Source organism: Pseudonocardia sp. OZ21 (assembly GCF_059359135.1).
In genome coordinates this window covers 222,683-280,057 of sequence record NZ_JCADBN010000011.1, presented here as the reverse complement: position 1 = coordinate 280,057, position 57,375 = coordinate 222,683, and the positions used below count along the sequence as shown (strand labels likewise).

At 72.1% G+C, this 57,375-nt stretch carries 46 protein-coding genes (2 of these 46 only partly in view); 17 read left to right on the top strand and 29 right to left on the bottom strand.

All coding sequences use genetic code 11. From position 1 onward, the window contains the following. Window positions 1-1,674, top strand: partial view of a Pls/PosA family non-ribosomal peptide synthetase gene (locus AC5L35_RS25160; protein ID WP_495062151.1) — the 3' portion only. 1,350 nt of this gene lie to the left of the window's left edge; the window shows 1,674 of its 3,024 coding nt (coding positions 1,351-3,024); its start codon lies beyond the left edge, outside the window; the stop codon is at window positions 1,672-1,674. Window positions 1,675-2,002: 328 nt separating this feature from the next. Further along, the gene (locus AC5L35_RS25155; RefSeq protein WP_495062150.1) at window positions 2,003-3,205 is read left to right on the top strand and encodes a heparan-alpha-glucosaminide N-acetyltransferase domain-containing protein; all 1,203 of its coding nucleotides are present in this window, start codon (window positions 2,003-2,005) and stop codon (window positions 3,203-3,205) included. A gap of 104 nt (window positions 3,206-3,309) precedes the next feature. Here AC5L35_RS25155 and pepN read toward each other — a convergent pair whose 3' ends face one another. Next, window positions 3,310-5,916: an aminopeptidase N gene (pepN, locus tag AC5L35_RS25150; RefSeq protein WP_495062149.1), complete on the bottom strand. Its 2,607-nt coding sequence runs from the start codon at window positions 5,914-5,916 to the stop codon at window positions 3,310-3,312. Between the two features lie 169 nt (window positions 5,917-6,085). Here pepN and AC5L35_RS25145 point away from each other — a divergent pair, with 169 nt between their 5' ends. Then, entirely contained in the window at window positions 6,086-6,700 is a 615-nt protein-coding gene (locus tag AC5L35_RS25145; protein WP_495062148.1) for a mycothiol-dependent nitroreductase Rv2466c family protein, read from the top strand. Between the two features lie 77 nt (window positions 6,701-6,777). Here the strand turns inward: AC5L35_RS25145 and AC5L35_RS25140 are convergent, their stop codons facing one another. Next, the gene (locus tag AC5L35_RS25140; protein WP_495062147.1) at window positions 6,778-7,212 is read right to left on the bottom strand and encodes a CBS domain-containing protein; all 435 of its coding nucleotides are present in this window, start codon (window positions 7,210-7,212) and stop codon (window positions 6,778-6,780) included. Between the two features lie 346 nt (window positions 7,213-7,558). On the opposite strand from AC5L35_RS25140, the gene AC5L35_RS25135 reads away from it, so the two are divergent. Continuing rightward, entirely contained in the window at window positions 7,559-8,155 is a 597-nt protein-coding gene (locus AC5L35_RS25135) for a transglycosylase family protein (RefSeq protein WP_495062146.1), read from the top strand. A 75-nt stretch (window positions 8,156-8,230) separates the two neighbouring features. Continuing rightward, on the top strand, window positions 8,231-9,820 hold the full coding sequence (locus AC5L35_RS25130) for a serine/threonine-protein kinase (protein ID WP_495062145.1): 1,590 nt from the start codon (window positions 8,231-8,233) through the stop codon (window positions 9,818-9,820). Window positions 9,821-9,842: 22 nt separating this feature from the next. Here AC5L35_RS25130 and AC5L35_RS25125 read toward each other — a convergent pair whose 3' ends face one another. Together AC5L35_RS25125 and AC5L35_RS25120 are read right to left on the bottom strand one after the other, a co-directional pair. Then, window positions 9,843-11,717 carry a S9 family peptidase gene (locus AC5L35_RS25125; RefSeq protein ID WP_495062144.1) on the bottom strand — a complete coding sequence of 625 codons (1,875 nt, stop codon included), beginning with the start codon at window positions 11,715-11,717 and terminating at the stop codon, window positions 9,843-9,845. Window positions 11,718-11,736: 19 nt separating this feature from the next. After that, on the bottom strand, window positions 11,737-13,518 hold the full coding sequence (locus tag AC5L35_RS25120; protein WP_495062143.1) for an N-acetylglutaminylglutamine amidotransferase: 1,782 nt from the start codon (window positions 13,516-13,518) through the stop codon (window positions 11,737-11,739). Window positions 13,519-13,664: 146 nt separating this feature from the next. Here AC5L35_RS25120 and AC5L35_RS25115 point away from each other — a divergent pair, with 146 nt between their 5' ends. Beyond that, a complete protein-coding gene (locus AC5L35_RS25115; RefSeq protein ID WP_495062142.1) occupies window positions 13,665-14,456 on the top strand; it encodes an LLM class flavin-dependent oxidoreductase in 792 nt (263 codons plus the stop codon). Between the two features lie 16 nt (window positions 14,457-14,472). On the opposite strand, the gene AC5L35_RS25110 is transcribed toward AC5L35_RS25115, so the two are convergent. The 8 genes from AC5L35_RS25110 to AC5L35_RS25075 form a co-directional block, all read right to left on the bottom strand. After that, window positions 14,473-17,049: a glutamate--cysteine ligase gene (locus tag AC5L35_RS25110; protein ID WP_495062141.1), complete on the bottom strand. Its 2,577-nt coding sequence runs from the start codon at window positions 17,047-17,049 to the stop codon at window positions 14,473-14,475. 142 nt (window positions 17,050-17,191) lie between these two features. Then, complete coding sequence (locus AC5L35_RS25105; RefSeq protein ID WP_495062163.1) at window positions 17,192-17,833, bottom strand: TenA family protein; 642 nt, start codon at window positions 17,831-17,833, stop codon at window positions 17,192-17,194. Window positions 17,834-17,845: 12 nt separating this feature from the next. Further along, the gene (locus tag AC5L35_RS25100; RefSeq protein WP_495062140.1) at window positions 17,846-18,595 is read right to left on the bottom strand and encodes a 2-phosphosulfolactate phosphatase; all 750 of its coding nucleotides are present in this window, start codon (window positions 18,593-18,595) and stop codon (window positions 17,846-17,848) included. A gap of 78 nt (window positions 18,596-18,673) precedes the next feature. After that, on the bottom strand, window positions 18,674-19,888 hold the full coding sequence (locus AC5L35_RS25095) for a Cmx/CmrA family chloramphenicol efflux MFS transporter (protein WP_495062139.1): 1,215 nt from the start codon (window positions 19,886-19,888) through the stop codon (window positions 18,674-18,676). A 247-nt stretch (window positions 19,889-20,135) separates the two neighbouring features. Beyond that, window positions 20,136-21,995: a potassium transporter Kup gene (locus AC5L35_RS25090; protein ID WP_495062138.1), complete on the bottom strand. Its 1,860-nt coding sequence runs from the start codon at window positions 21,993-21,995 to the stop codon at window positions 20,136-20,138. Between the two features lie 171 nt (window positions 21,996-22,166). Further along, window positions 22,167-24,077, bottom strand: coding sequence for a molybdopterin biosynthesis protein (locus tag AC5L35_RS25085; protein ID WP_495062137.1), 1,911 nt, complete (start codon window positions 24,075-24,077; stop codon window positions 22,167-22,169). Between the two features lie 67 nt (window positions 24,078-24,144). Next, window positions 24,145-24,546 carry a DUF302 domain-containing protein gene (locus AC5L35_RS25080; protein ID WP_495062136.1) on the bottom strand — a complete coding sequence of 134 codons (402 nt, stop codon included), beginning with the start codon at window positions 24,544-24,546 and terminating at the stop codon, window positions 24,145-24,147. Between the two features lie 10 nt (window positions 24,547-24,556). Next, window positions 24,557-24,997, bottom strand: a complete 441-nt coding sequence (locus AC5L35_RS25075) for a DUF5709 domain-containing protein (RefSeq protein WP_495062135.1) — start codon at window positions 24,995-24,997, stop codon at window positions 24,557-24,559. A 190-nt stretch (window positions 24,998-25,187) separates the two neighbouring features. On the opposite strand from AC5L35_RS25075, the gene AC5L35_RS25070 reads away from it, so the two are divergent. From AC5L35_RS25070 to AC5L35_RS25060, 3 genes are read left to right on the top strand one after another with little or no spacing between them, the layout of a single operon-like run. Then, window positions 25,188-26,552 carry a cytochrome ubiquinol oxidase subunit I gene (locus tag AC5L35_RS25070; RefSeq protein ID WP_495062134.1) on the top strand — a complete coding sequence of 455 codons (1,365 nt, stop codon included), beginning with the start codon at window positions 25,188-25,190 and terminating at the stop codon, window positions 26,550-26,552. Beyond that, window positions 26,549-27,799, top strand: a complete 1,251-nt coding sequence (locus tag AC5L35_RS25065) for a cytochrome d ubiquinol oxidase subunit II (RefSeq protein ID WP_495062133.1) — start codon at window positions 26,549-26,551, stop codon at window positions 27,797-27,799. Before AC5L35_RS25070 ends, AC5L35_RS25065 begins: the two co-directional genes overlap by 4 nt. 56 nt (window positions 27,800-27,855) lie before the next feature. After that, window positions 27,856-28,509 carry a VC0807 family protein gene (locus tag AC5L35_RS25060; RefSeq protein ID WP_495062132.1) on the top strand — a complete coding sequence of 218 codons (654 nt, stop codon included), beginning with the start codon at window positions 27,856-27,858 and terminating at the stop codon, window positions 28,507-28,509. Window positions 28,510-28,530: 21 nt separating this feature from the next. On the opposite strand, the gene AC5L35_RS25055 is transcribed toward AC5L35_RS25060, so the two are convergent. The 6 genes from AC5L35_RS25055 to AC5L35_RS25030 all read right to left on the bottom strand — a co-directional run bounded on the left by AC5L35_RS25055 (window position 28,531) and on the right by AC5L35_RS25030 (window position 38,413). Then, complete coding sequence (locus AC5L35_RS25055; RefSeq protein WP_495062131.1) at window positions 28,531-29,619, bottom strand: AI-2E family transporter; 1,089 nt, start codon at window positions 29,617-29,619, stop codon at window positions 28,531-28,533. 85 nt (window positions 29,620-29,704) lie between these two features. After that, window positions 29,705-30,562, bottom strand: coding sequence for an acetoacetate decarboxylase family protein (locus AC5L35_RS25050; protein ID WP_495062130.1), 858 nt, complete (start codon window positions 30,560-30,562; stop codon window positions 29,705-29,707). 252 nt (window positions 30,563-30,814) lie between these two features. Then, complete coding sequence (locus AC5L35_RS25045; RefSeq protein ID WP_495062129.1) at window positions 30,815-32,047, bottom strand: molybdopterin-binding protein; 1,233 nt, start codon at window positions 32,045-32,047, stop codon at window positions 30,815-30,817. 73 nt (window positions 32,048-32,120) lie between these two features. After that, window positions 32,121-33,878, bottom strand: a complete 1,758-nt coding sequence (locus AC5L35_RS25040; protein ID WP_495062128.1) for an NAD(P)H-dependent oxidoreductase subunit E — start codon at window positions 33,876-33,878, stop codon at window positions 32,121-32,123. After that, complete coding sequence (fdhF, locus tag AC5L35_RS25035; RefSeq protein ID WP_495062127.1) at window positions 33,875-36,856, bottom strand: formate dehydrogenase subunit alpha; 2,982 nt, start codon at window positions 36,854-36,856, stop codon at window positions 33,875-33,877. The genes AC5L35_RS25040 and fdhF overlap by 4 nt, the downstream gene beginning before the upstream one ends. Window positions 36,857-36,997: 141 nt before the next feature. Further along, window positions 36,998-38,413 (bottom strand): alpha/beta hydrolase family protein, encoded by a 1,416-nt coding sequence (locus AC5L35_RS25030; RefSeq protein WP_495062126.1) that lies wholly within the window; start codon window positions 38,411-38,413, stop codon window positions 36,998-37,000. A 75-nt stretch (window positions 38,414-38,488) separates the two neighbouring features. On the opposite strand from AC5L35_RS25030, the gene AC5L35_RS25025 reads away from it, so the two are divergent. Continuing rightward, window positions 38,489-39,055, top strand: a complete 567-nt coding sequence (locus tag AC5L35_RS25025; protein WP_495062125.1) for a winged helix-turn-helix domain-containing protein — start codon at window positions 38,489-38,491, stop codon at window positions 39,053-39,055. Window positions 39,056-39,074: 19 nt separating this feature from the next. On the opposite strand, the gene AC5L35_RS25020 is transcribed toward AC5L35_RS25025, so the two are convergent. The 4 genes from AC5L35_RS25020 to AC5L35_RS25005 all read right to left on the bottom strand — a co-directional run bounded on the left by AC5L35_RS25020 (window position 39,075) and on the right by AC5L35_RS25005 (window position 45,911). Next, on the bottom strand, window positions 39,075-40,733 hold the full coding sequence (locus tag AC5L35_RS25020) for an ArnT family glycosyltransferase (protein WP_495062124.1): 1,659 nt from the start codon (window positions 40,731-40,733) through the stop codon (window positions 39,075-39,077). Between the two features lie 290 nt (window positions 40,734-41,023). Then, the gene (locus AC5L35_RS25015; RefSeq protein WP_495062162.1) at window positions 41,024-42,886 is read right to left on the bottom strand and encodes an ABC transporter ATP-binding protein; all 1,863 of its coding nucleotides are present in this window, start codon (window positions 42,884-42,886) and stop codon (window positions 41,024-41,026) included. A 257-nt stretch (window positions 42,887-43,143) separates the two neighbouring features. After that, window positions 43,144-44,946 (bottom strand): aldehyde ferredoxin oxidoreductase family protein, encoded by a 1,803-nt coding sequence (locus AC5L35_RS25010; RefSeq protein WP_495062123.1) that lies wholly within the window; start codon window positions 44,944-44,946, stop codon window positions 43,144-43,146. A gap of 92 nt (window positions 44,947-45,038) precedes the next feature. Beyond that, window positions 45,039-45,911 carry an NTP transferase domain-containing protein gene (locus tag AC5L35_RS25005; protein WP_495062122.1) on the bottom strand — a complete coding sequence of 291 codons (873 nt, stop codon included), beginning with the start codon at window positions 45,909-45,911 and terminating at the stop codon, window positions 45,039-45,041. Between the two features lie 129 nt (window positions 45,912-46,040). Between AC5L35_RS25005 and AC5L35_RS25000 the strand changes: the two genes are divergently transcribed. From AC5L35_RS25000 to AC5L35_RS24990, 3 genes are all read left to right on the top strand, one after another. After that, a complete protein-coding gene (locus tag AC5L35_RS25000) occupies window positions 46,041-47,351 on the top strand; it encodes an AI-2E family transporter (protein WP_495062121.1) in 1,311 nt (436 codons plus the stop codon). Window positions 47,352-47,477: 126 nt separating this feature from the next. Continuing rightward, window positions 47,478-47,969, top strand: coding sequence for a ribose-5-phosphate isomerase (locus AC5L35_RS24995; protein ID WP_495062120.1), 492 nt, complete (start codon window positions 47,478-47,480; stop codon window positions 47,967-47,969). 3 nt (window positions 47,970-47,972) lie between these two features. Next, window positions 47,973-48,791, top strand: coding sequence for an Fpg/Nei family DNA glycosylase (locus tag AC5L35_RS24990; protein WP_495062119.1), 819 nt, complete (start codon window positions 47,973-47,975; stop codon window positions 48,789-48,791). Window positions 48,792-48,797: 6 nt separating this feature from the next. Here the strand turns inward: AC5L35_RS24990 and AC5L35_RS24985 are convergent, their stop codons facing one another. Beyond that, the gene (locus tag AC5L35_RS24985; protein ID WP_495062118.1) at window positions 48,798-49,499 is read right to left on the bottom strand and encodes an alpha/beta hydrolase; all 702 of its coding nucleotides are present in this window, start codon (window positions 49,497-49,499) and stop codon (window positions 48,798-48,800) included. Window positions 49,500-49,567: 68 nt separating this feature from the next. On the opposite strand from AC5L35_RS24985, the gene AC5L35_RS24980 reads away from it, so the two are divergent. Further along, window positions 49,568-50,209, top strand: a complete 642-nt coding sequence (locus AC5L35_RS24980; protein ID WP_495062117.1) for a histidine phosphatase family protein — start codon at window positions 49,568-49,570, stop codon at window positions 50,207-50,209. Window positions 50,210-50,218: 9 nt separating this feature from the next. Here the strand turns inward: AC5L35_RS24980 and AC5L35_RS24975 are convergent, their stop codons facing one another. After that, entirely contained in the window at window positions 50,219-51,451 is a 1,233-nt protein-coding gene (locus tag AC5L35_RS24975) for a cytochrome P450 family protein (RefSeq protein ID WP_495062116.1), read from the bottom strand. A 51-nt stretch (window positions 51,452-51,502) separates the two neighbouring features. Then, complete coding sequence (locus AC5L35_RS24970; protein ID WP_495062115.1) at window positions 51,503-52,276, bottom strand: hypothetical protein; 774 nt, start codon at window positions 52,274-52,276, stop codon at window positions 51,503-51,505. A gap of 115 nt (window positions 52,277-52,391) precedes the next feature. Here AC5L35_RS24970 and AC5L35_RS24965 point away from each other — a divergent pair, with 115 nt between their 5' ends. Next, a complete protein-coding gene (locus AC5L35_RS24965; protein WP_495062161.1) occupies window positions 52,392-53,132 on the top strand; it encodes an HAD-IIA family hydrolase in 741 nt (246 codons plus the stop codon). A gap of 89 nt (window positions 53,133-53,221) precedes the next feature. Then, entirely contained in the window at window positions 53,222-53,374 is a 153-nt protein-coding gene (locus tag AC5L35_RS24960) for a hypothetical protein (protein ID WP_495062114.1), read from the top strand. A gap of 25 nt (window positions 53,375-53,399) precedes the next feature. Here the strand turns inward: AC5L35_RS24960 and AC5L35_RS24955 are convergent, their stop codons facing one another. Continuing rightward, window positions 53,400-53,897: a GNAT family N-acetyltransferase gene (locus tag AC5L35_RS24955; protein WP_495062113.1), complete on the bottom strand. Its 498-nt coding sequence runs from the start codon at window positions 53,895-53,897 to the stop codon at window positions 53,400-53,402. A gap of 46 nt (window positions 53,898-53,943) precedes the next feature. Between AC5L35_RS24955 and AC5L35_RS24950 the strand changes: the two genes are divergently transcribed. Next, on the top strand, window positions 53,944-54,492 hold the full coding sequence (locus tag AC5L35_RS24950) for a TetR/AcrR family transcriptional regulator (protein ID WP_495062112.1): 549 nt from the start codon (window positions 53,944-53,946) through the stop codon (window positions 54,490-54,492). Here AC5L35_RS24950 and AC5L35_RS24945 read toward each other — a convergent pair. From AC5L35_RS24945 to AC5L35_RS24935, 3 genes are all read right to left on the bottom strand, one after another. After that, the gene (locus tag AC5L35_RS24945) at window positions 54,482-56,017 is read right to left on the bottom strand and encodes a PH domain-containing protein (protein WP_495062111.1); all 1,536 of its coding nucleotides are present in this window, start codon (window positions 56,015-56,017) and stop codon (window positions 54,482-54,484) included. The two genes, AC5L35_RS24950 and AC5L35_RS24945, sit on opposite strands and share 11 nt — an antisense overlap. Beyond that, the gene (locus AC5L35_RS24940) at window positions 56,014-56,526 is read right to left on the bottom strand and encodes a PH domain-containing protein (RefSeq protein ID WP_495062110.1); all 513 of its coding nucleotides are present in this window, start codon (window positions 56,524-56,526) and stop codon (window positions 56,014-56,016) included. The genes AC5L35_RS24945 and AC5L35_RS24940 overlap by 4 nt, the downstream gene beginning before the upstream one ends. Window positions 56,527-56,592: 66 nt before the next feature. Beyond that, window positions 56,593-57,375, bottom strand: partial view of an acetamidase/formamidase family protein gene (locus tag AC5L35_RS24935; protein ID WP_495062109.1) — the 3' portion only. 585 nt of this gene lie beyond the right edge of the window; only the last 783 of its 1,368 coding nucleotides appear in the window; its start codon lies beyond the right edge, outside the window; its stop codon occupies window positions 56,593-56,595.

Genomic DNA, 57,375 nt, shown 5'->3' with positions numbered 1-57,375 from the left:
GGGCCGGTGACCCTGGGCAAGAACGTGTTCATCGGGGAGATGTCGCTGGTCGACATCGGTGTGTCGATGGGCGACGGGGCGCAGTTGGGCCATGCCTCCTCGCTGCACAGCGGGCAGGCCGTGCCGGCTGGCGAGAGCTGGGACGGGTCGCCCGCGGAGCCGAGCGGCGCCACCTACCGCGTGGTCGAGCGGGCGCCGGGCGGCAGGCTGCGGAGCGCCTGTTTCGGGTTCTTACAGGTTCTGTCGGTGCTGGTGGTGGCCATGCCGCTGCTGGTCAGTGCCCTCGTCCTGCTGCTGGGTGAGGTTCCGCAGCTCAACACAGTGCTGAACCCCGGACCGTTGGCGCTCGCGACGTGGACGTTCTACCGCGACATCCTGATCGCCTCGGCGGTGCTGTTCGGCGGCTTCGTGGTGGTCGGCCTGCTCGTCGTGGGCACCATTCCGCGCCTGCTCAACCTCGCGATGACGCCTGGCAAGGTCTATCCCCTGTACGGATTCCACTACGGGCTGCACAAGTCGATCGCGCGGATGACCAACGTCCGGTTCTTCACCTGGCTGTTCGGTGACAGCTCCTACATCGTGAACTACCTGCGCTGGATCGGCTACGACCTCGGCAAGGTCGTGCAGACGGGGTCGAACTTCGGCATGGAGGTGCGCCACGAGAACCCGTTCCTGTCCGCCGTGGGCAGCGGGACGATGGTCGCGGACGGCGTGTCCTTCATCAACGCGGACTTCTCCAGCACGTCCTTCCGGCTCTCGCGGGTAGCACTGGGAGCGAACAGCTTCCTCGGCAACAACATCGCATACTCCGCGCAGAGCGCGGTCGGCGACAACTGCCTGCTCGCCACGAAGGTGATGGTTCCGTCCGATGGCAAGGTCCGGGAAGGCGTGGGTCTGCTGGGTGCACCCAGCTTCCCGATCCCGCGATCGGTCGAGCGGGACGTGAAGGCGAGTCGCCTGAGCAGGGTGGAGCGGCGCCGCAGCCTGGCCACCAAGAACCGGCACAACATCGTCACCATGGCGCTCTACCTGATGGTCCGGTGGATGTTCCTGTTCGGGGTCCTGCTGCTCGACGCCGCCTCCGCGGAGCTCTACTTCGGGTGGGCGAGCCAACTGGCGCTGGCGCTGTCCAGTGTTGTCACCATCCTCTTCACCGTCTGCTACTGGGTGCTCGTCGAACGTCTCGTCATGCGTTTCCGCAGCTTGGAGCCGCGGATCTGCTCGATCTACGACAGCGCGTTCTGGCGGCACGAGCGGTACTGGAAGGTGCCGGCTCAGACCTACATCCAGCTCTTCAACGGCACTCCGTTCAAGGGCATGGTCTGGCGCATGCTGGGCGTGAAGGTCGGCCGCCGTCTCTTCGACGACGGGCTCACGATGACCGAGCGCACGCTCGTCACCATCGGCGACGACTGCACCCTCAACCTGTCCAGCAACGTCCAGTGCCACTCGCAGGAGGACGGCGCGTTCAAGTCCGACCGCTCCACCATCGGCAACGGCTGCACGCTCGGGGTCAACGCGTTCATCCACTACGGCACCACCGTGGGCGACGGCGCCGTGATCGAAGCGCACTCGTTCCTCATGAAGGGCGAGGAAGTGCCGCCCCGCGCACGGTGGAGTGGGAACCCCGCGTCGGAGGTTCGAGAGGGCCACCACGAACTGGGCGTCGCCTGACGCGGTGGTCCTCGCCACAGTGCCGAGCAGATCGCGCCCCGGCAACGTGTGGTGAGGAGGCGCGCAGCCGCGCCTTCGTTCGTTCTCCGTCGATCGACGACGCCGAGCGTTGCCCGAAGGATCGGCACCTCGGCGCATCCGGACCGCCCCGGCACCCGGGCGAACACTCCGCACTGTCAGAGGGGAAAACAGTTCTCGTGGTATTCGTTTCCTGGCTCCGTCGACATGCTTCACACCGGCTACTTCCCGCAATCCGCGCAACCGTCATTCCGGAAACGTGAACGCCCGAATCGGCCGGGACCGGATGAACCGTGGAAGTGGTGGGCAGATGACCGAGGGCACAACAGTGACAGAGGGCCGTGCGCCGGCGGGCAGGCCCCGTATCGAGGGTGTCGACCTGGCCAGGGGGTTGGCCCTGCTCGGAATGATCGCCACGCACGTGTTCGACGCCGTCGGCGACAACGGGGCGCCGACTGCGGCCACCATCGTGGCGGCGGGCCGCTCCGCCGCGTCGTTCGCGATGATCGCGGGGGTGAGCCTGGCGCTCATCTCCGGACGGCAGCAGCCGTTGGAGGGGCGAGACCTGACCGCCATACGCACGGGCATCGTGGTGCGCGCCGTCGTGATCGGGGTGATCGGTCTCGCGATCGGCTTCAGCGACGACGTCGACATCATCCTTCCCTACTACGCCGTGCTGTTCCTGCTCGCGATTCCGCTGCTCCGGTTGCGGCCACGGGTGCTGGTCCGCATCGCGATCGCGCTCGTGGTCATCGCGCCACTGCTGTACATGGCGATGATCTTCGCCGGCCTCCCCAGGCCCGACGACAACCCCACGTTCACCACCCTGTTCACGGACCCGGTCGGCCTGTTCCAGGTGCTGTTCCTGACCGGCTACTACCCGGTGCTGGCCTACCTCGCCTACCTCTGCGTGGGGCTCGCCATCGGGCGTTGTGACCTGTCGTCGCCGCTGGTGGCCCGCCGCCTGCTGGTGGGCGGGATCGCGCTCGTGGTCCTGGCGTGGGCCATCGCGTTGCCCCTGCTGTACGGGCTGGGCGGTATCCACACGCTGGCCGCGGCCGGGGACTTCGACGACGGCCCGGCGTCGTCCTTCCTCCTGTGGGACGGGGACGATCTCGACCCGATCAGCTCGTGGTGGTGGCTCGCACTGCCCGCGTCACACTCCACCAGCTGGATCGACATGATCGACACGGTCGGTTCCGCGATGGCGGTGATCGGAGGCTCACTGCTCCTGGTGCGCGTTCCGCTGGTCGCGCGTCTGCTGCGGCCGATCACGGTGGTGGGGACGATGGCTCTCACGATCTACACCGCGCACGTGCTGGTGCTCGCCACCGGCGTGCTGGACGACGAGCCCGGGCTGCTGTACCTCCTGCTGATCGTCGGCGCGGGCGTGTTCGCGCTGCTGTGGCGGCGGTTCGTGGGGCAGGGCCCACTGGAGAGGCTCGTGGCGGAACTCTCGGGCACGGCACGACGAGCCGTGCTCACCGCCCGCCCGGTCGAGCGGCGCGTGTAGCGCCGCAACCCGGCGACGTGGCAACCGGCGTGATCCGCGGGGGCGGACCTGCACCGGCTGCCACGTCGCCGTGACGTGTCGCCGTGACGTGTCGCGGCGGCGCCTCAGCTCCGGTCGAACTCCCGTGCACCCAGCGCCCGGACGATCCCGGCGCGGCCCTCGGACACGAGCCGCCGCAGTGCGGGCGGGTGTGACTCGTCGGCCAGCCAGGCGTCCGCGACCGCCACCGTGGACTGCTCGACGGCCCAGGACGGGAACAGTCCGAGTACCACCGACTGAGCCCGCTCGCTGGTGCGCCGTGACCACACCTCGGCCACGTCGTCGAAGTAGCGCTGGACGTAGGCGCCGAGCATGCCGCGCTGCGCAGGGTGACTGAAGCCGCTGATGATGGCTTCCTGCACGGCGTTGGGGATGTCGTCGTCGTGCACGGCACGGGCCCAGGCCCGTTCCTTCGCCTCGGCCGTTGGCACCAGCGCGCGGGCCCGCTCGGCCTGCCGCTGGCCGGTGGAGGTGGGGTCGCGCCGCAGCTCCTCGTCGATCTCGGCCTCGCCGGCGGCTCCGTGGGCGACCAGTGCGTGCAGCAGCCGCCAGCGCAGGTCGGTGTCCAGCGTGAGCCCGTCGGGAACGTCGGGGTTGTTCTCCGGTTGGCGCAGCCAGCCCGCCATCCGGTCGACCACGCTGCTCGGCAGCACGCTCGCGGCGAGCGCGTTGACCGTGGTGAGCTGGGCGTCGGAGCCCGCCGGGGCGGTGTCGAGCCGGAACCGCAGTGCGTCGACGAGCAGCGGCCAGCCGCGGTCGCCCGCCCACCGGGCCTCGGCGTAGGAGGCCAGTGCGGTCTGGGCCTGCAACAGCAACCGCTGCACGACCCCGATCTCGGACTCGGCCCCGAAGCCGCCCGCGACGAGCGCGACGAAGTCGCGTGCCTTGAGCTCGGCCTCCCTGGTCATCTCCCAGGCCGCCGACCAGCACAGGGTGCGTGGCAGCGGTTCGGCGATGTCGCCGATGCGATCGACGAGCGTGGCGAGCGAGTCGGGATCGAGGCGCAGCGCGCAGTAGGTGAGGTCGTCGTCGTTGACCAGCACGAGCTTGCCCCGCGGCACGCCGACCAGCTCCGGCACCTCGGTGCGCTCACCGGTGACGTCGACCTCCACCCGGTGGGTGCGGACGAGCTTGCTCCCGGCCTCCTCGTCGGTGTCGTCGTAGACGCCGACCGCGATCCGGTGGGTGCGCACCTCACCTGCTCCCGGCCGGGCACCGCCCTGCACCACCTCGAAGCGGGTGAACCGGCCCTCCGCGTCGACCTCGAACGACGGCCGCAGCAGGTTCAGCCCGGTGGTGCGCAGCCACTGGGCGCCCCAGCCGGAGAGGTCGCGGCCCGACGACTTCTCGAGCGCTCCCAGCAGGTCGTCGAACGTGGCGTTGCCCCAGGCGTGCGCCTCGAAGTAGCTGCGCAGCCCGGCGAGGAACGGTTCGAGCCCGACGTAGGCGACGAGCTGCTTGAGCACCGAGGCGCCCTTGGCGTAGGTGATCCCGTCGAAGTTCACCTCGACGGCCTGCAGGTCGGGGATGTCGGCCGCCACCGGGTGGGTGGAGGGCAGCTGGTCCTGCCGGTACGCCCACGACTTCTCGACGTTGGCGAACGTGGTCCAGGCCTCGGTGTACTCGGTGGCCTCCGCCTGGCAGAGCACGGACGCCCAGGTGGCGAACGACTCGTTCAGCCACAGGTCGTCCCACCAGCGCATGGTGACGAGGTCGCCGAACCACATGTGCGCCATCTCGTGGAGCACGGTCTCGGCGCGGCGCTCGTAGAGGAAGCGTGTGACGCGGGAGCGGAAGACGTAGTCCTCCAGGAACGTCACCGCGCCGGCGTTCTCCATGGCGCCGGCGTTGAACTCCGGCACGAACAGCTGGTCGTACTTGCCGAACGGGTACCGCACGCCGAAGTTGCGGTGGTAGAAGTCGAAGCCCTGCCTGGTCTCGGTGAACAACCGGTCGGCGTCCATGTGCGGGGCGAGCGAGGCGCGGCAGTAGATGCCGAGCGGGATCTCGCCGTGCGCGTCGGAGTAGGTGGCGTGCCAGTCGGCGTAGGGGCCGGCGATCAGGGCCACCAGGTAGGTGCTCATGATCTCGCTGGTGGCGAAGCGGTGCACCGCGGCACCGCCCTCTCCCTCGCCGGTGTCCTCGATGACGGCGTTGGAGATGACCTTCCAGTCCGCGGGCGCGGTGACCGTCAGCGTGTAGCGGGCCTTGAGGTCGGGCTGGTCGAAACAGGCGAAGAGCCGCTTGGCGTCGGCCGTCTCGAACTGCGAGTAGAGGTAGACCGCGCCGTCGACGGGGTCGACGAAGCGGTGCAGGCCCTCGCCCGTGTTCATGTACCGGCCCGTGGCCTCCACCCGCAGCTCGTTCTCGGCGGCGAGCGAGGGCAGGGCGATGCCGTCGTCCTCGCGGTAGCCGGAGACGTCGAGCGACTCGCCGTTCAGGGTGGCCGAGGCGACCTCGGCCCCCACGAAGTCGATCCAGCTGTCGGCACCGGGCTCGCTGGACCGGAAGCGGACGGTCGTGGTGGTGGTGAACGTCGCCTCGCCGGCCATCGCTTGTCGACCGGCGAGCCCGCCGCCGTCGGTCAGGTCGAGCTCGACCGTGTAGTCGGCGACCTCCAGCAGCGCGGCCCGCCGCTCGGCGTCGGCACGGGTCAGGTTGGGCGGGGGCATGCGGTCTCGGTACTCCTACCTCGGGTCGGCACAACACGGCACAGTGGCTGTCGATCCAACCACGACTCCGCGCCCGATGCGGCCGAGATCGGTGGAACGGGAATCCCGTCATGGATGCCCGGGTTGCTGTGGATGGCTAACCACTGCGCGTGTTCGATGGGAGAAATCCGTGACGAGCTCCGAGACTGCCCACGTCGACTTCTGGTTCGACCCGCTCTGCCCCTGGGCCTGGATCACGTCCCGCTGGATGCTGGAGGTTCGCGAGGTCCGCGACGTCCGGATCGACTGGCACGTGATGAGCCTGTCCGTGCTCAACGAGGGCCGCGATCTCCCGGAGAACTACCGCGAGACGATGGACCGCGCGTGGGCGCCGGTGCGCGTGGCGATCGCCGCGGCCCGTGACCACGGCCCGGAGATCCTCGAGCCGCTCTACACCGCACTCGGCACCCGCATCCACAACCAGGGCAACAAGGACTTCGAGGTCGTCATCAAGGAGGCGCTGGCCGAGCTGGAGCTGCCTGCGTCGCTGGCCGACGCGGCCACCAGCACCGAGTTCGACGAGGAGCTGCGCGCCAGCCACAACCGCGGCATGGAGCCGGTGGGCCTGGACGTGGGCACCCCGACGATCCACATCGACGGCGTGGCCTTCTTCGGTCCCGTGATCTCCAGGATCCCGCGCGGCGAGGAAGCAGGCCGCATCTTCGACGGTGCCCGGCTGCTGGCCAACTACCCGCACTTCTTCGAGCTCAAGCGGACCCGCACCGAGGGCCCCGAGTTCGACTGATGAGCACGTGACAGCGCTCCCGCACGCCGATCCGGTGGGCGGGAGCGCTGCCCGGGAGAAGCGTGAGCCCCGGTGGATCAGTAGCGGGCGATCACAGCGTCGCGCAGCACGCCCGTCTCCAGCTCCATCTCCCTGAGGCGGTTCTTCACGAGGTCACCGATGCTGACCATGCCGACCAGCTCGCCGTCGACCACGACGGGCAGGTGGCGGTAGCGGCCGGCGGTCATCCTGGCCATCGCCTTGGCCACCGTCTCGTCGGGGGCGCAGGTGCTGACATGGCGGGTCATGACCTCGCTGACCTGTTTGGTGAGCAGAGCGGCGCCGTCCCGGCCGAGCGCGCGGACGATGTCGCGCTCGGACACGATGCCGCGGATCGCGCGGTTCTCGTCGCACACGAGGACGGCTCCGACGCCGAGCCGTCCCAGTCGTTCGACGACCTCGCCCACCGTGAGCCACGGCAGCACGGAATGCACGGTCCGCCCCTTTGCGGTGAGAATGTCCGAGATCTTCATTTGCTCTCCGCCTTCTCAATCGTCGTCATAGCACTCCCAACAGATGATCCTCCGTCACCCCCTCTTACGGGTGGCTCGGTCGCCCTGGTCACCCTCACGGCGTACGACTGGTGAGGAATGCCGGAATCGGTGCGCCCAGCGGTCGTGGGCAGCCGGAGGAGTCCGTCCCGGGTGACCGGTAACGGACGTGAACTGTGCCGGGGACGAGTCCCGTGGCCGGTGAGCGCGTTCGGAGCGGCTTGACCTGCGCGGGCCCGGCACCGGCCGGCACGTGCCGGCGGGTACCCCGATCGCGGGCTGCGCCGTTCGGCCCCGGGCGGCTCACCCGTCTGCCTAGCGTCCGCCCGTGCCTCGCCCGCTCCCCTCCGGTGCCGTACTGCCGCCGGTGCTCGCCGCGCTCGCCGCGGCCGTCGTGCTGGGCGCCGTCTTCGGGGCCCGTGCTGTGGGGGAGGCCGCCGTGGAGGCAGGCGCCAGTGTGCCGGGATGCGACGGCTACGTCACCGGCGCGGCGGTGCGGGCGCGCAGCGGTACGAGCGCCGAGCCGGGCAGCGGGACGCTCGCCGAGGCGTTGCAGAGGTGCCGGGACCGCGCCATGCCGCCGACCGCACCGTCCCCGCCACCCCCCGCTCCTCCGCCCTCCGAGGCTCCCCGGCCCGCCCCTCCACCGCCCACGGCTGCCCCGGCGGCCGGCGACCCGGTGTGGGACCGGCTGGCCGACTGCGAGTCGTCCGGCAACTGGGCGATCGACACCGGCAACGGCTACTCCGGAGGGCTGCAGTTCGATGCCGCCACCTGGCGGGAGTACGGGGGCGGCGAGTTCGCCGTCGCGGCGCACCGGGCCACGCGGGAGCAGCAGATCACCGTCGCCGCCCGGGTGCGTGACGACCGGGGAGGGTACGGGTCGTGGCCTGCATGTGCGCGCAAGCTGGGCCTGCCGTCGTGACCGTGCCGTGGTCACGGAGCGCGACCGGGACCGCGTGCACAGCAGCAGTAGTGGTCATCGCTACCCTGACGGGCGATGAGCGAGCGCTCGCAGTCCGAAGAGACCCCCATCCGCGTCGGCAATAGGTATCGCCTGGACGAGCGGATCGGGGCTGGTGCCATGGGCGCTGTGTGGCGCGGCACCGACGAGCTGCTCAACCGCACGGTCGCCGTCAAGGAGCTGCTCGCCGCCGCGGTCGCCCCCGGGCCGGGAGGCGAGGACGCCCTGGAGGAGTCGCGCCAGCGGATCCTGCGGGAGGGCCGGATCGGCGCGCGGCTGCAGCACCCTCATGTCATCAGCATGTTCGACGTGGTGGTGCACGAGGACCGGCCGTGGCTGGTGATGGAGTACCTGCCATCGAAGTCGCTGGCCCAGGTGCTCGGCGAGAAGGGTGCGCTGGAGCCGCGGGAGGTCGCCGACGTGGGCCGCCAGGTCGCCGACGGGCTGGCCGCGGCCCATGTGGCGGGGGTGGTGCACCGCGACGTCAAGCCGGGCAACGTGCTCCTCGCCGAGGACGGGCGCGTCAAGCTCACCGACTTCGGCGTCTCCCGCGCCGTCGACGACGTGCAGCTCACCCGCACCGGCCTGATCGCGGGCACCCCGGCGTTCCTCTCGCCGGAGGTCGCGAGGGGCGGCGAGCCGACGGCGGCGTCCGACGTGTTCGCGCTCGGCGCCACGCTGTACGCGGCGGTGGAAGGCACCCCGCCGTTCGGTCTCGACGACAACGCGTATGCGCTCCTGCACAAGGTCGCGATGGGTGACGTGCGCACCCCGAAGCAGTCCGGCCCGCTCACCGGCGTGATCATGTGGCTGCTCAACACCGATCCCTCCGAGCGTCCCTCGGCCACGCAGGCCCGCGACGCGCTCGCCGCGGTCGCGGAGGGCCGTTCCGGCGGTCCGGCGATGCCTGCTGCGATGCCGGCGGCGCTCACGGCCACCAGGGTCGCCACCACCGCCGCGATGGAAGCCGTGCCGCCGGCGGCGGCGCCGCCACCGGGCCCACCGTCCACTCCGGTCGCGCCGATGCAGCACCCGGAGCCCGGTCCCCGCCGCAGGCCGCGCATGCCCGTGGTGCTCGCCATCCTGGCGGTGCTGCTGGTGGGCGGCGGCATCACCGCCGCCATCCTGGCGTCGCGCGGCGGCGGCGACGCGGCCACGCCCCCTGCCGTCCCGCCCGCCGCCAGCGCTACGGAGGCACCGCCGACCGCCAGCGCCGAACCGAGCGTGGAGCCCACGACTCCCCGCACGGAGCCGAGCCGCACGCCGAGCCGCACGCCGGAGCCCACCACCGGGTCGGAGCCACCGCCTGCCGACCAGGCGCCGCCCAGCGACCCGGTCGCGTTCGTCCAGAACTACTACTCCCTGCTCCCGGGCAACACCGACGCGGCGTGGGCACTGCTGAGCCCCACCGCGCAGCAGCAGTCCAACGGGCGGAGCGGCTTCGACGGCTTCTACGCGACGCTGCGGTCGGTGGGTGTGGAGAACGCCCGGCAGGTCGGCGACAGCACCGTGGAGGCCACGGTGGTGTTCACGGAGAAGAGCGGCACCACCACCCGCGAGGCCTACCGGTTCGTCATCGGAACCGACGACGACGGCCGGACGATCATGGAGTCGTTCAGCAAGTAGCCGGGAGAGGGGAGCGGACCGCTCAGGCGGTCTGCTCCCCCACCTCGTTCAGGTGCGCGGTGACCCACCGCACCACCTCACGGACGAACACCATCTTGTTCTCGGTGCCGCGTACCTCGTGGCCCTCGTCCGGGAACAGCAGGAAGCCAGGAGACGCCCCGCGCTCGCGCAGTGCGTCCACCACCTGCTGGGCCTCCACGAGCGGCACGTTCGTGTCGTGGGTGCCGTGCACCACCAGCAGCGGCGCGGTGATCCGGTCGACGCGGTGGATGGGGGAGAGCTCCCGCAGCAGCGCGGCGTCGGTGTGGGGGTGGCCGTACTTGGTGGTGGCCGCCTCGGCGATCCACGGCTCGGTGCAGGCGTAGAACGTGGCGAAGTCGGAGATGCCGCAGATGTCAACGCCCACGGCGAACAGTTCCGGGAACCAGGCCAGCGAGACGAGCGCGAGGTAGCCGCCGTAGGACCGGCCGGACACACCGACGCGGCCCGGGTCGGCGAGCCCGGCCGAGACGAGGAAGTCGACGGCGGCCCGCACGTCGGTGATGGCGACGAAGCGCCGGTCGTGGTCGTCGGCGGAGGCGAAGCTGCGTCCGTAGCCACCCGACCCGCGGACGTTCGGAGCGAAGACGGCGACGCCCTCGGCGAGCAGCGCCTGGAACAGGGGTTGGAAGGTGGGCCGCTCCTGGGCCTCAGGGCCCCCGTGCAGCCACAGCAGCGTGGGGAGCGGTCCGAGCACACCTGACGGCCGGAACAGCCACCCGGACAGCAGCAGCCCGTCCTCCGCCCGGAACTCGTGCAGCGTGGGCGGCACGAGCGCGTCGTCGGCGTTCGCCACCGCAGGCAGGAGCGGCGTGGCGTCGGCGTACGTGTCGAGCCCGATCCGGCTCAGGTGCGGCGGCACGGTGGAACCCTCGTCGGCGGCGAGCAGGGCTCGGCCGTCCCGGCTGAACGCCAGCCCGGTGACGACGTCGCCGGGCACGGGCACCACGGGCTCGAGCATCCCGGAGCGCAGGTCCAGCAGTTCGACCTCGCTGCGCCCGTCGACGTTCCAGACCAGCGCGGCGCGCACGCCACCGGGGTCGAGCGCCACGAGGTCGAGGTCGTCGTCGGGACGCTCGGCGATCGCGTAGACGGTGGACACGCCGCTGCTGCCCCGCAGGGTGACAGCGAGCAGTGCGGGCCGCTCACGGCCCGCGTCGCTGTGGACGTAGAGCTGACGGCCGGTGACGCCGAACCGCGCGTCCGCGACGGTGGCGCCGCCGGGTAGCAGCTCCGTGCGGCGACCGGACCGCAGGTCGACCAGTTCGAGACGGCGCTCGCCGCGGCGTCCGAGCCGGACCACCGCGCGCCTGCCGTCGCCGCTCACGGCGCAGACCTTGGCGGCCGGGCCGGCGGCGAGCACGGTGGAGGTGCCGTCGCGCAGGTCGATCAGGCAGGCCTGCCCGTCGCCCGCGCCTTCCGGGAAGACCGTGATGCCGAGCTGCCGGCCACCGTGCGACCACGCCCCGAGCGTGACGGCCGCCGCCCCGGGCGCGAGCTCACGCGTCTGCATGCCGTCGGGGGCGAGCAGCTGGACGCGCGTGCGCTCGCCGCCGTACAGGGCGGTCTGACACGCCAGCCAGGTGCCGTCTGGTGACCAGGTGAGGGCCTGCACGTCGCCGTCGGTGGGCAGCGGGGCGTCGGGTTCGACGATCGGGCCGCCGTCGGGGGGCAGCGGTGCCACCCAGGCGCGTGGCCTGCCGTCGCGGTCGGAGACCCAGGCGATCATCGCCCCGTCGGGCGAGGGCACCGGGTTGAGGTAGGCCGTGGGGAACAGATGGCCGTAGGAGGCGCCGGCGAGGTGCGCGTCGGCACCACCTGCCAACTGCGCGAGTCGCCGCTCGGTGAAGTCCGACACCCCTACATGGTCCATTTCCCTACAGCCCCCTCTCCTGAAGCCACATCTCGAGCAATGCCACCTGCCACAACGCATTCGATCCGAGGTTGGTTCGCGCGGTGTTCGGATCGGCGAGCATTGTGTCCAACCAGTCCCGGCGCACCAGACCGCGGGCCTTCGCCACGGGGTCGGTGACGGCGTCGCGTACCCGGTCGAGGAACGGTCCCTCGAGGTGTCGGATCGCCGGCACCGGAAAGTACCCCTTCGGCCGGTCGATGATCCCGTCGGGGACCACGCCACGCGCGGCTTCCTTCAGCACACCCTTCCCGCCGTGGGCGAGCTTGAGCTCCGGGGGACAGGCCGCGGCCAGCTCCACGAGCTCGTGGTCCAGGAAGGGGACGCGGGCCTCCAGGCCCCACGCCATCGTCATGTTGTCCACGCGCTTCACCGGGTCGTCGACCAGCATCACCGTGGAGTCCAGCCGGAGCGCGGCGTCGAGTGTCTCGTCGGCGCCCGGGGCGCCGAAGTGCTCGGCGATGAACGCGCGGCTCGGGTCGTGGTCGAGCAGCCACTCCGGTTCGAGGATCCCCGCGAGGTCGGAGTGGGGCCGGTCGGTGAACTGCTCGGCGTAGGCCGCGACACCGCGGTCGCGGGGCACCCCGGCCAGCGGCGGGTACCAGCTGTACCCGGCGAACACCTCGTCGGCGCCCTGCCCGGACTGCACGACCGTGACCGACTTCGACACCTCCTGCGACAGGAGGTAGAACGCGACGCAGTCGTGGCTGACCATCGGTTCGGCCATCGCCGTGATGGCCTCGTCGACGGCGGGCAGCATCCGCGCGGGGTCGACGAGGATCTGCTGGTGGTCGGTGCCGAAGTGCTCGGCGACGAGGTCGGAGTACTCGAACTCGTCGCCTGCCTCGCCCGCCGCCGCGTGGAACCCGACGCTGAACGTCTTGAGGCCGGTCTGGCCCTCGGCGGCGAGCAGCGCGACGACCAGCGAGGAGTCGAGCCCGCCCGAGAGCAGCACGCCGACGGGGACGTCGGCCACCATGCGCCTGCGCACCGCGACCCTGAGCGACTCCAGCACCGCGTCGCGCCAGTCGTGTGCGGTCATCCCGGAGTGCTCGGGACGGCGGGTGTGCTCAGGGCGCCAGTAGACGTGGTCGGTGCTCGTGCCGTCCGGCCTGATGGTCCGCACGGTGGCCGGGGGGAGCTTGCGTACCCCGCTCAGGATGGTGCGCGGGGCCGGCACCACCGAGTGGAAGCTCATGTAGTGGTGCAGGGCGACCGGGTCGATCGAGGTGTCGATGCCGCCGCCCTCGAGCAGCGCGGGGAGCGAGGACGCGAACCGCAGCCGTCCCGAGCCCTCGGTGAGGTAGAGCGGCTTGATGCCCAGCCGGTCGCGGCCCAGCGTCAGCACGCCGGTGTCGCGGTCGGCCACGGCGAAGGCGAACATGCCCAGGAAGCGTTCGACGCACGCCGGGCCCCAGTGCTTGAACGCCTTGAGCAGCACCTCGGTGTCGGACGTGGAGAAGAAGCGGTAGCCGGCGGCCTCCAGCTCCTTGCGCAGCTCCCGGTAGTTGTAGATGAGCCCGTTGAACACGGCGGCCAGCCCGAGCTCGGGGTCGACCATCGGCTGGGCCCCGCGCTCGGAGAGGTCGATGATCTTCAGCCGGCGGTGGCCGAGCGCGATCGCACCGGTCGAGTACACCCCTGACCCGTCGGGCCCACGGCGGTGCATCTCGGCGGTGATCCGGGCGACGGCCTCCACATCGGGATCACCGCCGTCGAACCGGATCTCACCGGCGATACCGCACATGCGCGCGTCCTCTCGCTCGTCGGCCGCCCGGCGCGTCCGGACGTCGAGGGTTGAGTGGACGATGCGGTGGCCCGCCTGCGCAACCCACGGTTTGTTTCCAGTGTGTGACCAGAATCTCTCTGGACTCAGCGTGATGGACTTGCGCCATGAACGAACCGACTCTCGGCGTCACGTTCCGTCCGCAGTCACCACCCGAACGTCTCCGTGAGGTGGCAATCGCCGCCGAGGCCAGCGGCGTGAGCGAGCTCTGGCTCTGGGAGGACTGCTTCCTGGAGGGCGGGCTCACCGCGGCCACCGCGGCGCTGGCCTGGACCGAGCGGCTGCACGTCGGCGTGGGCCTGCTGCCCGTCCCGCTGCGGAACCCCGCCGTGGCCGCGATGGAGATCGCCACGCTCGCCCGGCTGTTCCCCGGCCGGTTCCTGCCCGGGCTCGGGCACGGTGTCCTGGACTGGATGGGTCAGGTGGGGGCCAGGGCTGCGTCGCCGATGACCCTCCTGCGTGAGCACAGCAGCGCCGTCCGCCACCTGCTGCACGGCCGGACCGTCGACGTAGACGGCCGCTTCGTCCACCTGGAGCGGGTGGCGCTCGACTGGCCACCCCAGATCGTGCCGCCGCTGCTGATCGGAGGCAGGGGACCGAAGACCCTGCGGCTGGCCGGCGAGGTCGCCGACGGCGTCATCCTCGACTGCATCAGCTCGGCGAGCCAGGTCCGCGACGCTCGGGAGCACGTGGCGGAGGGCCGGGCAGCGGCCGGCCGGACCGGGGCGTTCCGCACCGTCGTGTACATCGAGCTGGACACCGCCTCCGCCGGGCTGCAGGGGCAGGTCGACGACTGGGCAGGCCAACTCGGAGCCGTGGGTGCCGACACCGTGGTGTTCCAGGGGACGGGCGAGAACCCCGACCCCCGACCGCTGCTGGAGGCCTGCGGCTCCCGGTAGCTCCGCCTGCCCGCCGTCAGCGCAGTACCCAGGTGTCCTTCGCCCCGCCGCCGCGTGAGGAGTTGACGATCATGCTGCCGGCCGGCGCGACCCGGCTGAGCGCCGCCGGAAGCACGTCCACCTGGGTGCGGTCGCCCAGCCGGGACTGCAGCACGAACGCCCGCAGGTCCACGGCGCGCGGCTCCAGCCTGCCGCCGGAGAACGTCGGGTGGGTGGACAGCCTCACCAGGTCCTGCGCCACCCATCCGGCGGGATCGGCGCGCACGGCGTCGGCCAGTGCCGCGAGCTCGGCACGGTCGGCGTGCGGCCCGATCACGATGCCCTGCCCGCCGTACCCGTCCACGGGCTTGAGCACGAGCTCGTCGAGCCGGTCGAGCACCTCGGCCCGGCTGTCCGCGTCGACGCACGGGTAGGTGGGGACGTTGTCGAGCAGGACGTCCTCGCCCAGGTAGTAGGAGATCATCTGCGGCACGTAGGCGTAGACGAGCTTGTCGTCGGCCACGCCGTTGCCCATCGCGTTGAGCAGGGCGACGTCGCCCCGGGCCACCGCGTTGCACAGCGCCCGTCCGATCGGGCGCATGTCGGCGCCCTTGGCGCCCAGCAACGCGCGCTCGTCGAGACGTCGGTAGAGAGCGGAGAGCCGCTGCCGTGCGCCGGAGCCCACGAGGTAGACGCCGTCCTCGGTGACCTGCAGGTCCCGGGGCGTCACCAGCGGGATGCCCATCCGCTCGGCGAGGAGCCGGTGCTCGAAGTAGGCCGAGTCCGCCTGCCCGGCCGAGAGCAGGGCGACCTCGCCGAGAGCGGGGTCGTCGGACTCGGTCGCCGAGAGCAGGGCCGAGTGCAGCTGACCCGGCACCGGCTCCAGCCCCACGACGCCAGCCGGTGGCTCCAGGTCGGGCATCACGCTGCGGACGAGGCGCCTGCTCGTGATCGAGTAGCCGATGCCGGAGGGCACCCGCAGGTTGTCCTCCAGCACGAGCCAGTGGTCGGCCCGGTCCCGGACGAGGTCGATGCCGGCCACCGCGATGCGCACGGCGTCGGCCGGGAAGAGCCTGCCGAGCCGGCTGCGGCCCGGTGCGTCGCGCACGACCTGGGCCGGGATCACCCCGTCGGTGACGATCTGCTGCTTGCCGTAGACGTCGCGAACGAACTCCTCCAGCGCCCGTACCCGCTGCGTGAGCCCGGCGGTGAGGCCTGCCCAGTCCTCGGCGGTGACGATGCGCGGGATGAGGTCCAGCGGGAAGAGCCGGTCCGGTTCCCCGTCGCCGACCCGGAACGTGACGCCCCGGGCGCGCTGCTCGGTGCGCAGCGCCGACTCGGCTGCCGTGAGGCCACGCGGCCCGAGCCGGTCCAACGCCCGGAACATCCAGCCGTAGTGGGGCAGCACCGTGCCACCCGCGCTGACGGCCTCGTCGAACGCGCGGGTGTCAGAGCCGTCGGCGTGGTAGCCGAGGAGCAGCTGAGGGGTGCTGGGGACGGTGGGCGCCGGCTCGTGAGCGGGCGCGCGGCCCTGCGTGTGGGCGAGCAGCGCGTCGACCACGTCGGTGAGCTCACCGCGGCGGCCGAACGCCCGGCGTTGCACGGCGGCGCCACTGCCGCGGGCCAGCGTGGCCTGCGACAGCTCCAGCACCTGCTCCCAGTCGCCGAGCTCCTCAAGCTGGGGCCGGAGCTGGTTGACGAGCTGGCCCACCAGCAGCGGCGGCGACACCAGCGCCGGCCCGACGAGGTCGACGAGGTCGCCCTCCAGGCCGGAGCGGGCCGCTCGCCAGGTGGCGGCCCTCAGCAGCTCGTGGCGGGACTCGGGCAGCGGCAGCCCGGCCGCGAAGTCCTCCCTGGCCTTGCCGACCAGCGCACGGAAGAGCCCGGCGATGAGCACCACGTCGTCGACCTGGGGGCAGGCGTCACAGACCCGCAGCTCGACCGTGGGCAGGTGGGCGCTGGGCCGGATGTCGAAGTAGACCATCCCGGGGTCGCTGATCGTGCCGGACGCGATGAGGTCGGCGACCATGGCGTCGTACTCCGCCGCGGTGGACACCGTGGCAGGCGGACCCGCGGTGGGCCAGCGCGACCACACCATCGACCGGTAGCTGGCGTAGCCGGAGTCGTGGCCTCGCCAGTACGGCGAGCTGGCCGAGATGGCGAGCAGCAGCGGCAGATAGGGGGCGACGCGGCGGACCACCTGCACGGCCTCGTCGCGGTCGGGCACGTCGACGTGAACCTGGGCCCCGCAGATGTGCTGCTCCCGCACGAGCATCTGGTACTCGTGCTGCATCTTCTCGTAGCGGGCGCCCGCCGAGATGGCGTCCCCCGACAGCTCGGCGAGCGGGACGGTCCCGGCCGCCACCAGACCGAGGCCGAGGGGCTCGGCCACGGACTCCAGGGTGGAGCGCAGCCGGCGGAGGTGGCCGCGCAGCTCGTCGAGGGTGCCGCAGACGGGCGTGTTCGTCTCGACGAGGGAGCGCTGCAGCTCGGGCGCGAACTCGGCGCCGTCGAGCTGCGCGAGCAGCGACTCGACCTCGGGCGCGGCGTGGCGGGTCTCCAGGTCGACGACGTGGAACTCCTCCTCGACACCGAGCAGGGGGAGATCGCTCATGACGGCGACGCTAGGAGACGCGTGTTACGGCCGTGCTGCTGTGGTGCTACTCCGAGGTGCTGGCACACGCCTGCACTGTGCCCGTTCGTGCGCGACACGACACACCGCGACACCCGGTGATGGCTCGTTTCGTGTCATCTCGTCACTGGTAGGCGGCGTCGAAGAAAGCGAGCTCCAGATCGACTGCGCTGGTGAACAGCTCCCGCACCCGCTCCCGGTCGGCCGGTTCGAGGCCGGGGGCCACGCGGTCGAACTCGGACCGGAGGAACTCCACCCACGTCTCGAACGCGGAGCCGCGGTGCAGGTCGATCCACTCCCGCTGGAGGGGCTCGTCGGGAGCGGTGGCGTCGGGCCGCGTGGCCCAGTCCAGGTAGAGCCACTCGGCGACCAGCAGCACGGTGAGGCAGGAGGCGTAGTCGGCGCTGCGCCTTGCGCTGTCCATCAGCTCGATGAACGCCATCGTGGGTGCCAGCAGCACCGGCTCGGTGCGGTCGGGGAGGGGGACGTCGAGCACGTCGAGTGCCCTGGCGAAGAAGTCGTTCTCCTGGCCGGACACCACCCCGAGCTGGCGGGCGTGCACGATCCGCGCATCCGGGCGGTCGGCGGTGGCGACGGCGGCCCCCATCAGCGCCACGAACGCGTCGACGAACTGGTGGTCCTGCACGAGGTACGTGGTGAGCACCGGGGGTGGGACATCCCCACGCCAGATCTCCGTCACGAACCGGTGCTCCACGGCCGCGTCCCAGGTGGTGCCGGTCAGCTGCCGCAGCTCCGCACTGAACATCACCTCACGACCCTAGGCCGTGCCCGCCCGCAGCAGGCCGTCGACCAGCCGGGGTGCGACGGCACTCGTGTCCAGAGCCGCGGCGAGCGTGACGTCGGCGCCGTAGCCGTCGGCGATCAGCTCCCGGCCCGAGCCGGTGGTGGCCAGCACGCCGGCGAGGCCGCGGTCGCGTGCCGTGGCGAACTGGGCGGCGGCGAGCTCGGCCTCGGGGGAGCGCTCGGCTCCCGGCAGCGCCGCGGCGATCGCCCCCGCGCCGAGCGCGTCCTCCACGGCGACGCGCAGGGTGCCGCCCGGCCAGCGTTCCCCGGCCGGGACCAGCCCGATCGGCCCGCCCACCGCCAGCGCAGCGGCCGCCGTGGCCGAGGCGTTGCGCAGGCACCCGGCGAACAGCACCGCTCCGCTCCCGGCGACCGCGGCGCACAGCGTGGCGCCGTTGGGGGAGGGCAGCCCGAGCCGCGTGCCGGCCGGGAGGCCGACCAGCGAGGACGGTCGCAGTGACGGCCCGGTGCCCGACCGGGGGCCGGCGGGCTGCACGCCGAGGGAGCGGGCCTGGGCCTCGGCGGTGCCGCGGTCGGCGGAGAGCTGCGGGAGGACCGCGGCGCCCCGCCCGACCGCGACGTCTACCGAGGTGCAGAACGACAGCACGTCGACGATCACCACCACGGCGCACTCGGCGGCCAGCAGTTCGGCGCCCTCCAGACCCCACTCCACCCGCACCCCGTACTCGCGCTGGCGGTGTTCCGGGCGGGCGTCGACGGGCATCGGGCCACCGTAGGTCCCGATCTTGCGACGAGCGACCGAGATCGACGCGCCAGGGGTGGGGCGCCGCCGGGGCCCCGCTCACGTCGATCTCGTCGGATGAACCTCCTCCGGCCGCGGTGTCCGCTGACCGACGCGGGGCGCGACGACCCGCAGGAACGGCAGCGCGACGAGCAGTGCGGCCGCAACCAGGAGAGCGCTGACCCAGACCGGGCCGAGGTGGCCGGCGCCGCCGCCGAGAGCCACTGCCGCGACGACAGGGCCGGCCGCTGCGCCGACGTTGAGTGCCGCGGTCGCGTACGACCCGCCCATGGTGGGGGCGCCGGCCACCTCGTAGAGCACCCTGGCGATCAGGGTGCTGCCCAGCGCGAAGGAGAGCGCGCCCTGCACGAACACGAGCACCAGCAGCGCCACCGGGTGGGCGGCCAGGGTCGCCAACGCGACCCAGCCGAGCAACAGCAACGGGCCGCCGACGGCGATCACGATGCCGGGGCGCCGATCCGAGAGCCGTCCCGCCACGGTGACACCGGCGAAGGAGCCCACGCCGAAGAGCACCAGCACGACCGAGACCCAGAGCTCAGGCAGGCCGGCGGTGCCGGTCACGATCGGCGCCAGGAAGGTGAACGTGGCGAAGGTGGCGGCGTTGACCAGGGCACCGAGCAGCATGACCAGGACCGGCCGGGGCTTCGCGAGCTGGGCGATCTCGGTACGGAGGGAGGGGCCCGCCGGAGCGTTCGGTGCGGCCCCCCGCGCCCGGGCGGGGACGCCCTTCACGATGCCGATGGCAGCGGGGAGGCAGAGCAGCGCGATCGCCCAGAAAGTCGCCCGCCAGCCGAGCAGGGTGCCCAGCACCGAGCCGCCCGGAACCCCGGCGACGGTGGCCACCGTCGTGCCGGACAGCAGCACCGCCAGTGCACGTCCCTTCTGGTCCGCCGCGACGAGCGTGGCCGCGGTGCTCAGTGCGACCGCCAGGAATCCTGCGTTGGCCAGGGCGGCGATCCCCCGGCTGACCAGGAGACCCGCGAAACTCGTCGTGAGTGCGCCCACGACATGGGCGGCGGCGAACACCAGCACGAAGCCCAGCAGGGCCGCCCGCGCAGGCCGGCGGCGCGCCAGCGCCGCCATCAGGGGCGCACCGACGATCATTCCGGCCGCGAACGCCGAGGTCAGAAGGCCGGCGGCGCCGACAGACACATCAAGGCTGGTGGCGATGTCCGGCACCAGGCCGGCGAGCATGAACTCCGAGGTGCCCATGGCGAAGACCGCCACGGCAAGCAGATAGAGCGGAAGAGGCATCGAGAACTCCGGGGTGAGAGAACCAGAAGGAGGCGTCTCGTCACCGCGGCCAGCGCCCAGGAGGTACCCACAGCGGCCACCCCCGGCAGCAGAGGCTGCCGGGGTGCGAACCAGGACTCAGCTGGTCAGGGGGCTGACGGCGTGACCGGCAGCCCCACCCTGGATGCCTCGGGGCTCGACATGGCGCAGACCGTACTCACAGCGGCCCCACATCGCGCACCGGATTCCCCGGTCCACGCGGCGTCGCCTAGACGTCGATGGGCGAGCCGAGGGACACCACCTGGTGCGGCGGGAGGCCGAAGTACGTGGCCGGGCTCACCGCGTTGCGGCTCATGACGCAGAACAGCCGCTTGCGCCAGCGCGACAGGCCCGGCTCCCCGGTGGGGGTGATCGTGATGCGGCTGAGGAAGTAGGTGGCGTGCTTGAAGTCGAGGTCGAGGCCCTTCTGGCGGGCGAGCCGCAGCGCGGCGGGCACGTAGGGCTTGTCCTGGTAGCCGAACCGCACGGTGAGGTGGAAGATCCCGTCGTCCGGGACGCAGGCGGCGTCGATCTCCAGGCGCTGGGACCGGGGTACGTGCGGGATCGCCACGTTCTGCACGTTGAGGACCAGCACGTGCTCGTGGAGGACGTGGTTGTAGCGGACGTTGTGGCGCAGCGCGAGCGGCGTGGTGCCTGCGTTCGCATTGAGGAACACCGCGGTGCCCGGCACGCGGATCGGGGGGTCGTCGGAGGTGGCGACCCCGCGGACGAAGTCCTCGAGCGGCCCTTCCTGCTCGGTGCGCTTGCGCGTGACGATCTCGCGGCCGCGGTGCCACGTCATGAGGACGACGGCGACCGTGATGCCGACGATGAGCGGGAACCAGCCGCCCGAGAGCACCTTCGTCATGTTCGCCGTCAGGAACGCGAGTTCGACGACGAGCAGGGCACCGGCGCCGATGACCACGAGCCACATGGGCGTGCCCCAGCGCCGCCGGGCGACCACGAAGAACATGATGGTGGTGATCGTGAGGGTGCCGGTGACGGCGATGCCGTAGGCCGAGGCCAGTGCGGTGGACGACCCGAAGCCGATCACCAGGCCGATCACGGCCACGAACAGCACCCAGTTCACGGCGGGCACGTAGACCTGGCCGACCTCCTTCTCCGAGGTGTGCCGGATCGTGAGGAACGGCAGGTAGCCCAGCTGCACGGCCTGGCGTGCCATCGAGAACGTGCCCGTGACCACGGACTGGGAGGCGATCACGGCGGCCGCCGTGGCCAGTATCAGCAGCGGGTACTGGCCCCACGACGGCGCCAGCCGGAAGAAGGGGTTGTCCGCGGCGCGGGGGTCGGAGAGCACGATCGCCCCCTGGCCCAGGTAGTTGAGGATCAGCGCAGGGAACACCACCGCGAACCAGGCGTTGCGGATCGGGCGGCGGCCGAAGTGCCCGATGTCGGCGTAGAGCGCCTCCGAGCCCGTGATCGCCAGCACCACCGACCCGAGGGACAGGAACGCCGTGGCGAAGTCGTGGAAGAAGAAGGCGACGGCGTAGGTCGGCGACAGTGCCCTGAGGATCCCGGGCTGCGCGATCACGTGCACGAGCCCCAGCACGCCCATCACCACGAACCAGAGCAGCATGACCGGGCCGAACGCCTTCCCGACCGCTCCGGTACCGAAGCGCTGGAAGTAGAACAGGGCCGTCAGCAGCACGATCGCGATCGGCACGACCCACGTCCGCAGCCCCGGACTGGCCACCTCCAGGCCCTCCACCGCGCCGAGCACGGAGATCGCAGGCGTGATCATCCCGTCGCCGAAGAACAGCGCCGCTCCGAGGACGCCCAGCCCGATCAGCAGCCACCGCGTCCGGGCGGCGAGTCGCTTCACCTGCTGGATGAGCGAGATCAGCGCCATCGTGCCGCCCTCGCCGCCGTTGTCGGCCCGCGTGACCAGGCTGACGTACTTGACGCTGACGATGATGGTGATCGTCCAGAACACGAGTGAGAGCACGCCGTAGACCGAGGCGGGGTCGGGCGTGAGCCCGCGGGTCTCGGTGAAGGTCTGCTTCAGTGCGTAGAGCGGGCTCGTGCCGATGTCGCCGTAGACGATTCCCAGCGCTCCGAGCGCCAGCACACCCGCACCGGTCTTCCGTGCCGAGGACGACGGCGGTCCCTGTGCCGGACCGGAGCCGGCCGATTCCGGAGCGGTTTCCGGGGTCGAGACCATCAGGCGAGGTAGCGGGTCACGTGGTCCATGTGGCCCCATTCTGCCCCTCTGACGTGCGCAAAGGGACTGAGCAATCCGTCACCGGATACGGTGGCCGGTCTCCGCGCAGGAGTACCCGCCGAGCGCTTCCACCTCGGCGCGGAAGGCGGGGCGCTCCAGCAGGGCCCACAGCGGCGCGAGCATCGCGTCGTCCAGGCCGGATGTGCGCAGCACGAGGTCGTAGGGCTCGCGGGCGACGGGCACGAAGTCCAGGCCGAAGGCCCGGGCGGCGGCCAGGATGCCGAGCCCGGTGTCGGCCCGGCCCGCCGCAACCGCGGCGGCCACCGCGAGATGGGTGTGCTCCTCCCGGGAGTAGCCGGTGACGGCGGCCGGGTCGAGGCCGCGCTGCCCGAGCTCGTGGTCCAGGAGGGCGCGGGTGCCCGCCCCGCGCTGCCGGTTGACGTACCGCACGTCCTTGCGCACCAGGTCGTCCACGCCGGACAGGCCGAGTGGGTTGCCCGGAGCCACGATCAGCCCCTGGTCGCGGTGCACGAGCCGGATCACGGCGATCTTGTCGCCGTCGAGGATCTTGTCCACGTACGGCAGCGTGTACTCGCCGGTGGCCGGGTCCAGCAGGTGCGAGCCCGCGATGTGGCAGAGCCCGTCGCGCAGCGCCACGAGCCCGCCGAGCGACCCGACGTTGGACGAGGCCAGCGTGACCAGCGGGTCGTCGGCCCGCAGCGCGGACGCGGCCACGTCCAGCACGAGGTCGTGGGAGCCGATGGCCACGATCGTGCGGCCGATCTCGCCGAGGCCCCGCAGCAGTTCGACCCGCACGTGCTCACCGGCGTGGTGGCCCTCCAGCCCGGCCGGGACGACGAGCAGCCCGTCGGCGCGCACCAGCGACGTGAGCACCCCGGCGCCGCGCGGCAGCGGGGTGGCCACCACCTCGCCGCCGACGCGCCCGAGCCGCACCCGCACCCAGTCGTCCATCCCGACGTTCGAGGCGAGCTTGCGGGCCAGGCGGGCCGTGGTCGACGGCCGTTCGCGCGGTGCGGCCCCCTCGAGCGCGGCGAGCAGCGGCGTGGCGAAGATGTCGAACGTCAGCGAGGCGGACACCGGGTATCCGGGCGCGCCGAGCACCGGCGTGGCGTCCACGGCGCCGAGCACCACCGGGTGCCCCGGCCGGACGGCCACGCCGTGCACCGCGAGCGTGCCCGCGCCCGCGACGACCCGTGCCGTGTAGTCGTCGCGGCCCGCGCTGGACCCGGCGACGAGCACCACCAGGTCGGCCTCTGCGGCGGCGGCCCGCAAGGCCTCGGTGATCACCGCGGGGTCGTCGCGGACGATCGGCGTCACCCGCGCCTCGCAGCCCAGCTCACGCGCCTGCGCCGCGAGCATCAGCGAGTTGGTGTCGAGGATCTCGCCGGGGGCGGGTTCGGTGCCGATCGGGCGGATCTCGTCGCCGGTCGGGACGATCACCACGACCGGCGCACGTCGCACGGTGAGCTCGACGGCCCCCGCCGCCGCGGCTGCGGCCACGTCGACCGGCCGCAGCCGGTGGCCTGCCGGGAGCAGCAGTTCGGTGGCGCTGATGTCCTCACCGATCGAGCGCACGTGCTGGTAGGGCGGGGTGGCCGCGCGCACCTCGGCCGCGCCGTCGGCGGCGCGGTGCACGTGCTCGCGCATGACGACGGCGTCGTAGCCCTCCGGCATGGGGTCGCCCGTGTCGACGACGGCGAAGTCGGCGAGCAGGACCGGCGTGGTCTCCGCCGCGCCTACCGTGTCGGCGGCCCGGACCGCGATGCCGTCCATGCCGGCGGAGTCGAACGCGGGGGAGGAACGGTGGGCCCAGACCGGCTCCGCCGTCACGCGCCCGACGGCGTCGCCGACGGGCACCCGCACCACGTCCACGCGGGCCGGACAGCCCGCCGTAGCGCAGCCCTCGCGCCAGGCGTCGAGCGCCGCTGCGGCGGGGACGTCGGACACGAACGGCGAGTCGGCGACCACGTGAGCGACGGTACGACCCCGCACCGCAGGCCTGCGCATCGGGACTGCTCGGACGGGGTGCGCCCCGTCAGGTCGCCGGCGGCGGGGCGACCGCTTCGGCGACCAGCTGGTCGAGCAGGACGCGCAGGCGGGCCAGCGTGTCCTGCGCCTCGGCGACGGCGTAGCCGGCGACCAGCGTGCGCGGATCCCGGAAGGCGACACGGGTGGCGCCCGCCTCGGACCAGACCAGGATCCGCAGCGGAAGCTCGATACCGACCCGTGGGTCGGCCTGCATGAGCCCGGTGCCGACCGCGGGGTTGCCGAAGATCAGGACGACCTCGTCGGCCAGCTCCAGGCCGGCGTCGCGCGCGCCCGCCGCATGGTCGATGACCGCGAACAGCGCCACCCCGCGGCTGTCCAGCCCGGCGCGGATCCGCTCGACGGTGGCCGGGACGTCATGGGGAGAGGTCTCGACGATCAGCCCGTCCATCTGCACGTCCTCAACGGTCCTCGTCGCCGGGCTCGGGCACGACATGGACCGCTGCCTCCTCGGCCGACGCTCCGGCACCGTCGGGTCCCACGTCGAGGGCGAACAGTTCCTCGTCCGCGTCGGCGGCTTCGCCCTCGTCCTCGGCCACGAGCCGGCCCGACCGGGAGTCCCCGACCTCGTCGTCGATCAGCTCGCCGTCGGTGTCGCTGCTGTCGCCGAGTCCGTCCCCCTGCAGCGGCTCGACGTCCGGCAGCTCCCTGGCCAGCCGTCCGCTCAGGCTCTCCCCGGTCTCCTCCTCGCTCGCGGTCGTCCCCCAGTCGTCGACGGCCCACGGGCGCTCCGGCGGCGAGTAGCCCTCGTCGAGCGGGTCCGCCGGGCCGCTGGTGTCGAGGGTGTCCTCGGCGTCCAGTTGCTCGAAGACGTCGTCGTCCAGTTCGTCCGGGTCAGCCATCTCGTCGGTCCTCTCGTTCGCAACGTGGTCGGAGCCCATCGTCGCCCCGTGGGACCACCGCCACATCGCCTGCCCCCGCGATATCCGGTGAATCTCCGCATTCGGGGGCAGTAGGTCGCTTCTTCGGGGGATGTCGGTGGCAGCAGGACCGACGAGGCTCGGGGGTATCGAGCGAGAGGAGGTCCGCGAGATGTCGGGTTGGCTGATTCAGGTCATCGACCAGGACTACCTGCTACAGGCACGGCAGATGCAGGCGTTGTCGTTCGCCGTGCACATCCCCCTGGTCTGTTTCGGCATGGCGCTGCCCACGCTGATCCTGTTCCTCGAGTGGAGGGCGATGCGCACGGGCCAGGAGGTGTACCGCACGCTGGCCCGGCGATGGAGCCGCGTGCTGGTGGCGTTGTTCGCGGTCGGGGTGGTCACGGGCACGGTCCTCAGCTTCGAGATGGGACTGTTGTGGCCCCAGTTCGTGGGCACCTTCGGATCGGTCTTCGGCCTGGGCTTCGCGATCGAGGGGTTCTCGTTCTTCGTCGAGGCGATCTTCATCGGTGTCTACGTGTACGGCTGGGACCGGCTGTCGCCCCGCTGGCACTTCGCGAGCGGTATCCCGATCGTGCTGACGGGCGTGACCGGCTCCTTCATGGTGATCACCGTCAACGCGTGGATGAACCAGCCGTCGGGTTTCCGGATGCAGAACGGCCAGGTGGTCGATGTCGACCCGGTACAGGCCCTGTTCGCCAATCCCTTTCTGTGGCACGAGTTCGTCCACATGTACATCGCGGCGTTCATGGTGACCGGGTTCCTGATCGCCGGGTGCTACGCGGTGAGCATGTTGCGCGGACGGACGACGCCCTACCACCGGGTGGCGCTGGCCGTGCCGCTGACGGCCGCATCGGTGGCCGCCCCGGCCCAGATCGTCGTCGGGGACTGGGCCGCCCGGACGGTCGGTGAGCAGCAACCGATCAAGCTCGCTGCGCTGGAGGGGCTCGGCGCCACCACCAGCGGAGCGCCCGTGCACCTGCTCGGCTGGTACGTCGACGGCGAGGTCCGGTACGGCATCGAGATACCGAGGCTGCTGTCGTTGCTGGCCTACCACGACCCGGACTCGACCGTCCGCGGGCTGCTGTCGTTCCCGCCGGAGGACCTGCCGCCGGTCAACGTGGTGCGGATCGCCTTCCAGACGATGGTGGGCATCGGTTCGGCGCTGGCGCTGCTCGCCGTCGTCTTCCTCTACATCCGGATCCGAGCGCACCGCCTGCCCGCCTCGCGCTGGTTCTACCGGGCGCTGATCCTGGCCGGTCCGGCAGCGGTCGTGGCGCTGATCGCGGGCTGGGTCACCACCGAGGTGGGCCGCCAGCCCTGGGTGGTCTACGGCGTCATGCGCACCAACGAGGCGGTCACCGCGGCGAGCGGGATCCCGATCGGGTACGCGGTCCTCGCCGCGATCTATCTGGGCGTGGTCGTGGGTGTCGTCTGGATCCTGCACCGGCTCGCCATGCGTCCCCTGCCTGACGATCCGGCGCCGCGCGACCTGGTGGAGGAGGGGGTCCCGTGACCGTCCTCCAGGTGCTGCCGATGGTCGCCGTGCTCATCGGCCTGGTCCTCTACACCGTGCTGGCCAACGCCGACCTCGGAACCGGCGTGTGGCAGCTCACCGCGGGAAGCGGGGAACGGGCGCACCAGGTCCGCGCCCACATCTACCGTGCGATCGGGCCGATCTGGGAGGCCAACCACGTCTGGTTGATCTTCGTACTGACCGTGCTCTGGACCGCCTACCCGCAGGCGTTCGCCTCGCTCGCCTCGACGCTGGTGGTGCCGCTGTTCATCGCCGGTATCGGCATCGTGCTGCGCGGCACCGCGTATGCGCTGCACGGCGCCACGAACGGCCCAGGCGACCACCCCGAGGTCGACCTGGTGTTCGCGCTGTCCTCGCTGATCACGCCGTTCGCGCTCGGAGCAGCGGTCGGCGCGGTCGCGGCGGGACGGGTGCCGGCCGGCCCGGTGCCGGGAGACATCATCACGAGCTGGCTCGGCCCGACCTCGTTGCTCGTCGGGGTGCTGGCGGTGGCGGGCGGCGCCTTCCTCGCAGCGGTGCAGTTGGCGGCCGAAGCGGCCCGCCTCGGGGAGGTGGAGATGGCCGAGCGGTTCCGGTTGCGGGCCCTGCTGAGCGGGGTGGTGGCCGGGATCGTCGCGATCGCGGGGGCGTTCGTCGTGTCCACGGACGCGCCGGCGCTCGCCCACGGTCTGCTCGGCGGCGCCGGCCGGGGCGCCGTGGTCGTCTCCGCCGTCGCGGGTGTCGCGACGCTCGTGCTGGTGTGGACCAGGCGTGCGCAGGCGGCCCGGTTCGTGGCCGCGGTGGCGGTGGCCGCGCTGGTCGCGGGCTGGGCGCTGGCGCAGGGGCCGACCCTGCTGCCCGGCCTGACCGTGCAGCAGGCGGCCGCGCCGTACGACACGCTCCTGGCGGTCACGGTGTCCATCGTGGCGGGGGCGGCGATCGTCGGACCGTCGCTGGCCCTGCTGTTCGGGCTGGTGCTCGGCGGTCGGATGGACCGACCGGTCGACGTCGCCGAGACGGCCGTCCCGGCCCGCCCGCCGCGGGACCGGCGGATGCTCGGCCGCACCGCCGTCGGGCTGTTCGTCGCGGGTGCCGCGCTGGTGGTGTTCGCGTCCGGCGCGGTGCTGATGACCGTCGGCCTGATACTGATGCTCGTGGCGGTGGTGGCCGGGTTCGTGGCCGTCGGTCCCGCTGATCTCGGTGTCGACCCGGATGACCGGGCCGGCTCGGGGAAGCTCTTTACCTGACCTCCCGGACGTACAGTGGTGTTCCGGGGGCGATGAGGAGAGGGAGCAGACCGCGCATGGCGGAGTTCCGCACGACGATCCACCTTCCCTCGATCGCGTCGATGCTCGGGCAGGCCGGACGACCTCTGCTGGAGTTCACGCTGATCCCGCTGGCCCTGTTCTGGGTGCTGTTCACCCAGGTCGGGTTCGACGGAGGGCTCTTCGCGGCCCTGGGCTGGTCGGCGCTGGCGATCGGCAGGCGGCTGGTGCAGCGGCAGAAGCTGCCCACCATCCTGCTGATCACCACGGGGTTGCTGGTGGTCCGCACCGCGGTGGGGCTGTGGACGGGGAGCGCGTTCCTGTACTTCCTCCAGCCGACCGTGCAGAACTTCGTCTTCGCGCTGGCGTTGCTGGTGACGATCGGCCTCGATCGGCCACTGCTGGCGAAGCTCGCCGACGACTTCTGTGCCTTCCCGGAAGCGCTGAGCTCGCACCCGGGCATCCGGCGGTTCTTCAAGCGCGTGTCGCTGCTCTGGGCGGTGGTGTTCCTGATCAACGGGGCCACCACGATCGTCGTGCTCGCCACGCAGACGGTGGGCAACTTCCTCGTGGTGTCCACCGCAGGCTCGTACTCGGTGGTCGCGATGGGCATCGGGCTGTCGCTGTGGTGGTTCCGCCGGTCGCTGGCCGGCTACGGCGTCCGGCTGCGCATCGGGCCCGCGGCGGCCTGAGCCACCGGTCGGTCCGGCCGGTCAGTCTCCCGGAACGGGCTTCCCCACCAACGCGGGCCACGCGCGGTGGATGATCGCGGCCACCGGCACCGCGACTACAGCGCCCACGAGGCCGCCCAGCACTGTCCCGGTGGTGAGCACGAGGCCGATCGCCAGCGGGTGCAGCCGCACGTACCTGCCGACGATCAGGGGCTGGAGCAGGTGCGCCTCGAGCTGGCCCTCGGCGATCAGGACCGCGGTCAGAATCAGCCCGGCCAGCAGGCCCTGGGTGCCGAGTGTGACCACCACGGCCACGCTGCCCGCGATCAGCTCGCCCACGATGGGGACGAAGCTGCCGAGGAACACCAGCACGCCCAGCGGGATCGCCAGCGGCACGTGCAGCAGGGAGACCACGAGCCCGATCACCACGCCGTGGATGGTGGCGATGATCGCGGTGCCGTGGACGTACCCGGTGAGCGTCGTCCAGGCGATGCGCCCGGCCCGGTCCGCCCGGGCGGCGGCGCGGGGGCGCAGCGGCCCGAGCAGCCAGCGCCACACCCGTTCACCGTCGTAGAGCAGGAAGAACGTGACGAAGATCGTCAGGACGAGAGCGGTGGCGATCTGCACGGCCAAGCCGGTGCCGGTGGTCAGGTAGGCGAGCAGCTGGCTGCGGTTCTCCTGCACCCACCGCACCAGATCCCCCTGCAGCTCGGCGAGCTGTGGTTCGCCGACGCCGAGACGGGCCAGGGTGGCGCCGAGCTCGCGGACCGTGTGGAGGAACTCCCCGGTCAACAACGGCAGCTCCTGGGTGAAGCGCAGATCGATCAGCCACCCGAGGCCCGCGAGGCCCAGCAGCGCGACGAGCAGGGTCAGCAGTGCCGCGAACGGCCCGGGGAGGCGACGTCGCAGAAGTACGGCAAGCGGGCGCACCAGCGCGGTCACGAGCAGCGCCACGACGATCGGGACGAGGACCAGCCAGAGCAGCGCGAGTACCCGCACGACCAGGTAGGCCACCACCCCCAGCACCAGCAGCCGCCACGACCAGCCGGCCGCCAGCACGAGGCTGTGCGGGACCCCTCGACCCGGTCCCGGCCGGGCCGACGCCGAGCCACGCGGTCTGGTCCCGAGCATGCGCGGAGATCGGAACCGGGCCGCCCTGCGGTCGTTCATTCTCGTGCGACGCCCTTCAGCGAACCGACCCGTCCCCGCCCCGGACCTAGGCAGTCAGTTCACGCACCTCGGTGACGGTGTACGCCATCGACGCGCGGAAGCCCGCGCCGCTGCGCACCGGCGCGAGATCAGCCAGTTCCTCACCCCGAGCAGGGAACAGCTCGATCTCGCCGGAGCCGGCCCACACGTCGGCGAGCTGCTGGCCGCTCGACACCATCATCACCAACTCGTGCACGGCCGGCATGTCGTACTGGCCTGCGGCCAGGCGTGGGAAGTGCCGGAGATTGATCGTGGGCCGCCCCACCAGTGCCGCGGGATCGCTCATCGGCTCCTCGAGGGTGACCCTGGCCTCGGCGAGGCTGCGTCCGTGCGCCGACACGGTCGCTCCGAACCGCCCGCCTGCCGCCAGGACCGGCGACGCGCTGCCGGGTGCCGCGAAGACCCTGGTCTGCTGGACCGAGCCCAGCTTCTTCGGGAAACCCTGCACCCACCCACGCGCCATTGCCAGGTCGTTGTCGACATAGATGTACGGGCACCAGGAGACCGGGTGGTCCTTCCACCGGGCATCGACCAGCACGAAGAACTCGTGGTACTGGCTGCGCACCGGGTCGAGGTACTCCTCGTTCTCCCCGGAGAACTGCCAGTCGACGAACAGTGCCACCACGTGCCCGGAGGAGTCCGGGTCCGGGCTCAGGCCGTCCGGAAGTGTCGCCTCGGCCGCCGCCGGATCGGTCCAGAACTCCACCGCGACGATGTCGCCCGCGTAGTGCCATGGCGGAGCGGAAGCCAGGTTCGCTTCCCCGCGCGGCGACAGCGGAACCGTGTAGCCCTTGACCATGTGCACCTCCGGCGTGATGAACGGGCCTCTGCGGGCCGCCCAAGCCTGCACAGGGACCAGTGGCACGCACATCCCACAAGCCGGGTATGGCCGGTCGGCCACGCCGTTGACGAGGACGTGGCCGACCGGCGATGACGGGTCGAAGCTCCCGCTCCCCAGTGGAAGGTCCGACCGTGGCTCAGGCATCCCGGAGGTCCTGCTGTCCTCGAATCTGCCTGCGTCTCGACGCCCGGACATCGCTCATGCGTGGTATTCGCCGGTGCTGAGGTGCGCACCACTGCATGGAGCCGGCCCGACGGGGCTCGGGGATGCTCGCGATCAGCGGTACAGGGTGACCTGAACCGGTGAGCCCGCGGCCAGGCCGGTGGCAGCCTCCGGCACCACGAGGCAGCCGTCGGCGCGGGTGAGTACCGACAGGAGTGCCGACGGGCCGAAGATCGGGGTGGCTGTGCCGTCCTGCACGGCGACCTGCACGACATCGAGCCGGCCCGCTGCCGATGGCAGATCCCGGGAGAGGAGGGCGGGAGCCGACGGCTCGGGCGGCGGCACCGGGCAGCCCGCGAGCCGCCACACCAGCGGCACGCCGACCAGCCGGAACACCACCAGCGCTGAGAGCGGGTTGCCCGGGAGCCCGATGAGGGGGACGTCGCCGCACTCGGACTTGCACTCCGCGAGCAGCGTGGGCTTGCCGGGCTTGATGGCGAGCCCGTGGCACCAGATGTCGCCCAGCGCGGCCACCGCGCCCGCCGTCTCGTCGCGGGCTCCCACCGACGACCCGGCCGAGACCACCACGAGGTCCGCTTCGCGCAGCGTGTCGCGCAGCGTCGCCTCCAGCGCGCCTGCGTCGTCCGGCACGATCCCGGCGAGCACCGGCTCACCTCCGGCGTCCCGGACGAGCCCGGCCAGCGCCGACGCCGTGGCGTCGCGGACCTGGCCGGGCTGCAGCTGCGCTGTGGACGGGGGCACCACCTCGTCACCCGTGGAGATGATCGCCACGCGCGGCCGGGCGTGCACCGTGACCGTGGTGACGCCGGCCGCGGCAAGCAGCCCCAGGTCGGGGGACCGCAGCGGTCTGCGCCCCGGCACGAGCGGCGCACCGGCGGCCACGTCCTCGTCGGCACGCACGATCCCGTCGAGCGGCGCCACCGGCCTGGTCACCTCGATCGTGCCGGGCATCGTCTCGGCGGTGTGCTCCACCATGACGACGGCGTCGGCGCCGTCGGGCAACACCCCGCCGGTCGGCATCGCGACACAGCCGCCCGGCCGCACGGCCACGGTGGGAGCCATGCCCATCCGGACCGCCCCCACCAGGTCCAGGTACGACGGCAGCCCTTCGGACGCGCCGTAGGTGTCGGCGGCGCGCACCGCGAAGCCGTCGACGGTGGACCGGGCGAAGCCCGGCAGCGCCGCCGCGGCGGTCACGTCCGCCGCCGGGACCCGGTGCAGGGCCTCGGCGAGCGGGACGTCCTCCAGCGCGGTGCGCCGGGCGGGCCGGAACCCCGCCAGCGCCTCGGCGACCGTGCGGGTGGTGAAGAACTCGCGTCCGCTCACGCAGCCTCCTCGCGGACGCTCGTCAGCCGCATTCGCGGCGCTGCTGTGTTGGATGGTGAGCTCACAAGCTCGCTCACCTGTCGGGCTGAGCCGCCGAGCCGTTCGGCCTGGGTTGGTCGCGCGCGGCTGCCCCGCCCTTGTCGATGCCGAGCACGCTCACGACCGGGCCGAGGGCCACCTGCCCGAGCCCACAGATCGACGTCTTGCGCATGGCCTCCTCGAGCTGCAGGATCCGGTCTCGCTGTGTCTCGTCGAGTGTGGTGCTGCCCGACTCGATGACGCCGCGGAGCAGCTCGTGCGCCTTGGTCGACCCCACGCGGCACGGCACGCACTTGCCGCACGACTCGTTGCGGAAGAACCGCAGGACGTTGGTGGACGCCGCGAGCAGGTCGGTGCCCTCGGCCAGGACGACGAGCGCCCCGGAACCGAGCATGGTGCCCGCCTCCGCCGCGGTGCCGAAGTCGAGCCGCAGGTCGAGCTGGTCGGGGCCGATGAAGTTGGACGACGCCCCGCCCGGCTGCACGGCCCCCACGGCCGCGCCGCCCGTGACGCCGCCTGCGAGGTCGATCAGCTCGCGGACCGTGGTGCCCATCGGCACGCAGTAGACGTCGGGCCGCTCGACGTGCCCGGACACGGCGAAGAACTTCCACCCCACCGAGTCGCCGACGCCCTGGTCCTTCCACCACTGCGCCCCGCGCTGGACGATCACCGGCACGTCGGCGAACGTCTCGACGGAGTTGATCAGCGTGGGCCTGCCGTGCAGGCCGTAGTTGCCGGGGAACGGGGGCTTGTTGCGCGGCTCGCCGCGGTGGCCCTCCATGCACTCCAGCAGCGCGGTCTCCTCGCCGAGGATGTAACCGCCGGGGGAGACGAAGATGTCGATGTTCAGCCGGCGTCCGCTGCCGCACGCGTCCGGCCCGACCACGCCGGCGGCCCGCAGCGCGTCGATCTCCTCGCGGAGCACGTGCTCCTCGGGGCCGTACTCGTGCCGGATGAAGACCCAGCCCTCCTCGGCCCCGACCACGGCCATCCCGAGCAGCAGGCCCTCCAGCACGAGATGCGGCTGCTGGGCCAGGATCTGCCGGTCCTTGAACGTGCCGGGCTCGGACTCGTCAGCGTTGACGATGGCGTACTTCGTGGTGCCCGGCTGGGCGCCGCGGACCAGGCTCCACTTCTGGCCGGTGGGGAACCCGGCGCCACCCATCCCGCGCAGCCCGGAGTCCTTCAGCGTGGCCACGATGTCGTCGGCGTCCAGCTCGCCGGCGAGCAGTGCCCGCAGGGTGGCGTAGCGGCCGTCGACGCCCGAACCGGCGGGGTAGGGGTCGTTGGGCCACGGCTCGATGCGGGTGGCCGCGGCGGCGTCGCCCACCCCTGAACCGCGGGCGGCACCGACGAGGTCGTCCACCTCGGAGACGGGAGCCGGACGCTCGTTCACCGCCACCGCGGGCGCGCTGTCGCAGCGCCCGAGACAGGACACCTCGACGAGCTCGACGTCCGCGTTGGCGCCGTAGCGCTCGCGCAGCTCGGCGGTGCGCGCCTCGCCGTCGCGCAGCCAGCACGGCAGGTCGTGGCAGACGTGCAACGCCACCTTCACCGGGGGCTCGGTGCGGAAGTGCGGGTAGAACGAGATCAGGCCCTCGATCTCGTACCGCGGCCTGCGGGCCTCCCTGGCGAGCTCCTCCAGCTCCTCACGGGGCAGCCAGCCCAGCCGGGCCTGGATCGCGTTGAGCGCCGGGATCAGCGACGGTCCGGGGAACTTCCCGGCCCGCGCCTCGACTCCGGGGACGCGCCGGGAACGGACCTCGGCCGCGCGGTCGGACAGCTCGGTCATGCACGTGCTCCTGCACTCGACGGGGTCTCCACGTGCGCCGCGCCGAGGGCCTCGACCTGCACCGCGCAGAACTTGAACTCGGGAATCTTGCCGGTGGGGTCGACCTCGTCGATCGTCAGGAGGTTGGCCGCCGCCTCGCGGAAGTGGAACGGGATGAAGCAGTTGCCCAGCTGCTCGCGGTGCGAGACGCGGACCAGCAGCTCGATCGCGCCGCGCCGCGACCGCGCCCGGACCATCTCCCCGTGGGCGAGCCCACGGTCGGCGGCGTCCTTCGGGTGCATGTACACCTCGGCGACCGGCGAGATCGCGTCGAGGGCGTAGGACCGCCGCGTCATCGAGCCGGTGTGCCAGTGCTCGAGCAGCCTGCCCGTGTTGAGCACGAGCGGGAACTCGCTGTCGGGCAGCTCCCGGGGTGGCAGCCACTGCGCAGGCACCAGGTGGGCCAGCCCGTCGTCGGTGTTGAACTTCTCGTCGAACATCACGATGGTGCCGTCGGTGTGCTCCGGGTCGTCGTTCGGGTAGAGCTTCCCGGACAGACCGAGGTTGTCGTACGCGAGGTTCTTGTACGACGGCATCAGCGCCACCATCTCGTCGAACACCTCGCTGGGGCTCTGGTAGTTCCAGTCGAGCCCGACGCCCCGCGCGATGTCCTGCACGATCTCCCAGTCCGGCCGGGCCTGGCCGGGTGGGTCCATCACCTTGCGGCCGAGCTGCACCCGCCGGTCGGTGTTGGTGTACGTGCCGTCCTTCTCCAGGTACGAGGTGGCGGGCAGGATCACGTCGGCGAACTCGGCCGTCTCGGTGAGGAAGATGTCCTGGACGACGAGGAAGTCCAGCGCCGAGAGCGCCTTGCGCACCTTGTTGATGTTGGGGTCGGACAGGAACGGGTTCTCCCCGAGCATGTACATCCCGCGGACGCCGCCGGGCTGGAGCACCGACTTGATGATCTCGGTGACGGTCAGGCCGCGCTTCGGGTCGAGCGTGGTGCCCCACGCCTCCTCGAAGCGCAGGCGGGTGGCGTCGCGGTCGACGCCCTGGTAGTCGGGGTAGAACATCGGCACCAGGCCGGCGTCGGAGGCGCCCTGCACGTTGTTCTGGCCGCGGAGCGGGTGCAGGCCGGTGCCCGGACGCCCGACGTTGCCGGTGATCGAGCACAGCGCGATCAGGCAGCGGGCGTTGTCGGTGCCGGTGGTGTGCTGGGAGATCCCCATCCCCCAGTAGACGACGCCGGCGTTCGCCTCGCCCCACGTCCGCGCGACCTCGCGGATCTGGTCGGCGTCGACGCCGGTGATCTGCGCTGCCCGCTCCGGCGGGTAGTCGGCGACGGTGCGCGCGAGCTCGTCGTAGTTGGACGTGCGGCCCGCGATGAACTCGCGGTCGATCATGCCGAGCCGGATCACCTCGTGCATCACCGAGTTGTAGAACGCCACGTCCGTGCCCGGCTTGAGCTGCACGAAGATGTCGGCGTGCTCGGCCACTGTGGACGCGCGCGGGTCGACGTAGATGATCTTCGTGCCACGGCGGCGGGCCTGCTTGAAGAACGAGCTGGCCACGGGGTGGTTGGCCGTCGGGTTGGAGCCCGTGATGATCACCACGTCGGCGTTGGCGACGTCCCCGTAGGTGGTGGACACCGCGCCGGAGCCGACGCCCTCGAACAGCGCCGCCACCGAGGAGGCGTGGCACAGCCGCGTGCAGTGGTCGACGTTGTTGGTGCCGAATCCGGTGCGGATCAGCTTCTGGAAGAGGTAGGCCTCCTCGTTGGAGCACTTCGCCGACCCGAACCCGGCGATCGCGCCGGGGCCGCCCTCGGCGTGGATCTCCTTCAGGCGCCGGGCGATGAGGTCGAGCGCCTCCTCCCAGGTGGCCTCCCGGAAGTAGGGCAGCACCTCGTCGTAGTCGACGAGCCCGCCCGGCTTGCGGCCACCGCCGCGCTTGCCGCCCGGGTCGTCCTTGCGGCCGCCGCCACTGCGGTTGCCACCGCTGCCGCCGCGGCCCCGGTCGTTGGTGGCCCCGCTGGCCGAGCCCCTGCCCTCGCCGCGCACGTCGGCCGACAAGGCGCTCTTCGGGTAGGCGGAGTCGATGCGGATCAGCGGCATCGTGAGCCGCTGCGGGGAGGCGGCGTAGTCCCAGCCGTAGCGGCCCTTGACGCACAGCCTGCTCTGCGAGCCGGGCTGGTCGCGGCCCTCGGCGAAGGCGATGGCGCCCCGCTCGCGGTCGACGTAGTAGGTGAGCGCGCAGCCCACACCGCAGTAGGGACACACCGAGTCGACCGCGTCGAGCTTCTCGCGCGGCTGGATCGGGATGTTGCGGATCGACTTGTTGGTGAGCGCCCCGGTGGGGCAGGCCTGCACGCACTCGCCGCACGTGACGCAGGAGCTCGCGCCCATCGGGTCGTTCAGGTCGAACGCGATGCGGGTGGAGTAGCCCTTGCCGGAGCGGCCGATCACGTCGTTGCCCTGGATGTCGTCACAGGCGCGCACGCACCGGTCACAGAGGATGCAGGCGTCGTGGTTGACGTCGATCACGGGGTTGGACGAGTCGACCCCGCGTCCCGACCCGCACGGCAGGTCGGTGGTCTCGCGGGCGACGCCGAACCCGTCGGCCAGCGAGAGCAGCAGGTTGTCGCCCGTGGTGGTCTGCTTGGGGTCCTCGGCGCGCGGCGGCTGGTCGGCCACCAGCAGTTCGGTGAGCGTGGCGCGGTTGCGCTCCAGCTCCGGGGTGGAGGTCTTGACCTCCATGCCGTCCTCGCAGGGACGCACGCAGGCCGCCGCGAACACGCGCCCGCCGGTGTCCACCACACACATGCGGCAGACACCGACGGGGTCGTAGCGCTCGTTGTGGCAGAGCACCGGGATGTCGACGCCCACCTGCTTCGCCGCGTCGTAGATCGAGGTGCCCTCCTCGACGGTGACCTCCCGGCCATCGATCGAAGTGGTGACCGTGCGTAAGCTGGTCGCCGGTTCCTGCACCGCTGTCATCCTGGGCCTCCGTCGGTCAGGTACGTGATACCGACCTTAGTCGACTGTATGCAATCCGCGCATCCCCGGCCTAAACCGACGGGGTTGCCACAATCGAGACTAGTTCCCCCGGCACCGGACGGCTCCACGCGAGGTCGGAAATCATGGCAGGAGCAGGCCCCAGTACGCCGCCCACGGCACGAAGGCCGCACCCGCCGCGAGCAGCAGGCCGAGCCGTGCCCGGTCCCCGGTTCGTCGCCGCTTCGCCACGGTGACGCCCGTGGCGATCCCGGCCCCGACCGCGACGACGGCGAGTAGCTGAAGAGCCAGCCACGCCACGGGGCGCCCGGCGAGCAGCGGACCCGGATCCACGGTCCGGCCCTGCGTCATCTGGAGGAAGCCGAGGTATCCGAACATGCCCATCACCGCGGTGAGCCCGGCACCGGCCAGCACCCGGGCGGGCCAGGCGGCCCGGGGTCCGGACCTGCCGCGCAGCCGTCGCCACCCCGCCGTCAGGCCGAACCCCGCGAAGCCGGCCAGCAGCAGTGCGAGCACGCTCATCTGTACCCCGACCGACTCGTACCAGGCCAGCGGCGCGACGGGCACCGTCGGCCGGGTCTGCTCACCGGCTCCCGTAACGGTGGTGGGGGGCGGCCTGCCGTCGGCGACGTCCGCGACCCAGGACGACACCAGGTCGACATAGCCCGGAGCGAACTCGCTGCCCTTGTCGAAACCGGTGGTCGTCGTCCGCAGCGAGTGCTCGGCGCCCTCGACCGTGCGGAGCGTGTAGTGCCGGTTGCCGGCCTGGTCGAGAGCCGTCCGGTACGCCTCCACGCTCTCGACGGGCGGGGTGAGCCGGTCCTGCGCGCCCCAGATGCCGAGCACGGGCAGCGTGCTGCTGCGCAGCGGGGGGCCCGGGTCGTAGTAGGGCTCGGGGAACAGCCCCATGCCCGATATCAGCCGGTAGGGCGTGCGGGCGTGGGCGTCGACGAGCGAGCCCCGGACGCCGGCGTGCTCGATCTTGATCGTGTCGGCCCAGCTCTGCTGGCGCAGCGGCGACACCCCGTTGGCGCCCACCACCACGAGGAACGCGATCTCGGGTGAACGTGACGCGGCCAGTGGTGCCACCCAGCCGCCCTCGCTGAACCCCATGACGCCGACCTGGGCCGGGTCGACCTCGGGGCGCCGTCGTAGCTCGGCGGTGGCGGCCACCGTGTCCTCGGCCAGCCGGGAGTACGAGCGCTGCAGGAGCGAGTAGCCCTCCGTGCGCTTGTCGTAGGCCAGGGTGACGATGCCGGCGCGGGTCAGCGCCTCCGCCTCCGTGCGGTACTTCTCCCTCGGGCCGGGGCCGGCGCCGTGCACCAGCACCACGCCGGGCAGGCCCGGCCGGGCGGTCGTGGGCACGCGCAGGGTGGCCGGAAGGACCACGCCGTCGCTGGTGGGGATGCGCAGCTGCGTCTCCTGGACGCCGACCGGGGCCGGCGGCGGTGGTGGCTGGGACGGGAGGGTCGGCGCCGCGGGCAGCACCACGGCTGCCGCGGCAGCCAGTGCGGCGAGTGCGCGTCGATAGGGCGGCATGGTCGGGCTCCTCGGCTTGCAGGGGATAGTGTGCAAAGAAATCTCTGCACACAGAACTCTGCTAGCTTCGGCGCCGTGGCGGATCAGGGAGAACCCCGGGAACTCACCGATCCGGCGGCCCTGAGAGCGCTGGGGCACCCGCTGCGGCAGCGGATCCTGCGCCAGCTGCGCCGCACCGGCCCGGCGACCTCCACGTCGCTGGCCCGGGTGCTGGGTGAGAACACCGGTGCCACCAGCTACCACCTGCGGCAGCTCGCCGAGCACGGGTTCGTGGAGGACGTCCCCGAGCGCGGGCGGGGCCGCGAGCGCTGGTGGCGGGCCCGCTCCGAGGACCTCCGGTTCCCGCCGCGCAGCCGCATGTCCGACGAGGTGCGCGCGGCGTTCGACGAACTCGGCCGGCCGAACGTGGCCGACGACGTGGCGGCGTTCGCCCGTTTCCAGCGCCACCGCGACGGCATGGGGGAGTGGGGCGACGCCCTGCTGTTCGCCCGCGGTGCCCTGCACCTCACCGCGCCGGAGCTGCGCCGGTTCTGGGAGGACTACATGGCCCTCTACGAGCGCTACGCCCGCGCCGCGGAGCCACCGGCCGAGGACGCCCGCCGCGTCCTGGTGCGCTTCGTGGCCTTCCCGGATGTGGAGTGAGCGCTCGGTCGGCCGGTCGTCAGCGCAGCCGGTACCAGGTCCCCGCCGTGCTCGTGCGGTACTGCACGTAGTCGCGCGCGAGGACCTGCTGCAGGTCCTCGCCGCGGTCGGCGACCCACTCCCCGGCGTCGGCGTCGACCATGACGACGGTGGGCTCGACGGTGTCGACCTCCGTGGCGACCTCCCGCCACTGGCCGTCCGTCATCAGGTCGTAGGTCCAGCCGTCGAACCGCAACGCGAGCGGCGCGCCGGCGAGCATGTTGTAGAGCGGGTCGCCCACGACGTACAGGCTCTCCCCGGCCCTCACGTCGGCCGCGGCGAGCTCGGTCCGGATCGTGTCGTACCCGGCTACCCGCTCGTCGATCCGTTCCCGGCTCGCCGCGGTGAACCCGCCGCCGTCGAGCACGGTCGGGAGGGTCCAGCTGGCGGCGTGGGCGAGCATGGGCAGGCAGACCACGGCGAGGAGCACGGCCCACCGGGGCCGCCGCAGTTGCGGGGCGAGCACGTCGAGCCGGCGCAGCGCGAGCACCACGAGCGGCGCGCTGGCGAAGTACCACTGGTACCACCAGGCGAACTGGGTGGCGATCGCCAGCACGTCGAGCAGCACGAACGCGCCCATGGCGAGGTCGAGCGGATCCCGGCGGCGCCAGGCCGTGGCCGCCTGCCAGGCGGCGAGCACCACGACCGGGAACATCCACAGGACGTACCGGCCGAGACCCTCGAGCACGCGCGCCGGGTCGCGGGATCCCGGGGCCGACCCCATCTCGACGGCCTCGACGATCCAGACGTGCAGGGCCGCGCCGAACGCGCCCTGCGTGGCGAGCCAGGCCAGCGTCAGACCCACCGGGACGAGCGCCGCCGTGATGACCACGGGCACCGCCGCGAACCGCCTGCCCCCACCCAGCCGCAGCACGAGGTACACGAGCAGGGCCAGCCCGACCACGCCTGCGAGCAGCAGCTTGAACACCCCGACGACGCCGACGCACAGCCCGGCGAGCACGATCCGCCGCCAGCCGGGAACCCGCCGCGGCTCGGCGACCAGGGCGAACGCCCCGGTCGCGGGAACCAGACAGAGCATCTCCAGCTGGCCGAAGTCACCAGGGCCCGCGGCGAGCAGCGGCACCGCCGTGGCGAGCGCGGTCACCATCCGCCGCACCCACGGGGTGGTGAGCCTCCCGCGCAGCAGCACGTGCACGCACGTCCCGAACGCGAAGGCCGCGACCACGTCGAGGACCCGGGTCCCGATCTCGCCCAGCCCGGTGAGGTCGGCCAGTCCGTACCAGAGGAAGACGCCGGGCTGCTTGATGTCCCAGATGTCGGTGTAGAGCGCCTGCCCGTGCAGGATCTGCCGGCCGATCAGCGCGTACACCGCCTGGTCGCCGCGGAACGGCCAGGTCACGACGATCCAGCTCAGCGCGCCCAGCACGGTGAGGGTGAGGACGAGCTCGGCTCGCCGCCGCTCCGCCTGCCGGTGTCTCCCGTGCCCCGATCGCCTCCCGGGGGACGGGCGGCCGATCGGACCACTGGACGGTTGCAGGGGTGGCACCCGGATCGGGCCCGTGACGGGGCCCCGCTGCAGTGGCATGCGGGCGCCGAGGTGTCCGGCCTGCCGGGGCGCCACCGCCGCGCCCCGGGCCGCGGGCGCCGGTTCCGCAACGGTGGATCTGTCCTGCTGCATGGGTCTCCCGATCTCGCCGGCGGTACCTGCCCGGGGATCGGTGTCTGAGAATCCGCCGTTTCCGAGATCGGCTGAATGCCGGATGGATCACCCGACCGTACGAGCGCGGTTCCCGTCTTCTTTGTCCGGATGGAGATCTACGGACCTGGTGGGCGAGTTGCGCACGCAAATCGGACACGATCGCGCAGCGGAGGAAACCTGAGAGCGGCAAGCCGCTGTGCTCGTCGCAGGATCCCGAGACCCTGCGACGAGCACACCCCTCGGCGCGAACGGCCTTGCGGCCGTTCCTCTCAGCCCGCGACCAGCGCCACCGGGACGGCGCCCGGCTGGTCGAACTGCGTGCTGTGCAGCTCGGCGTAGCGACCGTCGCGGGCGATGAGCTCGGTGTGGGTGCCCCGCTCCACGACCTGACCGGCCTCCAGCACGAGGATCTGGTCGGCGGCGCGGATCGTGGACAGCCGGTGGGCGATCACGAGTGCGGTGCGGCCCTGGAGCGCCTCACCCAGCGCCTCCTGCACCGCTGCCTCCGAGGTGGAGTCGAGGTGGGCGGTGGCCTCGTCGAGCACCACCACCCGCGGCCGGGCCAGCAGCAGCCGGGCGATGGTGAGCCGCTGGCGCTCCCCTCCGGAGAGCCGGTAGCCGCGCTCGCCCACGACGGTGGCGAGGCCGTCGGGCAGCGACGCCACCAGATCGGCGAGGCGCGCCCGGCCCAGCACCTCCCACAGCTCCTCGTCGTCTGCCTCGGGGCGAGCGAGCAGGAGGTTGGCGCGGATCGACTCGTGGAACAGGTGGCCGTCCTGGGTGACCAGGCCCAGTGCGCCCCGGATCGTGTCGAAGGAGAGATCGCGGACGTCGACGCCACCCAGCCGCACCGTTCCGGCGTCGACGTCGTAGAGCCGGGGGAGCAGCTGCGCGATCGTGGACTTGCCGGCGCCGGACGAGCCGACCAGCGCGATCATCTGCCCGGCCTCGGCGGTGAACGACACCTCGTGCAGCACCTCCTCGCCGCCTCGCCGGTCGAGCTGTGCGACGTCCTCCAACGACGCGAGCGACACCTTGTCGGCGGACGGATAGGAGAAACGCACCTTGTCGAACTCGACCGACAGCGGCCCGTCGGGCAGGGGCAGCGGCTGGGCGGGCTCTGCGATGAGCGGCGGCAGGTCGAGCACCTCGAACACCCGCTCGAAGCTCACCAGCGCACTCATCACCTCGACCCGGGCGCTGGCCAGCGCGGTGAGGGGCGCGTAGAGGCCGGTGAGCAGCAGGGCGAGTGCGACGACGTCGCCGGCAGCCATCCCACCGGTGATCGCGAAGTAGCCGCCGAGCCCGTAGACCAGCGCGAGCGCCAGCGCGGAGACGAGCGTGAGTGCCGTGACGAAGATCCACTGCACCATCGCGGTACGCACGCCGATGTCGCGGACGCGGGCGGCGCGGGCGACGAACTCGCGCGTCTCGTCGGCGGGGCGGCCGAACAGCTTGATCAGGGTGGCGCCCGGTGCGGAGAACCGCTCGGTCATCTGGGTGCCCATGGCCGCGTTGTGGTCGGCGGCCTCCCGCTCGAGGTGGGCGAGCCTGCGTCCCATGTGGCGGGCCGGGAGGACGAACACCGGCAGCAGCACGAGCGCCAGCAGCGTGACCTGCCAGGACAGCGTGAGCATCACGACCAGCGTGAGCGTGAGGGTGACGAGGTTGCCGACCACGCCGGACAGGGTGTCGCTGAACGCCCGCTGGGCACCGATCACGTCGTTGTTGAGCCGGCTGACCAGCGCACCGGTGCGGGTGCGCGTGAAGAACGCGATCGGCTGGCGCTGCACGTGGTCGAACACCGCGGCGCGCAGGTCGAGGATCAGCCCTTCGCCCAGCGATGCGGAGAGGCCGCGCTGGATGATCCCGCTGATGGCCACGGCCACCGCGATGACCGCGATGAGCACGGCCAGACCGACCACGGTGCCGAGCGGGCCGCGGTTGACGATGGTGTCGACGACCCGGCCTGCCAGCACGGGCGTGGCGACCGCGAGCACCGCGCCGATCACGCTGACCACGAGGAACGCGCCCATCCGGCGGCGGTGGGGCCGCACGAACGCGACGATCCGGCGCAGCGTGGCCATCGAGAACGGCCGTTTCTCCTCCTGCGCGTGTGCTGCGTGGTACATCGAGTTCCACGCGACCATCTCCATGCTCATGAACTGCTCCTCGCTCCGGTCGCGGCACCCGCTGTGCACACGTAGGACATCGGGAACCGCCGGAACTCATCGGTGCGGAACCGCTCGCATCGAGAGTGTGGCGGACCGGTCCGACAGATTCGTCCGGATTTCCCGGTGTCCTCAGCGACACTAGAAGCTGAAGTCAGGTTGAGGTCAAGGCGACGGTGGAACCGGCGCCGGCACCGGCCGCGACGGCCGGGGTGGCGTCAGGGGGTGAGCAGCAGATCTGCCACGTCGGCCGGGTCGGGACGGCCATCGACGTCCAGACCGCGACCGGTGTAGTACCCCTCGACCATCGAGCGCAGGCGCTCCGCCGTGAGCGTGGCGGTGCGGCCCGAGCCCAGTTCCAGCGGGGTGTCGAGCATGCGCCGCGGGAGCGTGTCGTCGTCGGTCGTGGCGCCCTCTCGCAGGTTGAACACCCGCTTGGCCAGCACGATCCGGCGGGCCACCGCCCGCAGCTCGTCGGCGGTGACGTCCCATCCGGTGACGGATCGCAGGAGCGCCGCCCATTCGTCGAACGGCTCGGTGAACACTCCGCGGAGGAACTTGCAGAGGATCATCGAGTCCATGACCGCGGCGCGGTCCTCGGTGCCGATCGCGGCGGCGACGTGCGCGGAGCCGCCGCTCAGCCGGTCCAGGTCGCCCGACAGGTCGGCCTCGTAGGCGCCGGAGCGGTTGTGGTCGGCTCCTCGCGCGTTGACCGCGAGCCCCAGCGCCATCGACTGCAGTGACCGCGGCTCGTACCCCGGCAGCTCCAGGCCCTTGACCTGGGGCGCGAAGTCGATCGACCCGTGCCCGACGACGGTGGCGGCCGCGCGTGAGCCGAGAGACAGCAGCTCGCCGAGTCCCTCGGACCGGGAGCCGATCAGGTCGAGCGCCCGCAGCAGCGCGGCGCCGTCCCCGAACTTCAGCCACGGCGCGTCGATCAGGCCGCGTTCCACGCACTCCATGGCCCAGGCGATCGTGCCGCCCGCCGAGATCGTGTCGATGCCGAGCTCGTCGCAGCGGGCGCTGGCGGCGAACACGTCGTCGGGGTCCGACACCCCGCACAGGGGGCCGAGCGCGAACACGTTCTCGTACTCCATCCGCTGGCTGCCGCCGCCCTTGCGGGAGTAGATGTGCTCGCAGCCGATGGAGCACGACGCGCAGCTGTTGCGGGCCACCCCGCGCATCTCGTGCAGCTCCTCGGCGGCCAGCCGGGGCGCCTCGGCGAACGTGGCGGCCGTGAAGTTGCGGGTCGGAAGCGTGGACACGGCGTTGAACGCGAGCAGGTTGGCCAGGGTGCCCAGCTCGCGGTACTTGGCGGTGGCCGGGCCGAAGCTGCGCTCCCGCAGGCTCTTGGCCGCGGCGAGCACGGCAGCGGGATCGGCGACGTCCACCCTCGTACCGGCCTTGACCAGGACCGCCTTGATGTTCTTCGCGCCCAGCACGGCACCGAGGCCGCCGCGCCCGGCGTGCCGCCCGTCGTGGCTGATCGTGGCGTACCGGACGCCGCGCTCCCCGGCAGATCCGATCGCGGCCGTGCGCCACCCGCGGCCGAACCGTTCGCGCACAGAGGTCTCGGCCTCCGCCGCCGGCATCCCGGCGAGCTCGGGCGCCGGCTCGAGACGTGCGCCCGACGCGTCGACCAGCACCACCGACAGCTCGTCGGCCCGCCCGCGCACGACGATGGCGTCGTTGCCGGTGAGCTTTCCCGAGATCGCGAACTGGGAGGACGCCAGCGCGTCGGTGATCATCCCGGTCAGCGGCGACTTGGCGAGCACCGCGAACTTGGCGCTCGTGGTGAGCGGGGTGCCCACCAGCGGTGAGAACACGAACGCGAGCGGAGACTCGGGAGCCAGCGGGTCGACGCCGGGCGGAGCGAGCCGGTGCAGCAGCCAGGTGCCGAGCCCGACCCCGCCGAGGTACGCGCGGAGAACCTGGTCGTCGAGCTCCAGGGCGGTGCCCGTGGCGTCGGTGCCGTGCACATCGACGACGAGGGCCCGTCCGAAATATCCGCCTGCCGTCATGATGAAGACTGTATGCCGATGTTCGCTCCCGTGCTGGCGCGCGGAACGGGCGACTCGCGCAGCGGGAACGGGCGACTCGCGGGGGCGGCGGGTCAGCCGCCCGCGTCGGCGGACAGGAAGGCGACCGTGTCGCCCGCCACCAGCGGCATCTCGGCGTCGCGGGTGATCTGGTCGCCGTTCAGGGCGGCGACGACGTGCCGGTCGAGAGGCAACCCGACGGCGTCCGCTGCGGCGCCGAGGGTAGCCGCCTCCACCACGGTGGGGCCGCGCTTGCCACCGGACGCGAGCGCTCCGAAACGCTGGACGGTGATCTCCGGTGCGGGCCGCTCCCGCGCGACGCGGTAGTCGTCGGGCTCGTTGACGTTCAGCACCGAGTCGAGCTGCGGGTCCAGCGCGCGCAGCCGGGGGTCGGCGAGCAGGCCTGCGTCGTCGATGCGGCGCACCCGGCAGTGGTCGAACAGCATCGCGAGCTTGAGCTGCCCGTGCGTCACCATCCCGGCGACGACGGGCGCGAGCGCCGTGCGGTACGCGGCCGCCAGCGGCTGGCGGTGCCCGCCTGCGTGCGGCAGCACCACGTCGACCTCCGCGTCGAGCGCGGACAGCACCCGCCGCACGTACGCGGGGTGCAGGAACGGCAGGTCGGTGGAGCAGACGAACGCGATGCGCGCGCGGTCCGACAACGCGGCGAGCCCGGTGGCGATGCCCTGCATCGGCCCGCGGCCCTCCACGGGGTCGTCCACCGTCTCGACACCCGCAGGCAGTGCGGGCAGGGACTGGTCCGGCGCCCGGACGACGATGACCGGCCCGTCGACGGTGCGCGCGAGCAACCCGGTGGTGCGGCGCAGCAGGGTGGAGCCGTGCCATTCGAGCGCGGCCTTGGACTCACCCATTCTCGAGGAGCGGCCGCCGGCGAGCACGATCCCCGCGGCCGACCCGTCGTCGGGTGCAACGCTGTGGCTGCTCACCCCCACGATCGTAGGCGGTGCGACGTCCGGTGGAGATCACCGATGTCTGAGAGCCTTGTCCTCGGGTATGGCTGCACAGCCGGCGCCCAGCATCGTGGCGCACCGGCAGAACGAGGCAGAGGAGTTGGCGTGACGACGACCGAGCGCCCCCACCGTGGTCGCGGCACCGCGATCGGCGAGGGTGTCACCTGGGCAGCGCGATGGAGCCTCCGGCTGCTCCTGGTGTCAGCGGGCGCCTGGCTGATCTGGATGGTGATCGGGCTCCTGTGGTCCGTCATCTTCCCCGTGATCCTCGCCGTGATCGTCTCGACGGTCCTGTGGCCGCCTGTCGGGTGGCTGCGCAAGCACCGCTTCCCACCCGCGCTCGCCGCGGCCACGGTGCTGCTCGCCGGGCTGGTCGTGCTCGCCGGGCTCATCGCGCTGATCACCACGTCGGTGGCGGGGAGCATCCCGGAGATCACGCAGAGCGCGAGCAGCGGCATCCAGTCGATCCAGCAGTGGCTGTCCGGGCCGCCGCTCAACCTCGCCCAGGGCCAGCTCGACGAGGTGCTGCGGACCGCCACCACCGAACTGCAGCAGAGCATCTCGGCGATCACCACGAGCGTGCTCACCGGCATCGGCAGCGTGGCCTCCGGCGTGATCACCGCGGTGCTGACGGTGGTGCTGGTGTTCCTGTTCCTCAAGGACGGGCCGCGCTTCCTGCCGTGGCTGCGGGCGGTGGCGGGCGATGGCGCGGGCGGTCACATGGCCGAGGTGCTGCGCCGGGTCTGGAAGACCGTCGCCGACTTCATCCGGGTGCAGGCGATCGTCGCGCTGGTCGACGGTGTCCTGATCGGACTGGGACTGCTGATCCTCGGGGTGCCACTGGCGATCCCGCTGGCCGTGCTCACGTTCCTCGGCGCGTTCGTCCCGATCGTCGGCGCGATCGTGGCCGCCGCGCTCGGCGTGCTGGTGGCCTTGGTGAGCAACGGGTTCACCACGGCGCTGATCGTCCTGGCGATCATCGTGGTCGTGCAGCAGTTGGAGGGGAACGTGATGCAGCCGATCCTGCAGGGGCGCAGCCTCCGGCTGCACGCCGCGGTCGTGCTGCTCGCCGTCACCGCGGGCGGCACCCTGTTCGGCATCGCGGGGGCGTTCCTGTCCGTGCCGGTGGCCGCCACGGGCGCGGTGGTGCTGCGCTATCTGAGCGAGCGGATCGACGCGCGGGCATCGGGTTCGGCACCGCCGCCACGGGTGGATCCGCCGCTGGAGACCGTGCAGACCGTGCTCGCGATGCCGGGCGCCCTGTCGCCGGACGGCTCGGCGCCCGACCCGGACGCTCCCGTTCCTACCGCTCCCGCCACCCACACCGAGGACGTCGCTCCCGAGGACGAGGCCGAGGCCGCGAAGAAGAACCAGGACGGGAGCAAGGACGCGGCGAAGGACGAGCAGCGCAGCTGACGCCGCCCCGTTGCAGCAAAGCCACTTTCACGCAACGAGGTTGCCGCAACGTGGCTTTGCTGCAATCCCCCGGGCGCGCAACCCCGTCGACGGCGGCCCGCGCCGGCATGGGGCAGTATTTCTCCTGTGCGCGTCTACCTCGGTTCCGACCACGCAGGCTTCGAGCTCAAGACCCATCTGGTCGCGCACCTGACCAGCCTGGGCCACGAGGCGATCGACGTGGGGCCGGCCACCTACGATCCCGAGGACGACTACCCGCCGTTCTGCGTGGAGGCGGCCCGGCGGACCCTCGCCGACCCCGGCACGCTGGGGGTCGTCGTCGGTGGTTCGGGCAACGGCGAGCAGATCGCGGCCAACAAGGTGCCCGGTATCCGCGCCGCGCTCGCCTGGAGCGTCGAGACCGCCACGCTGGGCCGTCAGCACAACGACGCGCAGGTCGTCGCCGTCGGCGCGCGGATGCACACCCTCGACGAGGCGGCGGAGTTCGTCGCCGCGTTCGTGGCCACGCCGTTCTCCGGGGCGCCCCGCCACCAGCGGCGGATCGACCTGCTCTCCGAGTACGAGCGCACCGGCACCCCGCCCGCGCTGCCGCCCGGACAGGTCCCGGCCGCGCCGTAGCGCATGCCGGAAGGTCACACGCTCCACCGGCTCGCCCGGCTGCACCGTCGCCGCTTCGCGGGCTTGCCCGTCGCCGTGTCGAGCCCGCAGGGCCGCTTCACGGCGAGCGCCGCCGCTCTCGACGGCCGGGTGCTGGTGCGCGCCGAGGCGCACGGCAAGCACCTGTTCCACCACTACGGTCCAGATCTCGTCGTGCACGTCCACCTCGGCCTCTACGGGCAGTTCAGCGACGAGCCGCTGCCGGCGGAGGCCCCGCGCGGCCTCGTCCGGATGCGGATGGTCGGGGCCACGCACTACGCCGACCTGCGTGGACCCACCGCGTGTGAGCTGATCACCCCGGCGGAGGCGAGAGCGATCCGCGCCCGGCTCGGTGCCGACCCGCTGCGTCGTGACGCCGACCCGGACCGCGCCTGGGAGCGGATCTCCCGTTCCCGCGCCCCGCTGGCCACCCTGCTCATGGACCAGTCGGTGATCGCCGGCGTGGGCAACGTCTACCGCGCCGAGGTGCTGTTCCGCCACGGGCTCGACCCCCAGTTGCCCGGCCGTGCGCTGGACAAGGCGCAGTGGGACGCCCTGTGGGCCGACCTGGTCGCCCTGATGCGCGACGGCGTGCGCCGGGGCCGGATCGACACCGTGGCGCCGGAGCACGACCCGCGCCGCACCGGTCGCGCGCCGCGTCAGGACCGGCACGGCGGCGAGGTCTACGCCTACCGCCGCGCGGGCAGCCCCTGCCTGGTGTGCGGCACGCCGATCGCGCACGTCGAGCACGCGGCCCGCAACCTGTTCTGGTGTCCCACCTGCCAGCCCGCGGTGAGCGCCTGACGCAGGTCAGCCGGTGAGCAGGGTCGCGAGCTCGGCCGGTGCGGTGATCATCGCGTCGTGGCCTGCGGCGATCTCGTCGAGCCGCCATGACGGGTCCGCGCCCGCGGCGACGGCGAACCCGGCGAAGCTGTCGTGGCCGGGCTTGACCGTGCAGTGGACGAAGCGGTGCGGCACCTCGGGCACCGGGCCGGGCGGCAGCGCGTCGGCCAGTCCGCGCAGGGGGTGCGGTCGCAGCCGGGGTCGCATCCAGTCGCGGTCGGCGGGATCGGTGACGGCCCAGCCGTCCATCCCCGTGTCGGGGTCCAGGACGATCCGGCCCATGTCGTCCACGGTGGAGGTGAAGAACTCGCGGCGTTGCGGGGTGAGCGTGTCCAGGATCGACTGACCGGGCTGCGGCACGAACGCGTCGAGGTACACGAGCTCGCGGAGCCGGTGGGCGCAGCGCTGGGCCACCCCGGTGATCACCGCACCGCCTGCGCTGTGCCCGACGAGCACCACGTCCTGCAGGTCGTCGAGCTCCAGCACCGCCACGACGTCCTCGATGTGCGTGTGCAGGCCAGTGCCGGGACCGAGGAGGTGAGCGCGCTCGCCCACTCCGGTGAGGGTCGGGGCATGGACGTCGTGCCCCTTCTCCAGCAGCAACGGCGTGACCCGGCGCCAGCACCAGCTGCCGTGCCACCCGCCGTGGACCAGGACGAACGTGCTCATGGGTGCCGGCCGATCATGGCAACCATTGTGCGCTCGTCACGCTGCGAGGGCCCTGGCAGGCTGCAGCGGTGCCGACGGAAGCCCGGAACACGGGCAGAGCTGCCCGATACCTCTATCTCGCTCGGCACGGTGAGGCCTCGGCGGACGAGACCGCGCTGACCGAGAAGGGTCGCCGTCAGGCCGTTCTGCTCGGCGAACGGCTCAGGGGCGCACCGCTGTCCGCCATCCATCACGGGCCGCTGCCCCGAGCGGCACAGACGGCCTGGCTGATCGGCGAGCAGTGTGCCGACGTCCCCGTGCGCTCGTCGGACCTCGCGGGGGACTACCTCCCCTACCTGCCGCAGAGACAGGAACTACCCGATGCCGCGGCCGACTCGATGCTCGGCTTCCTCGCCGGGTTCACGGAAGCGGAACGCGAGCACGGCCCCGCGCTGGCCAGGGAAGCCCTCGCGGCGTTCACCGGACCGGTCGAGGGCGACCAGCCCCGTCACGAGCTGGTCGTCACCCACAACTTCCTCGTCGGATGGCTGGTCCGAGCCGCCCTCGACGCGCCCGAGTGGCGCTGGATGGGCCTCAACCACGGCAACGCCGCTCTGACGGTGATCCGGTACGGGCCCGGCAGGCCGTCCTCCGTGCTCTTCTACAACGACATGCGGCATCTGCCCGCCGACCTGCGCTGGACCGTTTTTCCCCCCGAGCTCCAGGTCTGAACGACGTCGTCACCCCTGCCGGGTGGCCCTCGATCGGCTGGTTCCGACGGGCAGTTCGGCGATCGCGTTGACCAGCAGGGCGGGGTGGCGGGCGGGGTCGGCCGCCCCGTCGGCCAGGTGCAGGTCGGGGAAGCGGGCGAGCAGCGAGCCGATCGCGATGCGGCCCTCGAGCCGCGCGAGCGGTGCGCCGAGGCAGTGGTGGATGCCGTGGCCGAACGCGAGGTGCTGGGCGGCGTCGGCGCGGCCGATGTCGAACCCGGCGGGGTCCTCGAACCGGGCCGGGTCGCGGCCGGCGGTGAACAGCACCGGGACCACGACCTCACCGGCAGGGATCGTGACGCCGCCGACGTCGACGGGTGTGGTGGTGACCGACGGGATGGCCACCTGCAGCGGCGAGTCGTACCGGAGCATCTCCTCGATCGCCGCGGGCAGGCGATCCGGCTCGGCGCGCAGTAGCCGCAGCTGCTCGGGATGCGAGAGCAGCGCGTGCGTACCGAGGAGGATCAGGCCGGCCGTGGTCTCGAACCCGGCCACCAGCAGCAGCTTCACCATCGACGTGAGCTCGTCCTCGGAGAGCCGATCGGTCCCGTCGCGCACGGCGATGAGGTCGGAGAGCAGGTCGTCGGCGGGAGCAGCACGCTTCTCCGCGATGAGCCCGCGGACGTAGGTGACCAGGTGCTGCACCGCGTCGACGTACGTGTCCGCGGGATACACCGAGCCGTTGATGACGATCGTGGTCCAGTCCCGGAACGCCTGCCTGCGCTGCTCGGGCACCCCGAGGAGCTCGGTGATCACGGCGATCGGGAGGGGGTAGCCGAACGCCGCGGCGAGGTCGACCGGCTCACCGGCGCGTCCGCCGTCAGCGACGTCGTCGAGCAGTGCGTCGGTGATCGCCTGGATCCGGGGCGCCATGGTGTCGACCCGGCGGCGCGTGAACGCCGCCGAGACCAGGCGCCGCAGGCGGGTGTGGTCCGGCGGGTTGCTGGTGAGCATGTGCGTGTTCTGCGCCGCGTTGAGCTCCGCGGGGGTCCGGTCGAAATGCGGACCGCCAGGGCGCTTCGCGATGCCGGGGTGGGCCAGCAGCGCCCTGGCCTCGGTGTACCCGGTGACCAGCCACACCCGGACACCGGTGAACAGGACGGTCTCCTGCACCGGGCCCGACGCTGCCAGCTGCTCGTAGGCGGCGCGCCGGGCAGAGGTGGTGGTCTCGGTGAAGGGCGAAGGGCCCGTTCCGACCGTCATGATCGTTGACGCTACCCCCGCGCAGCGCGGGACCGACCAGCTCGCGCGGGGTCAGAAGTCGCCGAACCCGCCGCCACCGAAGTCGCCGCCGCCGTCGAAGCCCCCGAAGTCGCCACCCCCGGGATCGCCGCCGTCGAAGCCCCCGCCGTCGTCGCCCCCGACGTCACCCTGCGCGTCGTCGTAGCCGGCGCCGTCGGAGAACCCGTCCGCGTACGCCACGCCCGCCATGCCCGAGAACATCGCGCTGAACAGCAGGGCCGAGCCGATCCCCCAGGCGCCGGCGACCAGGGCCGGGCGCCACCACGGCTCGGAGTACCAGCCGCGCGGCACCGGCCGGCCGGCCACGTCCCCGCCGGGGTAGTAGTGCCGGTTGCGCTCCGACGGTGCGGGGGAAGCGCTGTAGGAGTGGCCCTCGAGCTCCACGTCGCGCTCCTCGGTGACGGCACCGGCGCGCAGTTGCCCCGGAAGTGGGGGCAGCTCGGGCCCGGGGTCGAGGTCCATCGCACTGCGGGCCGCGCGCACGTAGTAGAGGCCCTCGTAGGCGGTCTCGGTGACCTGCCTGGTCTGGGTGGTGCTGCGCGCCTGTTCCATCTGGGAGCCGGCCGCGGTGTAGCGCTCGGCGGCGTCGGCCAGCGCCTGCTTCGCCGCCTCGTTGGTGCCGACGAGGTTGAGCACCTGCCCACCCAGCCGTTCGACCCAACGTCGTGCCTCGGACTTCGCGTCCTCCAGCTCCCGCTCCCGCGCGGCCGCGCGCTGCCGGATCAGCCAGGCGGCGCCCGCCACGATCAGCACGAGGACGACCACGGTGAGAATCGTTCCCGCCATGTCCAACCAACTCCCTCATAACGCCTCAACCAGGACAACGCCGGTGCGAAAGGCATCGTTCCCCTAGGCTCCCATCGTGGGAGACCCCAAGGCGATCGAGTGCTGGATGACCGACATGGACGGCGTGCTCGTCCATGAGGGCAGGCTGATCCCTGGAGCCGACGCGTTCGTCTCGCGGCTCCGCGAGGTCGGCAAGCCGTTCCTGGTGCTCACCAACAACTCCATCTACACGCCGAGGGATCTGCAGTTCCGGCTGCGCACGAGCGGTATCGACCTGCCGGTGGAGTCGATCTGGACCTCGGCACTGGCCACCGCGACGTTCCTCGACGACCAGCGGCCGCAGGGCAGCGCGTACGTGGTGGGCGAGGCCGGCCTCACCACGGCGCTGCACGAGATCGGCTACGTGCTCACCGACAACTCGCCCGACTACGTGGTGCTCGGGGAGACCCGCACGTACAGCTTCGAGGCGGTGACCACGGCGATCCGGCTGATCGCGGCAGGCGCCCGCTTCGTCGCCACCAACCCCGACGCGACCGGCCCCTCGAAGGACGGGGTGCTGCCCGCCACCGGTGCGGTGGCCGCGCTGATCAGCCGCGCCACCGGCGTCAGCCCGTACTTCGTCGGGAAGCCGAACCCGCTGATGATGCGGGCGGCTCTCAACCGGGTGCAGGCCCACTCCGAGACCACCGTGATGGTCGGCGACCGCATGGACACCGACATCGTGGCGGGACTGGAGGCCGGGATGCGCACGATCCTGGTGCTGACGGGGATCATGCAGGCCGACGAGATCGACCGGTTCCCCTATCGGCCCTACCGCGTCGTGCCCTCGATCGCCGACCTGGTGGACGAGATCTGAGTCATCGTCACGCGGCAAACCCGCTGGTCACAGCGGTGCGGGTGCTCGCGGCCCGGAAAATGACAGGCTTGTGATTTAGCATCGGTCGCATGGACACGTCGAACACGACCGGCTGGTGGAACTGCCTTGGCTGCAGCGTCGAGGTGGAGCTGCCGGCCACTGCGACCTCCGGATTCCAGGTGCCCTGCCCCGACTGCGGCGAAGCCATGACCGAGCAGTGGCAGTGGGACGCCGCCGCCTGACACGACACGACTGGCCCGGCCGTCATCAGGCCGGGCACAGCTCGAGCTCGTAGTCCTGCTCCACCACGTCCACGCCGAAGCTGTGGTTCGGCTTCTCGGTCACCATGCGGAAGCCCGCCGCCAGGTAGATGTGCCGGGCGCCGGAGAGCACGTCGTTGGTCCAGAGCCGCAGCCGCCGGTACCCGGCGTCGCGGGCGAACGTCACGCAGGTGTCGACCAGCCTGGCGCCCAGCCCGTGGCCGCGGGCGTCGGGATGCACGAGCAGTACCCGCAGCTTGGCCGTGCCCGGTTCGTCGTCCGCCACGCAGAGCACGCAGCCCACGCGCCTGCCGTCCAGTTCGGCGATCCACCCGCGCTCGCTCTTCTCGTCGTGGGTTAGCGCGAAGTCGGCGACGATCTGCGACACCAATGCCTCGAGGGATGTGTCCCAGCCGAACTCGTGCGCGTACACCTCGCCGTGCGTCTGCACCACCCAGCCCAGGTCGCCCGGTTCGCCGAGTGGTCGGATCTGTAGGTCTCCCATCGAGTCCCTCTCACTGAAACGAGTGTTTCAGTACGAGACTGAGCCAATGACCGCGGATCCGCAACCCCCGTCCGCCCGCCGTGAGGAACTTCTCGAACTCGCCTATCGGTACGCACTGCGCCACGGCCTGACGGGGATGTCGCTCCGGCCTCTCGCGGAGGCCATCGGCTCCAGCCCGCGCGTCCTGCTCTACCTGTTCGGCTCGAAGGACGGACTCGTGCAGGCGCTGCTCGCGCGGTCCCGCAGCGAGGAGCTCGACCTGCTGGCCTCGGCCTCTCCGACGGGTCGCCCGACCGAGGTGATCGGCGCGCTGTGGGACTGGCTGGCCGATCCTGCCCACCGCGACCTGCTACGGCTCTGGATGGAGGGCTACACGCGCTCGCTCGTGGAGCCGGACGGGCCGTGGAGCGGGTTCGCGGCCCGCAGCGTCGAGGACTGGCTCGACGTCCTGCGTACCGTGCTGGGCCCGGACCGGACGGCCGCCACCGCCGTGCTCGCCGTGCTGCGGGGGGCGCTGTTGGACCTGCTGGCCACCGGGGACGTGGACCGCACCACCGCCGCCGTCCGCCGGCAGCTGGCGATGCTCAGCTCCTGACGGGCTCCCGCTCGTCGCAGTGCCGTTCGTCGATCTGCCCCTCGGCGACCTGCAGGAACGGGGTGAGCAGGTCGGGCACCGCGCGCTCGGCCACGGCGAGCCCGTGGCTCGTGCCGACGTCGAGGATCGAGTAGGCGCCCGCCCCCGCGGCGGTCGTCGCGGTGAGCGTGAGCAGCCCGGCACGCCGCTGGAAGATCGACTGCTTCGCCGTCCAGCCGATGATCCCGCCGCGCTGCAGCGCCACCGTGGCCCGGCGCACCGTGCCGCTGCGGGTCACGAGGTAGCCGGGGGTGAGGCCGTGGCCGAGGCTCCGGTACCCGTCGAGGGCCAGGAGGACGGCGACGGGCCCGAGCACGAGCGCGGCGATCCAGGCGACGTGCAGCAGGATCTCGGTGAGCAGCAGGCCCAGCACCGCGAGCAGGGCGACGATGGTGGCGACGGGCCCGAGTGCCCACCGCACGCGGCGGTTGCGGGCCGCTGCCGGGTGCGGCTGGAGGTGGGTGGACGTGGGCGGAGCGACGGGGTCCCGCAGCACGTCGGCTGCCACGCGGTGCGCGACGGCACGCGGGGCTGCGGGCAGCAGCGTCCTGCTGTCGGTTTTGTCCTTCTCGGACGGCGCTGCCATTCCCGTGGCCACGGCGTCCACGCGGGCGGCGCCTGCGAGTCGCGCGCCCAGAGGTTCCACGATCTCGACGCCGCGCAGGCGCCGTTCCTCGAGCGAGATCGAGCGGGTGGTCAGCAGGCCGCGACGCACGCGCAGGGTGCCGCCCGGTTCGCGGTCGAGCCGGTAGGCCCACCACATCTCGACGAACAGCCCGAGTGCCGCGACCAGGCCGATCACCAGCGCGATCGCCGTGAGCACCGCGATGGTCGTGAACAGCGGGACGCCGCGGAACAGCCCGGCCACCCAGGCGATGACGCCGCTCTGGAGGCCGAACCAGTCCGACACGTTGAGCACGAGGCCGAACGCACTCCCGCCGAGCAGCGGTGTGACGAACGACAGGGGCGCGTACCGGATCCACGCCGGGTCGAGCCGCGCGAGCGGCCCGTCGGCGGTGACCCCGGATGCGCGATCGAGCAACGTGTGCCGCAGGTCCTCGGCCACCTGCCTCGTCACGGGGCGCAGCGTGACCGAGCCGTCGGGGCCCGTCTGCTCGCCGGTGGCGATCAGCACCCGGACGAGGCCGAACATCCGCAGGAGCGGGTCGGCCGTGACGTCGACGGTGCGGACGCGGTCGCGGTGCAGCGAGCGCCGCCTGCTGACGAACACCCCGGTGTGCAGTTCGACCCGCTCGGACGTGACGCGGTAGCGCGTGCGGCGCCACCGAACCTCGTCGAACGCGCACGCGCCCGCGACCACCAGCGCCGTCACCGGCAGGACCCCGGCCAGCGCGGTGCCGAGCGAGCCGGCGCGCGTGATCCAGTAGACGGCCGGCACCGCCGCGCCCACGCATCCGCCGGCGACGAGAAGTGCTGTGACCGCGACGGTGCGCCGGTCGAGAGCCGCCCATTCCGGGCTGCTCACGTCGCGTCCCCGGTGGTGGTCTGGGTGGCCTCGGTGAGCTGTTCCGCGAGGTCGGCCGCGAGCTGCTGGTCGAGCCCTTCGATCTTGACGGCGCCCTTGGCCGACGCCGTGGTCACCGTCAGCGTCGCGAGGCCGAAGCGCTGCTCCAGCGGTCCGCGTTGGGTGTCGACGGTCTGGATACGGGACAGCGGGGCGATCCGCCACTCCTGCCAGAAGTAGCCGGAGCGCGTGTAGACGGCCGTGTCGGTGACCTCCCACCGGTGCAGGCGGAACCACCATGTCGGCAGGGCCGCTGCCGCCGCGGTCCCCAGTACCGCGAGGAGTACCGCGGGCGCCAGCAGCCAGAACCGGGCGGGCTCGATCAGGAGTCCGAGCACCGTCAGCACCGCCACCGGCACGGCGACCAGCAGCAGCACGCTCGTCCGCCACCAGGGAATCGCTCGCGGGTCCACCTCGTGGCGTGGCGGACGCAGTTCCAGCTCGCCGGGCTCCGCCTGGGACGTCGTCATGGCTTCCCCTCCTTCACCATGCGACCGGAATGGTAAAGGATGTCCCAAGGGGCATCACCCGGCTGTTCAGCCCGTCGGGAAGTGCGACTTCGTGATCGCCCCGTGCACCCCGACCGTCCGGTCCACCACCTGCGAGACCGTGAAGTTCGCCGCCGCGGACAGGTAGGCGTAGGCGGTGGGGCGGTCCATGCCCAGGTCGTGTTCGAGGAAGTCGAGGGCGTTCACCACGGCACGGCGCATTGCGACGTTCAGGTCGGTGCCCTGCCCGTTCGCCGAGCCGTCCGGGTCGGACAGGCCGATCGGCACCCACACGTCGGGCGTCTCCGCGAACGGGTAGCGGTAGGCCACCGAGGGAGCGTCCCCCGAGCCGGGCTTGCACACCGTGAGCCGGAAGGTCGCCCGCAACGACCCCTCCAGCGCGGTGAGGGCCACCTCGCCGTCGCCCATCGCGAGGTGCGGGTCGCCGACGTAGAACAGCGCGCCCTCCCCGTGTACGGGCAGGTAGAACGCCGAGTCCGGGCCCAGCAGTCGGATGTCGATGTTGCCGCCACCGAGCGTGGGCGGGATCGAGTTGAGCTCGGGCGCCGTCTCGCCCGCCGCCGTCGTGTGCGCGACGCCCATCGTCCCCATGAACGGTTGCAGGGGGAACACGACCTCGCCGCGGCCCGACCCGAACGGCATCACGCCGACGGCTCCGCCGCCCTTCCCCTCCCGGACGCTCGTGAAGGTCGAGACGTTGCCGTAGCGCAGCGGGTCCTTCGTCGCACGCCCGTCCGTGGTGGCCGCCGGCATCACCTCGTCGACGGTGATACCGGCGGGGGCGCCGCCGTCGGCGGTGCGGGCCAGCGC

Bases quoted from the DNA above. Each gene is read 5' to 3' on its own strand.
- fdhF (WP_495062127.1), bottom strand. From the start codon at position 36,856: ATGACAGCGGTGCAGGAACCGGCGACCAGCTTACGCACGGTCACCACT.
- AC5L35_RS25100 (WP_495062140.1), bottom strand. From the start codon at position 18,595: ATGCCCGTCGACGCCCGCCCGGAACACCGCCAGCGCGAGTACGGGGTG.
- AC5L35_RS25110 (WP_495062141.1), bottom strand. From the start codon at position 17,049: ATGAGCGATCTCCCCCTGCTCGGTGTCGAGGAGGAGTTCCACGTCGTC.
- AC5L35_RS24950 (WP_495062112.1), top strand. From the start codon at position 53,944: ATGACCGCGGATCCGCAACCCCCGTCCGCCCGCCGTGAGGAACTTCTC.
- AC5L35_RS25095 (WP_495062139.1), bottom strand. From the start codon at position 19,888: ATGCCTCTTCCGCTCTATCTGCTTGCCGTGGCGGTCTTCGCCATGGGC.
- AC5L35_RS25130 (WP_495062145.1), top strand. From the start codon at position 8,231: ATGAGCGAGCGCTCGCAGTCCGAAGAGACCCCCATCCGCGTCGGCAAT.
- AC5L35_RS25030 (WP_495062126.1), bottom strand. From the start codon at position 38,413: ATGCCGCCCTATCGACGCGCACTCGCCGCACTGGCTGCCGCGGCAGCC.
- AC5L35_RS25105 (WP_495062163.1), bottom strand. From the start codon at position 17,833: ATGTTCAGTGCGGAGCTGCGGCAGCTGACCGGCACCACCTGGGACGCG.
- AC5L35_RS24940 (WP_495062110.1), bottom strand. From the start codon at position 56,526: ATGACGACGTCCCAGGCGGAGCCCGGCGAGCTGGAACTGCGTCCGCCA.
- AC5L35_RS25155 (WP_495062150.1), top strand. From the start codon at position 2,003: ATGACCGAGGGCACAACAGTGACAGAGGGCCGTGCGCCGGCGGGCAGG.
- AC5L35_RS24985 (WP_495062118.1), bottom strand. From the start codon at position 49,499: ATGAGCACGTTCGTCCTGGTCCACGGCGGGTGGCACGGCAGCTGGTGC.
- AC5L35_RS25040 (WP_495062128.1), bottom strand. From the start codon at position 33,878: ATGACCGAGCTGTCCGACCGCGCGGCCGAGGTCCGTTCCCGGCGCGTC.
- AC5L35_RS24955 (WP_495062113.1), bottom strand. From the start codon at position 53,897: ATGGGAGACCTACAGATCCGACCACTCGGCGAACCGGGCGACCTGGGC.
- pepN (WP_495062149.1), bottom strand. From the start codon at position 5,916: ATGCCCCCGCCCAACCTGACCCGTGCCGACGCCGAGCGGCGGGCCGCG.
- AC5L35_RS24970 (WP_495062115.1), bottom strand. From the start codon at position 52,276: ATGGCGGGAACGATTCTCACCGTGGTCGTCCTCGTGCTGATCGTGGCG.
- AC5L35_RS25115 (WP_495062142.1), top strand. From the start codon at position 13,665: ATGAACGAACCGACTCTCGGCGTCACGTTCCGTCCGCAGTCACCACCC.
- AC5L35_RS24990 (WP_495062119.1), top strand. From the start codon at position 47,973: ATGCCGGAAGGTCACACGCTCCACCGGCTCGCCCGGCTGCACCGTCGC.
- AC5L35_RS25015 (WP_495062162.1), bottom strand. From the start codon at position 42,886: ATGTACCACGCAGCACACGCGCAGGAGGAGAAACGGCCGTTCTCGATG.
- AC5L35_RS24975 (WP_495062116.1), bottom strand. From the start codon at position 51,451: ATGACGGTCGGAACGGGCCCTTCGCCCTTCACCGAGACCACCACCTCT.
- AC5L35_RS25080 (WP_495062136.1), bottom strand. From the start codon at position 24,546: ATGGACGGGCTGATCGTCGAGACCTCTCCCCATGACGTCCCGGCCACC.
- AC5L35_RS24965 (WP_495062161.1), top strand. From the start codon at position 52,392: ATGGACGGCGTGCTCGTCCATGAGGGCAGGCTGATCCCTGGAGCCGAC.
- AC5L35_RS25010 (WP_495062123.1), bottom strand. From the start codon at position 44,946: ATGACGGCAGGCGGATATTTCGGACGGGCCCTCGTCGTCGATGTGCAC.
- AC5L35_RS25060 (WP_495062132.1), top strand. From the start codon at position 27,856: ATGGCGGAGTTCCGCACGACGATCCACCTTCCCTCGATCGCGTCGATG.
- AC5L35_RS25055 (WP_495062131.1), bottom strand. From the start codon at position 29,619: ATGCTCGGGACCAGACCGCGTGGCTCGGCGTCGGCCCGGCCGGGACCG.
- AC5L35_RS24960 (WP_495062114.1), top strand. From the start codon at position 53,222: ATGGACACGTCGAACACGACCGGCTGGTGGAACTGCCTTGGCTGCAGC.
- AC5L35_RS25140 (WP_495062147.1), bottom strand. From the start codon at position 7,212: ATGAAGATCTCGGACATTCTCACCGCAAAGGGGCGGACCGTGCATTCC.
- AC5L35_RS25120 (WP_495062143.1), bottom strand. From the start codon at position 13,518: ATGTGCGGTATCGCCGGTGAGATCCGGTTCGACGGCGGTGATCCCGAT.
- AC5L35_RS25075 (WP_495062135.1), bottom strand. From the start codon at position 24,997: ATGGCTGACCCGGACGAACTGGACGACGACGTCTTCGAGCAACTGGAC.
- AC5L35_RS25020 (WP_495062124.1), bottom strand. From the start codon at position 40,733: ATGCAGCAGGACAGATCCACCGTTGCGGAACCGGCGCCCGCGGCCCGG.
- AC5L35_RS25070 (WP_495062134.1), top strand. From the start codon at position 25,188: ATGTCGGGTTGGCTGATTCAGGTCATCGACCAGGACTACCTGCTACAG.